The organism is Priestia sp. D51, assembly GCF_053345675.1.
This window is the reverse complement of the sequence record NZ_JBLTIR010000005.1, coordinates 110,904-168,574: the sequence shown is the minus strand read 5'-3', so window position 1 is coordinate 168,574 and position 57,671 is coordinate 110,904. Positions and strand designations below refer to the sequence as shown.

Genomic DNA, 57,671 nt, shown 5'->3' with positions numbered 1-57,671 from the left:
TTCTTCTTTGAGCGTAGCAAATTTCCGGAATTGAGCTTCATCACCTGTTATAAATAAGGAAACAACTGATTTTAACTCTCCTTTTTCAAACAGTCCATAGTGCATGCCTGATGGATCCTCTTTCAGCTGAACATAACTGAAATCTTTATGAGGCCACATGACGATATGTCGGACTTCCCAAGCTTGTTCTTTCGTAATCGTTTGAACGTTCATTCTACATTCCCCTTTTTTATTGTAAGAGTGAAGCAGGGAAAATCACAATAGAAAATAACTCCTTAATAGAGTAGTACTAGTAAAGAGACAGACGAAAAAGGGTACAAGTTGCTACTTGTTTAGCTGCAATGTTACAATTTTACTCAGAATGTTTTATAATGAAAGATACAGATATGAATGAAAATAGTATAAAATGTACTGATTATAAATAGAGGAGCGTTTTAATATGCTTGGATTATTTAAAAAAGTGTTTGACGGCAATCAGCGCCAAATCGGCCGTTTAGAAAAAATGGCGGACCAAATTGATGCGTTAGGTCCTGAAATAGCGTCTTTAACGGACGATCAGCTTCGTGAAAAAACAGCTGAATTTCAACAACGCTACCAAAATGATGAATCGCTCGATAACCTATTAGATGAAGCTTTTGCGGTTGTACGTGAAGCAGCGAAACGTGTGTTAGGCATGTATCCGTACAAAGTTCAGCTAATGGGGGGTATTTCTCTGCATGAAGGGAATATCTCGGAAATGAAAACGGGTGAAGGTAAAACGCTGACAGCTACTATGCCTGTATACTTAAACGCCATTACAGGCAAAGGTGTACATGTAGTAACAGTCAATGAATACTTAGCGAGCCGTGATGCTAGTGAAATGGGTCGTTTATATGAATTCCTAGGCTTGAAAGTAGGGTTAAACTTAAACCATTTAACGCGTGAAGAAAAACAAGAAGCATATGCAGCGGATATTACGTATAGTACAAATAATGAACTAGGATTTGACTATTTACGTGATAACATGGTGCTTTATAAAGAACAAATGGTTCAACGTCCGCTTCATTTTGCTGTAATCGATGAAGTTGACTCTATCTTAATTGATGAAGCACGTACGCCGCTTATTATATCCGGCAGCGCACAGAAATCGACTGCGCTTTATATTCAAGCTAATGCATTCGTTCGCACGCTTGATAAAGAAACCGATTTTACTTTTGATATCAAAACAAAAAGCGTTCAGCTAACCGAAGAAGGTATGTCAAAAGCCGAGCGCGCATTTGGCATTGAAAACTTATTTGATATTTCACACGTAGCGCTAAACCATCACATCAACCAAGCGCTTAAAGCACATATAACGATGCAAAACGATGTGGATTATGTAATTGATGAAGATCAAGTCGTAATCGTTGACCAATTTACTGGTCGTTTGATGAAAGGAAGACGTTTTAGTGACGGCTTGCATCAAGCTATCGAAGCTAAAGAGAACGTTGAGATTCAAAATGAAAGCATGACGTTAGCTACAATTACATTCCAAAACTACTTCCGTATGTATGAAAAATTATCAGGTATGACGGGTACAGCTAAAACGGAAGAAGAAGAATTCCGTAATATCTACAACATGCACGTTGTCGTTATTCCGACAAACAAGCCAATTTCACGTGATGATAAAGCGGATTTAATTTACAAGTCAATGGAAGGCAAGTTTAATGCGGTAGTGGAAGATATTGCTGAGCGCCACGCAAAAGGACAGCCTGTTCTTGTTGGTACAGTTGCGATTGAAACATCTGAAGTTTTATCAGCATTATTAAAGAAAAAAGGCATTCGCCATCACGTTTTAAATGCAAAACAGCATGAGCGTGAAGCGGATATTATCGAGAATGCGGGTCACAAAGGTGCGGTAACAATCGCAACGAATATGGCCGGTCGTGGTACGGATATTAAACTAGGTGAAGGTGTCGTTGAAGCTGGAGGTCTTGCTGTAATTGGTACAGAGCGTCATGAATCACGCCGTATTGATAATCAGCTCCGCGGACGTGCTGGACGTCAAGGGGACCCAGGGGTGTCTCAATTCTATCTATCCATGGAAGATGAATTAATGCGCCGATTTGGTTCTGATAATATGATGGCGATGATGGATCGTCTTGGTATGGATGATTCACAGCCAATTCAAAGTAAAATTGTAACAAGAGCTGTTGAATCCGCTCAAAAACGCGTTGAAGGTAATAACTTTGATGCGCGTAAACAATTGCTTCAATATGATGATGTTCTTCGTCAGCAGCGTGAAGTTATTTACAAACAACGCTTTGAAGTGCTTGATTCAGACAACTTACGTGCGATTGTAGAACGTATGATTGAATCAACGCTACAGCGTGTGGTTGAGGTAAATACACCGCGTGAAGAATTAGAAGAAGAATGGAATTTACAAGCGATTATTGATTACGTAAATGCTAATGTTCTTGAGGAAGGCGAAGTCACAGAAGAAGATCTTCGCCGTAAAGAGCCTGAAGAAATGGTAGAACTGCTGGTAGATCATGCAAAAGCTCGTTATAATGAAAAAGAAGAGCAGCTCCCTGAAGAACAAATGCGTGAATTCGAAAAAGTAGTTGTTCTTAGAGCAGTTGATTCTAAATGGATGGATCATATCGATACGATGGATCAGCTTCGCCAAGGTATCCACCTTCGTGCGTACGGCCAAACAGATCCTCTTCGCGAATACCAAATGGAAGGTTTTGCGATGTTTGAAAATATGATTGCAACCATTGAAGAAGAAGTGACGAAGTATATCATGAAAGCAGAAATTAACAACAACCTTGAGCGTCAAGAAGTAGCGCAAGGTCAGGCGGCTGTTCATCCAAAAGAAGGAGACGCGCCGGCTAAGAAGAAGCCAAAAGTAAATGCGATAGAAGTTGGCCGAAATGATCCTTGTATCTGTGGAAGTGGCAAAAAGTATAAAAACTGCTGCGGTAAAGAATCATAAAATAAGAGTCAATTAGTATAGAATGAACTAGTACAGGAAGGAAATGAGTCTTCTCATTTCCTTCCTGTGCGTCAAAAATAAAATAGAGGTGTTTAACTCATGGATTTAGTAGAAATTAAGCAAGAACTTGACAAAACAGCTAAGCGATTAGCGGACTTTAGGGGGTCTCTTTGACCTCGATACAAAACAAGCTCGTATCGATGAATTAGATGAGACTATGGCTGATCCAAATTTTTGGAATGACCAGCAGGCAGCTCAGACTGTTATTAATGAAGCCAATGGTTTAAAAGATGCAGTAAATCAATTTAACCACTTAGATGAAACATACGAAAATTTACAGATATCTCATGAACTTGTAAAAGAAGAATACGATGAAGATTTAGCAGAAGAACTAGTTAGTGAACTAAAAGAGCTTATTTCAGGCATGAACGACTTTGAATTACAGCTGCTTTTAAGCGAGCCGTATGATAAAAATAACGCTATTTTAGAATTGCACCCAGGTGCTGGTGGAACAGAATCACAGGATTGGGGTTCAATGTTACTACGTATGTATACGCGCTGGGCGGAGAAAAAAGGTTTCAAAGTAGAAACACTTGATTACTTACCTGGGGATGAAGCTGGTATTAAAAGTGTAACGCTTTTAATTAAAGGCCATAATGCGTACGGGTATTTAAAAGCTGAAAAAGGCGTTCATCGTCTCGTTCGCATTTCTCCGTTTGATTCATCAGGCCGTCGCCATACGTCATTCGTATCGTGCGACATAATGCCGGAATTTAACGATGAAATTTCAATTGATATTCGTACGGAAGATTTGAAGGTTGATACGTACCGTGCAAGCGGTGCCGGAGGTCAGCATATCAATACAACAGATTCAGCTGTTCGTATTACTCACCTCCCAACTAATGTAGTCGTATCTTGTCAGACGGAACGTTCACAAATTAAAAACCGTGAGCAAGCAATGAAGATGTTAAAATCTAAGTTGTATCAGTTAGAAATTGAGAAGCAGCAAGAACAGCTAGCTGAAATCCGCGGAGAACAAAAAGATATTGGATGGGGAAGTCAAATTCGTTCTTACGTATTCCATCCGTATTCGTTAGTAAAAGATCACCGCACAAATACGGAAGTCGGAAACACGCAAAGTGTAATGGATGGAGATCTAGATCCGTTTATTGATGCGTATTTACGTTCTCATATTTAATCAAAAGGCAGTATACCTCGGTATGCTGCCTTTTTTTAGTTGTTAGGACTTTGTAAAATTTGAATGAAGAAAAACGAGCGTAAAGAACTATTTGTAGATAGAAAATTAAGAAAATGCAGAAATTTAAAGGTTGCTGTCGTCCGTTCGCTTATTTTGTCAATGAAATAAAATGGTTTAAAATACCTATTTTATGGTAAATGCTTCTTTACAATCCTTTATACCTCTTTTACAAACAGCTTTTATAATTTGAGTTAAATCAAGAGGAAGGGGCATGTGCAGTGGCAAATAAATCGTTACACGAATTAATAGAGCAAGTAAAACAGAACAGTTTTTCTTCGAGTAAAGGGTTTGATAGAAGGCGTTTTTTACAAGGAGCTGGAAAAGTAGCAGGAGTATCACTTGGCTTAACAATTGCTCAGTCTATCGGTTTAAATGCAGTAGAAGTTTCAGCGGCAGCGCCTAAATTTTCAAGTTATCCGTTCACTTTAGGCGTCGCATCGGGAGATCCTTTAGCAGATAGTATTGTTCTTTGGACAAGATTAGCACCAGACCCATTGAATGGCGGGGGAATGCCTAATCAACCCGTTCCAGTAAAATGGGAGCTTGCCGAAGATGAAGACTTTCATCGAATTGTCAAACGAGGAACAGAAATTGCTAGACCTGAACTTGCTCACTCTGTTCACGTTGATGTAAAAGGATTAAAGCCAGGCCGTATTTATTATTATCAATTTAAAAGCGGTCATGAGTTAAGCCCGGTTGGAAAAACAAAAACACTTCCTTCAGCAAATGCAGAAGTAGCCAGCATGACGTTTGCATTCGCTTCGTGTCAACAGTATGAACATGGTTACTTTACAGCTTATGAACATATGGTTAAAGAACAATTGGATTTTGTGGTTCATTTGGGCGATTACATCTATGAATATGGACCAAACGAGTATGTGGCTGCAAGCGGAAATGTTCGTACTCACAGCAGCGCAGAAATTCAAACGCTTCAAGACTATCGAAACAGGCATGCTCAGTACAGGTCAGATGCCAATTTGAAGTCTGCTCATGCTGCTTTTCCTTGGATTGTGACGTGGGATGATCATGAAGTAGAAAACAATTATGCAAATGTAATTCCTGAAAAAGGACAATCAGTAGAAGCATTTATTCAACGCCGCGCGGCAGCTTATCAAGCTTATTACGAACATATGCCTTTGCGTCAAACATCCTTGCCTCACGGAACGGATATGAGATTGTATCGTGACTTTTCATATGGGAAACTAGCTTCCTTTCAAGTGTTGGATACGCGTCAATACAGAGACGATCAAGCAAACGGAGACGGAACAAAGCCGCAAACGCCAGAATCTCTTGATCCTAAACGTACACTATTAGGGATTGAACAAGAAAAATGGCTTTTTACTAATCTTGAAAAATCAGCGTGTCATTGGAACGTACTGGCTCAACAAATTTTCTTTGCTCCCAGAAAATTTGGAACGGCGGCTAAGCCTACATACAGCATGGATGCATGGGATGGGTATACGGCGAATCGTCAGCGTGTTATTGATTTTATTGAAAAGAAAAAGTTGGACAACGTCATTGTACTAACTGGAGATGTGCACGCTAACTGGGCTTCTAATTTACACACGGATTTTTCCAATCTTAATTCAAGAATTATTGGTGCAGAGTTCGTTGGCACCTCCATCACTTCCGGAGGGAACGGAGCAGATAAACGAGCTGATACGGATAAAATTTTAAGTCAAAATCCCCATCTTACATTCTTTAATGATTACAGAGGATATGTAAGGTGTACGGTCACTCCTGATATATGGCAAGCTGATTATCGCGTTGTGCCTTTTGTAACAGAACCTGGTGCGGAAATTTCAACTCGAGCTTCCTTTCAATATAAAAAAGATGGAAAAGGTATGACAGAAGTTGAAGTAAATAACGTGCCGCGTGGGCTAAAGATTTCTAAGGAAGTAGAGGAAGATCGTATGCGGGCACACGGGAAAGCACATGAAAAACAAGAGTTGAAAAAGAAAGAAAAAGTACAGCAGTAAATTGAGTAAGGGAAAGGAGGTCAAGTATGCTTTCTAATATTGGAATTCCTGGTTTAGTTATTATTTTGGTCATTGCGTTAATTATTTTTGGGCCGTCTAAGCTGCCGGAAGTTGGACGGGCGTTTGGGCGAACATTAACTGAATTTAAAGGAGCAGCAAAAGGGCTCGTATCAGATGATGAAAGTGTTAAAGAAAAGCAGGCAGCAACCGTTTCTGAACAAAAAAGGAATGAATCGACATTGTAAGTAAGGAAATAGACGAGGAAACTCGTCTATTTCTACTTGTCAGAAAGGAGAAATAGACAATGGGAGAAATGAGCTTGATGGAGCACCTTGAAGAATTGCGTGTTCGTATTATTAAAACACTTTGTGCATTTGTAGTTTTACTTATTGTCAGTTTTGTATTTGTACAAGATATTTATCAGTGGCTAGTGAAAGATTTGGACGGCAAGCTTGCTGTACTTGGACCAAGTGAAATTGTATGGATTTATATGGTGATTGCATTTGTTTTTGCGCTTGCTTTTACACTTCCAGTAGCTGCTTATCAAGTATTTCGGTTTGTTTCACCGGGATTAAAAAAGGAAGAGTATAAGATTATGATTACCTTCATTCCATTCTTTTTTTTCTTATTTGTAAGTGGTTTGGGGTTTGGTTATTTTGTTTTATTTCCAATGGTTTTAGCATTTTTAACAGGTTTGTCGAATGATCAGTTTTCACTCATGTTTACGGCGGAGCATTATTTCCGTTTTATGCTTAATCTGTGTTTACCATTTGGTTTTTTATTTGAAATGCCTTTAGTTGTCTTATTTTTAACGCGTTTAGGGGTTCTAAATCCAGTGAGGTTAGCTAAAGCAAGGAAGTTATCTTATTTTGCTTTAATTGTGATATCTGTGCTTATTACTCCTCCTGATTTTATCTCGGATATTTTAGTCATTGTCCCGCTTCTGCTCTTATATGAGCTCAGTGTGACAATTTCACGCGTAGTATACAAAAAACGTTTAGGAAACGAATCAATTGCTTGACCTCATACATAAATACGATGAGAGAATTCATGAAATTGAAACAAAGTCCTTGTAAACAGAGTGTTTTAAACATTCTTGAGTAGGTTATAATAGAGTGAAAACTCTACAGCAAGGGGGAGAAGGCTTGAAAAAAGTATTATTAACGTTAACAATTGGCCTAGCGCTTGTTTTGTCCGCGTGCGGCGGAGGCAGTTCCAAAAATGAATCTGCCGGTGAATCTTCAGCGAGTGCAGAAGATATTGTGAAGAAAAACTGTACAGGCTGTCACGGTGTAGATTTAGGAGGAGCAAATGGGCCAAGCTTGCAGCATGTAGGCAGCAAGCACTCAGAAGCTGAAATTGAAAACATTATTAACAATGGTCAAGGCGGTATGCCAAAAGGACTGATTAATGAAGAAGATGCCAAAAAAGTTGCGGCTTGGCTGGCAAAGAAAAAATAAGACGGGTATCCGTCTTATTTTTGTGTTAAAGCTGCTTTAATTGTTCATTTAAGACAATAGCTTGCTGTTGAGCTTTGACATCTTTTGCTATGTCTTCAGGTGCATTGGCTTCTCCAATGATGTATCCGCTAAAGGAAGAACCAATAAAATCGACAATGTATTGAAATTGCATAATAAGAGGAAGGGCCTTTACAGATGCGCCTGTGCCCCCGACTACTAATACATAGACGCGCTTATTTTTCATTTGTTCTTTAAAGTTGATTGTCGAATCTCTAAGGCTTTCAGACCAACGATCCACAAAGTTCTTCATCAATCCGCTCATACCGTACCAGTAAAGAGGCGTAACAAATAAAATAGTATCGTGCGCTGCCATCTTTTTCGCTATATCATAATAATCATCTTGTTGATTGGTAAATCCATGTTCATCGTGACGCATATCAGTAATGGGGTTAATGGTATGCCTACGTAAGTAAACTTCTTCAGTATTGATATCTTTTAAGACTGCTTTAGCCAATTCTTCCGTATTTCCGTTTTCCCGTGAACTTCCATAAATAGTGATCATGTTATCTCTCCTCATCGTTTTTCTTATTTATCATACCTTGTTTGTAAAAAAGTAGACATGAATGTGCTTTGTCTAACGATATTCGTAAAAAAGTGAACAGCAAAAAACAACAGAATTAAAAATAAGGATAAATTCTCATACCCTGCTAAAAATATCCTACTTATGTCATATTTGAAATAAAAATGTAATATTTTTGGGGCTTATTTTCACGAAGAGTGATGTTATAATGAGAAAGCGCGTGAGAAGAGTCGAATTTTTGGTTTGAATTGTAGAGTTTTGTCGTATTTTGACAAGTTTTACATAGTATTAAAATAACACACTTGATTAGGTGATTACTTATGATTGAAATGCAAAATGTATATAAAACGTATCCGAACGGTGTAAAAGCAATCAATGGCATTAGCATCAAGATTAATCAAGGTGAGTTTGCTTATATCGTAGGACCAAGTGGAGCAGGAAAATCCACTTTTATTAAAATGATGTATCGTGAAGAAAAGCCTTCTTCAGGAAATATCATTGTAAACGGTGCAAATGTAGCAAAAATAAAAGATAGCAGAGTTCCTATCTTTAGACGTCATATTGGTGTAGTCTTTCAAGATTTCAAGCTGCTTCCAAAATTAACGGTCTATGAAAACATTGCTTTTGCACTAGAAGTAATTGAGCAAAGTCCCGAAGAAATTAAAAAGCGAGTGCTAGAGGTGCTAGAGCTTGTTAAGTTAAAGGGTAAAATGGATTCTTTCCCTGATGAATTATCTGGAGGAGAGCAGCAGCGTGTGTCTATTGCGCGTTCAATTGTGAATAGTCCTAAGGTTGTCATCGCCGACGAACCGACAGGGAACCTTGATCCGGAGACTTCATGGGAAATCATGGATATTTTTGAGGAGATTAATAAACGCGGTACGACTATTTTAATGGCAACGCATAACCGTGAAATTGTAAATACAATTCGAAAGCGCGTAATTGCGATTGAAAATGGAAATGTTGTGCGTGATGAAGTAAGAGGTGAATACGGATATGAAGGCTAGGACATTCGGTCGCCACTTACGTGAAGGATCTAAAAGTTTAGGAAGAAACGGCTGGATGACATTCGCATCTGCAAGCGCGGTTACCGTGACGCTCTTGCTTGTAGGCGTATTTTTTATGTTGATGATGAATTTAAACCACATTGCTAAATTGATTGAAAATGATGTGGAAATTCGCGTTCACGTTGATGCTGCAGCGACAGCGGATGATCGAAAAGCAATGAAAGAAAAGCTAGATGCAATTAAGCAAGTTGATACGGTGACGTTTTCTTCTAAAGATAAAGAGTTAAAAGATTTAATTAATAGTATGGGTGATGAAGGACAAGCTTTTGAACCGTTTGAGCAGCAAAACCCATTAAATGATGTGTTTGTTGTTAAAACAAAAGAGCCGACTGATGTCGCAAAAGTAGCTAAACAAATTGAGAAATATCCGTATGCAGCAAAAGTTCAATACGGACAAGATCAAGTTGAAAAGTTATTTAAAGTGCTGAAAGTAGCTCGTAATATCGGAGTAGTACTGATTTTAGGGCTTCTATTTACAGCGATGTTCCTCATTTCAAATACAATTAAAATTACGATTGTAGCTCGCCGTGAAGAGATTGAAATTATGCGCTTAGTTGGAGCCACAAACTCCTTTATTCGCTGGCCGTTCTTTATTGAAGGTCTGTTTTTAGGAGTGCTTGGTTCTATTGTGCCAATTGCTGTTATTATCGGTGTGTACAGCGTTTTATATAATGAAGTTCAGCCTAAGTTCGATGGATTCTTTGAACTTTTACCTGCTTTTCCATTCGTGCTTCAAGTATCGCTATTACTACTTGTAATCGGTGGTCTAATTGGGATGTGGGGAAGTACATTATCCATCCGTAAATTCTTACGAAAATAAAGATAGATTTTTAACATAATAGATTATAACAACCTCACATTTGATGTTTATCAGATGTGAGGTTGTTGTGTAATTACAGATAAAAATAGAAAAAAGTGCTAATGGGGGTCTTGCTAATGCCCGTTTATACGGGGAAATATGTGCAAATGGGGAGAAACAAATGACACGTAAGACATTAGTAATGACAGCAGCAGTTTTAGTTGGACTAGGTACAGCTTGGATAGGTAATGAAAAAGTTGCTTATGCAGAAAGTGCTAGCACTACTAAACTCAGTGATTTAGAGAAAAAAAGTAACGATGTGAACCAAAATATTAATCAAAATAAAGAGAAATTAAAAGAAGTTCAAGAACAGCAAAAAAACGAAGAAGCTGAGATTGCGCGTTTGGATTCAGAAGTCGGACAGACAAATGCAGACATCCGCAGCCGTGAAGCTGAAGTAGAAAAAGCAAAGCAAGACATCGAAAAGCTGAAAAATGAAATTGACGTTGTAAAAAAAAGAATTGAAAAACGAAATGAGCTATTAAAAAAGCGTGCTCGTGCTTTACAAGAAAACGGCAGGTCTGTGGATTACATAGATGTACTGCTAGGCTCTGAAAGCTTCGGAGACTTTATTAGCAGAGTGAGTGCGGTTTCGACAATTGTAGGGGCTGACCGCGATTTGTTAATGCAGCATGAAGCTGATAAAAAGGCAAAAGAAGAGAAAGAAACAAAAGTTCAAAACAAGCTAACGGAAGTAAATCAAGCGCTTGAAGAACTTAAAAATCTTCGTGCGCAGCTGCAAAAACAAGTGGATGAAAAGAATCACCTCATGCAAACGCTCAAAGATCAGGAAAAAGAATTTAATGAAGAAGCCGTTGGATTGGAAGAGCAAGCTTCTACTTTAGCCGATCAAAAAAATGCAGCACAAGCTCAACAGCAAGAAATTGAAAAAGCCGGGGCAACAGAGGAGGCACCACCTGTTACAAGCGGGTCGTTTATGAGGCCGGCAAAGGGCCCGGTAACATCTCATTTTGGATATCGAGAAACGTTTGGAAGAGGACATTACGGTATTGATATTGGAAAGCGAGGAGAAAGTGTGCCAGTTGTAGCCGCAGCAAGCGGAAAAGTAATTAGAGCATATCATTCTTCTTCTTTTGGTAATGCCGTATTTATTCGTCACAATGTCGAAGGTCAGACGTGGGTTACAGTTTATGCTCACTTAGAGAGCTACAGCGTCTCAAGTGGTCAATCTATCAATAAAGGTCAACAATTAGGTTATATAGGGAACACAGGACGTTCGTTTGGTGCTCACCTGCATTTTGAATTGCATAAGGGCGATTGGAAAGGCAAAAGCTCTGCTGTAAACCCTGAACGTTATATTAAATTTTAAGTTCCTAGCATACGTGGTACAAGCTCAACATATAGTTTAACAAAAAGGCATCGCACTTGATTTGTGTGGTGCCTTTTGCTACAAATAACACATGCATCCTTTTTATTACATAGTTTTGGTTGTATCTATTATAATAAGAAGAGATGGCTTAAGGTTGAGGAGGATGAAAGAACTTGAATCGGAAAATCGTTGCACTATTAATGGCACTCTCCTTAGTTGTTGGAGCAGCAGGTACATATTTTGGCATTCAGTATGCAAATGCTGGAACGGTCAGTACCCCCCTTACAACTTCTTCAAATGATAGTAAAGTGGAAAAGGAAGAGCTAGACAAAATCAAGCAGGCTTACGAACTGATATCTTCAAAATATTACAAAGATGTAGATGACAAAAAATTATTAGATGGCGCAATCCAAGGAATGGTACAAACCTTAGGAGACCCCCACTCATCTTACATGGATAAGAAAACGGCACAGCAATTCACGCAGTCTCTTGATTCATCGTTTGAGGGGATTGGTGCTGAAGTAAGCATGGTAGATGGAAAAGTAACAATCGTAGCTCCGTTTAAACAATCTCCTGCGGAAAAAGCAGGATTAAAACCAAATGATCAGATTTTAAAGATCGATGGTAAAAGTATCGCGGGTCTTGAATTGAATGAAGCGGTATTAAAAATTCGCGGTAAAAAAGGCTCTACCGTGACATTAGATGTTCAAAGACCAGGCGTGAAAGAAACGATGAAAGTAAAAGTTGTAAGAGATGAGATTCCAATTGAAACCGTCTATTCTTCTGTTAAAAATGTAAACAATAAAAAAATTGGTTACATGGAAATTACGTCATTCTCTGAATCAACGGGAGACGAATTTACGAAACAGTTGAAAAAACTTGAAAATAAACATATTGATGGTTTAGTTCTAGATGTTCGTGGAAATCCTGGTGGCTATTTAACGAGTGTTGAAAAAATGCTCGATAAATTAGTAACGAATAAAAAGCCATACATTCAAATTGAAGATCGTAACGGTGAACGTCAAAAAGTGGTTTCTTCAATGAAAAAGCAAAAGGATTATCCAATTGTGGCCTTGATTGATGGAGGAAGTGCATCTGCTTCTGAAATTCTTGCCGGGGCATTAAAAGAAGCAGGCGGATACAAGCTAGTCGGTGAAAAATCCTATGGAAAAGGAACGGTTCAACAAGCTGTTCCAATGGAAGACGGCAGTAATTTAAAATTAACGTTCTATAAATGGCTAACGCCTGATGGAAACTGGATTAACGAAAAAGGTATAAAACCAACGGTAGAAGTCAAGCAGCCGGATTACTATTATGCAAATCCAATTCAAGTTGATAAAAAGCCATTAACACGTGATATGACAGGTGACCAAGTGAAGAATGCTCAAGTGATGCTAAAAGGCCTTGGCTTTGAACCTGGACGTACAGACGGATATTTTAGTAAAGAGACAGAAACAGCTGTAACTGCATTCCAAAAAGCCAATAAGCAAAAAGCTACAGGTGAAATTGATGAAGATACAGCAGCGCTTTTACAAACAAAACTATTAGAAAAAATTAAATCCAAAGATGAAGATCGTCAGCTTCAAACGGCTTTAAAGCTAGCTAGTCAATAAGAAGCAGAAAAAGTTCCGTGCTTTTCCAAAGCACGGAACTTTTTTTAGTAAAAACAACATTGTCGGTTAGTGATGCATTTTGATAAAATAAAGAAGCCTATGATACATAACAATCAATCGTAAATGTTGTAATAAAAATGTGAAAAATACAGGTGGTGAAAAAATGGATTTTGCATTAGAGCTTTTAAAAGGTATCGGGCGTTTATTTTTGCACCCGTTAACTTATTTATTTCTGCTCGTCTCGTTTTTTGTAGGTCTTTCTCGCGTCAAGAGAGAGCGTCAGAATTTTCATGTTCGCGTGTTTGATTTTATTTTAGAAGCAAAATATTTATTTTTTCCAGGTATCATTATTGGTTTGATTTTATCCGTTGTTACCGTGTTGCTAGGTGTCTATGTATCTATAGGAACGATTGTACTTGTAGCTGTTTTAACTTTTATCATAAGCGGCCCGTGGACGTTTAAATGGCTTTCTCCTTCTTATACGGTAGGACTGGCTGTGCTTGCGACCTTGCTTATTCCTGCAGCTGGTTTCGGTGAAGGATTTATTCAAACGTGGTCTGTGCAAGCTCATAACGCAGATTTACCTTCTCTTACTATTTTAATGTCGCTGCTTGTATTAGCAGAAGGATATTTAATTTGGAAGTTTGGAGCAAAAGGTACGTCTCCAGCCATTGTGAAAAGTAAAAGAGGGCAGGAAATTGGGGCTCATTATTCTCAAAAATTATGGGTTGTTCCGCTTTTTGTCTTAATTCCAGGCAGCGCCATTACGTCTGTGTTTCCATGGTGGCCTGTGTTATCTATTGACGGAACATCATTTAGCCTGTTTTTTGTTCCTTTTGCTATCGGTTTTTATCAGCGAATTCAAAGTATGGTTCCGTTTAAATCTATTGAATTTACCGGTAAGCGTGTATTAGCATTAGGCGTGGGATTAACGATTATTACAATTGCTGCTATTTTTTATCCTCCTGCCGCTGTCGCTGTTGTTATTCTAGCGATCATAGGAAGAGAGTGGATTCGTTTGCAGCAGCGTCGAAGCGATGAAAAAGCGCCCGCACTATTTACTAAGCGTACACAAGGTTTGGTTGTGTTAGGAATTATCCCTCATTCTCCGGCAGAGAAAATGGGTTTGAAAGTAGGAGAAGTGATTATTAAAGTAAATGGAATCGCTATATCTGAAGTCCATAAATTTTATGAAGCATTACAAGTGAATAACCGTGCTTTTTGTAAGCTAGAAGTTATTGACGAAAATGGAGAAGTTCGCTTTACTCAGCGAGCATTGTATGACAACGAACATCATGAACTAGGTATTTTGTTTGTACACAATTATACAAAACGTAATTCACAAGCTGGTTAAAAGACGGATAAAAAGGAGAAATGTTTGTGGAAGTCAAAACGATTGCCGCAGTTTTTCTACCCGCCATATTGCTTGTTCTGTTTGCTAGAGTAACATATAACCTATATGTTGCCACAGCGCTGACGCTTTTGTTGATAGCTGTTTCTGTATATAAAGGGTACGCAGATTATCCGCTTATTATTTTAATAGATTTACTTTCAGCAGCCATTGGTTTTATATATGCAAAAGGCATGCTAGCAGCTGGAAAACAAAGATTGTTGCTTTGATGATAAGTGAATCGTCCTATTATCAAAACGTACGCAAAAGCTCTCTACGAAATGTGGAGAGCTTTTTTATGTCGAAAAACGAGTTAGAACTCATAACACTGTTGTTACGGTTCCATCGATAAATGAGTATAATTAAATTAATTATACAAATATGTTTGTAAATAAAATAACTTAAACAATTTTGTGTAAATTATTTTAAATGTGTGTACAAATATGTAGTTGGGGTATAGAAAAATAAAGAAATTAATCTGAAAATTATATTTATTTTGATTTTTAAAAATAGAAGGAGGTTTAGTATCGATGGAAGTGTTAATGAGAACGATGTTTCAGTCGCTTGGCAAAAATCATTCAATGAATAAATTAGCTAAAAAGTATGGATTGCGGATGGGGGCAGCTCGTTTTGTTGCTGGAGACTCAATTGAATCAGCAATTCAAACATCCAAGGAGCTTAACAATGGTGGGAAAGTTGTGACACTCGATCATTTAGGCGAATTTGTTTTTACAGAAGAGGAAGCTAGGTTATCTACGGCCATGTGCATTCAGACACTAGAAGCCATTGCAGCATCGGGCGTTCAATCAAATTTATCATTAAAGATGACTTCTTTAGGATTGGATATTAGCAAAGAGCTTTGTATGGAAAATATGCGCAGAATTCTACACACAGCCAGAGTGAATGATATTTTTGTTCGAATTGATATGGAAGACTACTTGCACTGCCAAATCTCCCTTGATATGTATAAAGAATTACGCAAAGAATTTGATAATATTGGAATTGTGATTCAAGCGTACCTTTATCGTACAGAACAAGATATGAATGACTTACATCAATATCAAGCCAATTTACGTCTGGTAAAAGGAGCTTACAAAGAATCGCCAGAAGTATCGTTTCTGGAAAAGAAAGACGTAGATGAAAACTATAAAAAAATCATTAAAATGCATTTATTAAATGGACACTATACAGCTGTAGCAAGTCATGATGAGGAAATGATTCAGTATACAAAACGATTAGTAAGAGAAAACGGCATTTCAAATGATCAGTTTGAGTTCCAAATGCTTTATGGAATTTGCGTAGAGCTACAGGATCGTCTGGTCAAAGAAGGATATAAAGTCAGGGTTTATGTTCCTTACGGAATTGATTGGTTTGGGTATTTCATGAGACGCCTAGCCGAACGCCCCGCCAACGTATGGTTCGTATTAAAAAATTTCTCCAAATAAGTTCAGTCCAAGAAACATAAAAAATTCGACACAAGTATCCTGAGCTTCGTGTCGAATTTTTTAATTAGTTTAATCCGTATTCTTTGATTTTGTTATAAAGGGTGCCGCGCGAAATGCCAAGCAGATCTGCTGCTGCACTTTTGTTTCCATAGGTTTTTTGAAGAGTCTCTTCTATTAGCCTAGCTTCTTGGAGAGAATCTTCTTCTTTTTGAACTTCTGTGAAAGAACTGGCATCCTTCAGATTGTCAGGAAGGTGCGTAAGGGTAATCAACGACTGATCACTAAGAAAAATCATTCGTTCAATCGTATTTCTCAGCTCGCGAATATTTCCTGGCCAATCGTATTGCATAAAGGCTTCGAGAACTTCAGAGCTGATGAAAGGAGCCTTCTTTTTATACTTTTTACTAAATTCCTGTACAAATTGCTGCGTTAATGCTTCAATGTCTTCTTTATGGTCTCGAAGCGGCGGAATGATAATATTAATGACGGTCAGCAAATAGTAAAGATTTTCATGGAATTCACCGGCTTTTAGCAACTCTTCCAAAGGCGTCGTAGTAGAGGCTACAATTCGGGTTTGGACTTGAATTTCTTCCGTGCCTCCAACGTGATAAAAGGCTCGTTCTTCCAAGTAACGGAGAAACTTAACTTGAATTTCAAGAGGCATTTTATCAATTTCTTCAATAAATAACGTCCCGTTATGAGCCTGCTCCAGTTTTCCTGCAATGGTCGTTGGATCTTCTGAAAAGACGTCTTTTTGATGACCAAAGAGTTCAATTTCCAGAAGTCCAGATGGAATAGTGGCGCAATTTAAAGATAAAAAAGGTTCTTTATGTTTGGATCCCCCGTAGTGGATGGCCTGAGCCAGCATTTCTTTCCCAGAACCAGGTTCTCCTGTTAATAAAATAGGCATATCTGTAGATGCCACTTTTTTGGCAATGTCAACGGCTTGCTTAATTTCAGGACTGATACCCGCAAAAGAAGAAAATGGATTATCTTTCGGAATGAGAAGAGATACATCAATTTCTTCATTTAGTCTTACAATATTGGTAATGTCATGTTCGGTTGCGACTCCACCTATGACTCGGTTGTTTCTTATAATAGGAGATGCATTGATGAGCACGTGAGTTTGTTCATTAGGACGATGATACGTTCCGCGCACAGGACGCCCTTCATTTAGAATCGTATGTAGAATGATGGATTCATCTTTAAAATGCTCTCCGATTTTTCTACCAATAATATCATCTCTCTGAATCTTATACGTATGTTCCGCAGCAGTATTCCACAAGATTACATTTCCTTCATGATCGACCGCTGTCACTGCATCATTAATGGTTTCTGCCAATGTATCAAAATAGGAAGCTAATATCTCATTTTGGCTATGCAAATGTGTAATCCACTGTGAAGGTGTTACAAGTCCTATTGTGGTTTCTTGGTTTTCTGCTTGAATGAGGACTGGTCTATTCCAGTTTGTGTTGGCTTGTAAATTGGCTAACGTAGAAGTAGAAGATGAAGGCCAATTTGTGTCCGCTATTACTTTTTTAATGGACGATGCCTCGTCATGACCTGTTAAAAGGTATCGTTCATCTTTTTGTATTACATAAAAGGTACTTGCTGTGACTACAACGAAATCATAGTTGGAAAGTTCAGATTTCACTTTAGCTAAAGAAGTTGATTCTTCAACTGTTATAAAGGAGTTATTTATAAGAACTTGATCAACGCTTGCCATACTAAACCCCTCTCAGTACATATTTTTTATACTGTATCATAATTTAGAAATTGGCGCAAAAGCCTATCTTTTTCAAACAATTAGGCAGCTTACTTTCTTTTATTGCTTTCATCTAAAGAGTTGTATTCCCCTCGAAAAGGGTAGTATAAGAATTTAGTGGGTAATAAAGTAACAGGGTAAAAAATCAAAACAAACAAACACTATATAAGATTAATACTCATTAGTTTCATTTATGAGTATAAAGTGATAAAATACGAATATCAGTTCGTGTTTTCGGTTTTTACATATCGTAATAAAAATAGATAAAACAAGAAAATAGAAACGGAGGCCTTCATTTGAAAGATCAGTTTGAATTAGTATCCCCATATCAACCGCAAGGTGATCAGCCAAAGGCAATTGAAAAGATTGTGAAAGGAATTAAAGAAGGTAAGCAGCATCAAGTATTATTAGGTGCTACAGGAACGGGAAAAACCTTCACTATGTCTAATGTTATTAAGGAAATAAATAAGCCGACATTAATTATGGCTCATAACAAAACGCTTGCTGGTCAATTGTACAGTGAGTTTAAAGAGTTTTTTCCTAATAATGCAGTCGAATACTTTGTCAGTTACTATGATTACTATCAGCCTGAAGCTTATGTACCTCAAACAGATACATTTATTGAAAAAGATGCAAGCATTAATGACGAGATTGATAAACTTCGTCACTCGGCAACTTCTGCTCTTTTTGAACGAAAAGATGTCATTATTATTGCCAGCGTATCCTGTATTTATGGATTAGGGTCTCCGGAAGAATACAAAGAAATGGTCGTATCTCTTCGAGTAGGAATGGAAAAAGAACGCAATCAGCTGCTTCGTACGCTAGTGGATGTACAGTACGAAAGAAACGATATTGACTTCAAGCGCGGAACGTTCCGCGTTCGCGGTGATGTTGTTGAGATTTTTCCTGTGTCTCGAGATGAACACTGTATTCGCGTGGAATTTTTCGGGGATGAAATTGACCGCATTCGCGAAGTCGACGCCTTAACAGGAGAAATTATTGGAGATCGTGAACACGTGGCTATCTTCCCGGCATCTCACTTCGTCACGAGGGAAGAAAAAATGCGTGTCGCCATTCAAAACATTGAAAAAGAACTAGAAGAACAGCTAGAGAAGTTAAAAGAAGCAGGAAAGCTTTTAGAAGCGCAGCGCTTGGAGCAGCGCACTCGCTACGACCTAGAAATGATGAGAGAAATGGGATTTTGTTCAGGAATCGAGAATTACTCTCGTCATTTAACGCTTCGTCCGGCTGGTTCTACACCTTATACACTGCTGGATTTCTTCCCGGAAGATTTCCTTCTTGTGGTGGATGAATCCCACGTTACCATTCCTCAAGTTAGAGGAATGTATAATGGAGACCAAGCGCGTAAACAAGTGTTGGTGGACCATGGTTTCCGCTTGCCGTCTGCATTAGATAACCGTCCGCTTAAATTTGATGAATTTGAACAGCATATTAAACAAATCGTCCATGTTTCAGCAACACCAGGTCCTTACGAACTTGAGAAGGCGCCTGAGGTGATTGAACAAATTATCCGTCCAACGGGATTATTAGATCCAAATATTGAAGTTCGACCAATTGAAGGGCAGATTGATGATTTAATTGGAGAAATTCACGACCGGATTAAGCGAAATGAACGAGTGCTCGTCACGACGTTAACAAAGAAAATGTCTGAGGATTTAACGAACTACTTAAAAGAAATTGGCATTAAAGTTCAATATCTTCACTCTGAGGTGAAGACGCTCGAGCGTATTGAAATTATCCGAGAGCTGCGGCTTGGAAAATATGATGTGCTCATAGGGATTAACTTACTTCGTGAAGGTTTAGATATTCCAGAAGTTTCGTTAGTAACCATATTAGATGCGGACAAAGAAGGATTCTTGCGTTCAGAACGATCGCTTATTCAAACCATCGGACGTGCTGCGCGAAATGCTAATGGACATGTCATTATGTATGCAGATCGCATCACAAACTCCATGGACATTGCTATCAATGAGACCAAGCGTCGTAGAAGTATTCAAGAAGCTTACAACGAAGAGCATGGTATCACACCGACAACGATTCAAAAAGAAGTTCGAGGCTCAATTCGTGCAACAGTAGTAGCAGAAGATACAGAAACGTATGAAGAAGCACCGGCATTTGATAAACTCAATGAAAAAGAAAAAGCAAAGCTCGTAGAAGAAATGGAACAAGAAATGAAAGAAGCAGCCAAAGCGCTTAACTTTGAACGCGCAGCTGAGCTTCGTGACTTGATTCTAGAATTAAAAGCGGAAGGGTGATAAAACATGGCGATGGAAAAAATCGTGGTAAAAGGTGCACGAGCCCACAATTTGAAAAATATCGATATTGAAATCCCGCGAGACAAATTAGTGGTATTAACAGGGTTGTCAGGTTCTGGTAAATCTTCTTTAGCTTTCGATACAATCTATGCTGAAGGACAAAGACGTTATGTCGAGTCACTTTCGGCGTATGCAAGACAGTTTTTAGGTCAAATGGATAAGCCAGATGTAGATTCGATCGAAGGATTGTCGCCTGCTATTTCAATCGATCAAAAAACAACGAGCCGAAACCCTCGTTCAACCGTCGGAACTGTGACCGAAATCTATGACTATTTGCGCCTTTTGTTTGCTCGTGTAGGAAAGCCGATTTGTCCTAATCATGGAATTGAAATTACGTCTCAAACGATTGAGCAAATGGTAGATAGAATTTTAGAGTACCCTGAACGTACAAAACTTCAAGTACTGGCCCCTGTGGTATCTGGCCGAAAAGGCACCCATGTAAAAGTATTAGAAGATATTAAAAAGGAAGGGTACGTTCGCATTCGAGTAGACGGAGAAATGCGTGAAATAACAGAAGAAATTGAACTGGAAAAAAACAAAAAGCACTCCATTGAAGTAGTGATTGATCGCGTTGTTGTCAAAGAAGGTGTAGCCGCTCGTTTGTCGGACTCTTTGGAATCAGCTCTTCGCCTTGGAGATGGGAAAGTAATTATTGATGTAATAGGTGAGGAAGAATTACTTTTTAGCGAGCATCATGCTTGTCCAAAATGTGGCTTCTCCATTGGAGAACTTGAGCCCCGCATGTTTTCATTTAATAGTCCGTACGGGGCGTGTCCGACGTGTGACGGGTTAGGAACGAAATTGGAAGTGGATAAAGATTTAGTGATTCCTAACTATGACTTAACACTTCATCAGCACGCAATTGCACCTTGGGAGCCAACAAGTTCTCAATACTATCCGCAGCTGCTTGAAGCCGTATGTACACATTACGGCATCGACATGGATGTGCCGGTTCGAGATATCCCGGAACATTTATTTGATAAAGTATTATATGGCAGCGGTAAAGAAAAAATTTACTTTCGCTATGAAAATGATTTTGGCCAAGTAAGAGAAAATCATATCGAATTTGAAGGTGTGCTTCGGAACGTAGAACGCCGTTATCATGAAACAAGTTCTGATTATATCCGTGAGCAAATGGAAAAATACATGGCTCAGCAAGCTTGTCCAAAATGTAAAGGAAATCGTTTAAAACGCGAAAGCTTAGCGGTGCTTATTGACGAAAAGCATATAGGAGATACAACACGCTTTTCAGTAAAAGAAGCATATGACTTTTTTGAAAGTCTCAGTTTATCTGAAAAAGACATGAAGATTGCGGATATGATACTGCGTGAAATTCGTGAGCGTCTAAGCTTTCTCATTAACGTGGGACTTGATTACTTAACATTGAACCGCTCTGCTGGAACTCTTTCAGGAGGGGAAGCGCAGCGCATTCGCTTGGCTACTCAAATCGGTTCTCGTTTGACGGGGGTTCTTTATATTTTAGATGAACCTTCTATCGGTCTTCATCAACGTGACAACGATCGCTTAATTCGCACAATGCAAGACATGCGCGATATTGGGAATACGTTGATTGTTGTAGAGCATGATGAAGATACGATGATGGCAGCTGATTATTTAATTGATATCGGACCAGGAGCGGGCGTACACGGGGGTGCCGTTGTTTCTCAAGGCACGCCTCAGGAAGTGATGGATGATGAAAATTCCTTAACGGGTCAATATCTATCAGGAGAGAAGTTTATTCCACTTCCAGCCGAAAGACGTTCGATAGATAAAGATCGGATGATTGAAATTATAGGAGCAAAAGAAAACAATTTAAAAAATGTAAAAGCAAAGCTTCCGTTAGGTGTATTCACAGCTGTTACAGGTGTATCTGGATCAGGTAAGAGTACGCTTGTAAATGATATCCTTCACAAATCATTGGCGCAAAAGCTGCATAAAGCAAAAAGCAAAGCAGGAGAACATAAAGAAATCAAAGGCATTGAACATTTAGATAAAGTCATTGATATTGATCAGTCTCCCATAGGCCGTACGCCTCGTTCAAACCCTGCAACCTATACAGGTGTATTTGATGACATTCGAGATGTATTTGCCCAAACAAACGAAGCAAAAGTGCGCGGATATAAAAAAGGCCGCTTTAGCTTTAACGTGAAAGGCGGCCGCTGTGAAGCTTGTCGAGGAGACGGTATTATTAAAATCGAAATGCATTTCCTGCCAGATGTATACGTTCCTTGCGAAGTCTGCCACGGCAAACGATATAACCGGGAAACTTTAGAAGTAAAATACAAAGATCAAAACATTTCAGATGTGTTGGATATGACAGTTGAAGACGCGCTTCACTTCTTTGAAAACATTCCAAAGATTAAGCGGAAGCTGCAGACCATTTACGATGTAGGACTTGGCTATATCACGCTTGGACAGCCGGCCACTACTTTATCGGGTGGAGAGGCCCAGCGTGTAAAGTTAGCTTCAGAGCTTCACCGTCGCTCAACAGGAAGAACGCTGTACATTTTAGACGAACCGACTACCGGTCTTCATGTCGATGATATCGCACGTTTATTAAAAGTGCTTCAGCGTTTAGTTGAAAATGGAGATACAGTTCTAGTGATCGAACATAATTTAGACGTGATCAAAGCAGCTGATTATCTACTTGATTTAGGGCCTGAAGGTGGAGATAAAGGCGGACAAATTGTGGCTACGGGTACGCCAGAAGAAGTGGCGAAAGTAAAAGAATCCTATACGGGCCATTATTTGAAGCCAATTTTAGAACGTGACCGTAAGCGTATGGAGAAAAAAGTTGAAAAAGCAGAGGCATTAACTCGTTAAAAGACACCAGCATTGGTGTCTTTTTTATAAAGAATGAAACTTTTTAACTCATTAAAACGTAGTACATGATATAAGGAGCTGATTATTATGGAAGGAAATCGCATACTATCTTCCTTAAATTATTTTAGCGTTTTCTTTGCACCATTTTTATTACCTATTATTATTTATTTTGTTGTTCATAACATAGAAGTAAAGAAACATGCAAAAACTGCATTTTTGTCACATTTATTACCTATCGCTACAGCGATCTTGTTCTTATTTTTCTTGCTTCCTGCTCTTACTGGCTCTAGTGGAACGGTATTTATTCTTTTAATTGTAGCTTTAGTTGTTGTTTCTTTAGTTAATGTTGTTGTGTTTGTATGGAATATTGTAAAAGGGATACAAATATTAAGCAGATAAAAGTTAAATGACTAAAACGTAAAGAGGAGATGGAAGGTATGAGTGAAAAGCGAAAACAAATTTTACAGATGGTAGAAGAAGGGAAACTTAGCGTAGATGAGGCTTTAACCTTGCTGAATTCACTGGAAAAAGACTCAGCTAATGACTCTTACTATGCTACGCCTGATAAAGCTGAGCTATCCCCTTATGTAGGAGGAAAACAGAAAAAAACGTACGCTTCTAAGTCATCTCAAAGCTCTTTAAAGGAAAAATTATTTACATTTGTAGATCAAACGGTAAAAAAAGTAAAAGAAGGAGATTTAGATTTTAACTTTGGTCCTTCGATTGACGTTCAGCACATCTTTCAGCAATCAGAAGCATATATTCAAGAGATTGACGTAGATTTAGCAAATGGAAGCGTTCAACTCCGACCTTGGGGAAGTACAGAAGTACGAATAGAGTGTGAAGCTGCTATCTACAAAGTAGAGAATTCGGATGAAGCGCGCCGCACTTTCTTGCAGCATACCGCATTTTCCATCGAAAATGGCAAACTGCGCTTTGCAATTCAGCAAAAGCAAATGAAGGTGAAAGCGATTATTTATATTCCAGAAATGGAATATGAACGCGTCAAGCTCCGTATGTTTAATGGTTCAATCGATGGGGAAAGACTAAGCGTACGAGACCTGAAAGCCAAAACAGCTAATGGCACCATCCGCTTTTACGATGTGAATAGCCATTCTCTTGAAATGGAGACATCAAACGGGCACATGGAACTTTCTCGAATACTCGCTTCGAAATGTGAGCTTGAAACAATCAATGGAACGGTTAAATTTGATGGAGATACAAAAAAGATTGATGTTCAGACATTTAACGGGGATATTGATACGTACTTAAAAGGAGAGCGCATTGAAAAAGCATTTTTCAAAACGACTACAGGAAGCATTACGCTCTATACGCCGTCCCACCTCTCCGTTGATGGAGATTTGAAATCTAACTTTGGGAATTTTACGTGTACACTTCCTGAGATGGAAATAGTAGATGAGAAAAAAGAAACGGTGATGAAACAACTTCGTTTCAAAGCAAATGTTGCTTCGCCGAAAGGCTATAAATTGTTAGCTGAATCCAAAACGGGCTCAATTGTTATAAAATAGAAAATGCTTGTTTTAGTAAAAAAGCAAAGGAGATGATTAACGTGCGAAAGTTGTATCGTTCGCGAACAAATCGCAAGCTTGCGGGTGTAATCGGCGGTATTTCTCAGTATATCGGACTAGACGCTTCACTACTCCGCGTATTGTTTATCATCAGTTTATTTTTTACAGTAGGTACTCCGGTCATTTTATATATGATTTTTGTGTTTTTAGTTCCAAATGAAGAAGGAGATTTCTAAAAATGTTATTGCGTGGAATCATTAGTATTTTAATCAATGCCCTCGTATTAATCGTAATCGCAGGTTATATTGACACCTTTCACTTGGAATCGGTCAGTGCAGCTATTATCGCGAGCTTAATTCTATCGATTTTGAATGTGTTTGTTAAGCCGATTTTAATTTTACTTACCCTGCCGGTGACATTTCTTACGCTTGGCCTATTCTTATTCGTCATTAATGCCATTACGCTGATGATTACGCAAAGTGTTATGGGAGATTCTTTTAATATTGACGGGTTTGGTACAGCGCTTTTAGCCTCGGTAATTATGTCGCTTCTAAATGCGCTTATTCAACGAGTGATTGTTGAACCGCTTCAAAATAGAAGATAACTTTCTTGCAATATTTAATTTTCTAAAAAAGATGGTAAGGCGATGCAGCCTATGCCATCTTTTTTTTCTTTTCTTTCTGTATTAATGATAAAATAAAGTGGCTAGTAGAACCAAACGCGACATAAAAGCGAGAGTTGGATATACTGTAGACATGAACAGGTATATGACTGTTTATAAAAGGAGGATGCACGGTGGTTAAAGTACGTACAAAAGACATCATTGAGAAATTTAAATTAGAGCTTATTAGCGGAGAAGAAGGAATCGACCGTCCTATTTCAACGAGTGATATTTCACGTCCAGGTATTGAAATGGCAGGTTATTTTACATACTACCCAGCAGAACGTATCCAGCTGTTAGGTAAAACAGAACTATCATTTTTTAAACAGTTAGATGATGAACAAAAAAAAGTTCGAATGGAAAAGATGTGTACAGATATCACGCCGGCTATCATTGTTTCGCGCGAAATGGATGTACCGAAAGAACTTATCGAAGCTTCAGAGCGTGAATCAGTTCCTGTGCTGCGTTCGAACTTTAAAACGACGCGACTTTCCAGCCATTTAACGAATTTTCTTGAAAGCCGGCTAGCACCTACGACTGCCCTGCACGGCGTATTAGTTGATATATACGGAATTGGTGTATTAATCATGGGAAAAAGCGGCGTTGGTAAAAGTGAAACAGCTCTAGAGCTTGTTAAGAGGGGTCATCGTCTAGTAGCCGATGACTGTGTGGAAATCCGTCAAGAAGATCAAGACACCCTTGTAGGAAATGCGCCTGGTTTAATCGAGCATTTGCTTGAAATTCGAGGACTAGGGATCATCAATGTGATGACGCTATTCGGCGCAGGAGCTGTACGAAGCTATAAGCGAATTTCACTTGTTATTCAATTAGAGACATGGGATCAGCAGAAACATTATGATCGCCTTGGTTTAGAAGAAGATAAAATGAAAATTATTGATACAGACGTTACAAAAATTACATTGCCAGTACGTCCGGGACGAAACTTAGCTGTTATCATTGAAGTGGCAGCAATGAACTTCCGCTTAAAGCGTATGGGTATTAACGCAGCAGAACAATTTTCTGCACGTCTAACAGATGTAATTGAAGAAGGAGACCGTGAAGATTTATAAGAAAGGGTGTTAACTTGTGGAAGCAACTATTCAGCCGTTAGATCGCGTTTTCCTTGAAATTGGCCCTCTAACGGTCTACTGGTATGGTGTCATTATCGGTGCAGGTGTTCTGTTGGGTCTTTATATTGCGACAAGAGAAAGCGTAAGAAGAGGCTTATCAAAAGATACATTTGTTGATCTTATTCTATTTGCTGTGCCAATAGCTATTATTTGTGCACGAATTTATTATGTATCCTTTGAATGGGGATACTATTCAAAGCATTTGAACGAAATACCTCAGATTTGGCAAGGCGGGATCGCCATTCATGGTGGCTTAATCGGAGGCGTATTAACTGCCATTGTGTATTCGAAAGTAAAAAAGATTTCATTTTGGAAGTTGGCTGATATTGCTGCGCCTAGTTTAATCCTTGGCCAAGCCATTGGGCGCTGGGGCAACTTTATGAATCAAGAGGCACATGGGGGGCCGGTTACCCGTGCTTTTTTAGAAGGGTTGCACCTTCCAAATTTTATTATTAACCAAATGTATATTAATGGTACATATTATCACCCTACGTTTTTATACGAATCATTATGGGATTTTGCCGGATTTATCCTGTTGATGGTACTTCGCCGCACCAGTCTGCGAAAAGGAGAAATTTTCTTATCTTATTTAATCTGGTACTCAGTTGGACGCTTCTTTGTAGAAGGGCTTCGCACGGATAGTTTAATGCTGACGCATACACTCAGAATCGCTCAAGTTGTTTCACTTGCACTGATTGTCATAGCCATTATTTTAATTATTATCCGCCGCGTGACGGGAATGAGTAAACAGAAATACTTAGAGAATGAAGAAGCACAATCTAAGGCGTAAATGAAGAAAAGCTACAAGGTTTAGACAAACTTGATTTGACGCAAGGGAAGGAAATGAATAATGACGATTAATACGGTTTTGTTTGATTTAGACGGTACGTTAATTGATACAAATGAATTAATTATTGCTTCGTTTACTCATACGCTTAATCACTATTATCCTGAACAATACACTCGTGAAGATATTTTACAGTTCATGGGTCCGCCTTTATACGACACGTTTGTAGAAATGGATAAAACGAAAGTAAACGAAATGATTGAGATGTATCGCACGCATAATCTAGCCAATCATGATTTGCTTGTGAAAGAATTTGAAGGCGTACTTGAAACAGTTAAATGGCTGCACGAGCAGAATTATAAATTAGGTATTGTCACAACTAAGCAAAGAAATACGGTCATGATGGGGCTTAAGTTAACAAAGTTAGATCAGTTCTTTGATACGATTGTCGCAATTGAAGACGTAACAAATGCAAAGCCGCATCCTGAGCCGGTCGAAAAAGCGCTGAATCTGCTTGATGCTAAACCTGAAGAAGCGCTGATGGTAGGAGATAACCATCACGATATCGTTTCCGGCCAAAGAGCTTACACGAAAACAGCTGGAGTTGCTTGGAGTGCAAAAGGAAGAGATCATATCGCTTCTTATAACCCTGATATTATTTTAGAAAATATGACGGATTTAATTGATATATTAAAAGGAGAACGTCAGTGAGAAAAACAACGCGCTATCCGGTTAAAGGAGCTAACTCCCTTTGGCATGTCTATAAGACCGTGCCTTTTTGGAAAGTAGTGCGCAACTTCCTCATCATTCAATGCGCTCGTTATACGCCTTTTCTTTCGATGAAAAACTGGCTGTATAAAGCGTGCTTAGGGATGAAAGTAGGACCTCAAACATCCTTTGCCCTTATGGTGATGCTCGATATTATGTTTCCTGAAAAAATACAAGTAGGACGCAATACGGTCATTGGATACAATACCACTATTCTCGCTCATGAATATCTGATAACGGAATATCGTCTTGGAGATGTCATCATTGGGGATGAAGTGATGATTGGAGCAAATAGCACCATCCTTCCAGGTGTAACAATCGGCAACGAAGCGGTTGTAGCGGCTGGAACGGTGGTTCATAAAGATGTAGCACCCGGTTTCTTTGTTGGAGGTAACCCTATGCGTGTCATCTATACAAAAGAAGAAATGGAAAAGCGCAGGGAAGCAGAACCTAAAGCCACAACTTAGCAAGAACTAAGCTGTGGTTTTTTTTGTAAATTTGAACAGCTGGCGGTTGACGGCTGACTTTATCGGGTGTAAACTATCAATAACTTTAATTTGTTATTTCGCTAATACATTAGCGCGATAAAGTAAAATCAACCTATCAATGGTTCCTTAATAGATAAAATCAAGCTTAAAGGACGTGTCAGAATGTCAAAGTTATTTATGTTTGAAAAACCCCTTGGAATGAGAGATACCCTGCCAGCTCTTTTTGAAAGAAAAAAACAAGTTCGCAGTCAGCTGGCAGATGAAATCAGCAGCTGGGGCTATCAATATATGGCAACACCTACTGTGGAATACTACGAGACGGTAGGAAGCGCATCAGCTATTTTAGATCAACAATTGTTTAAACTTTTAGATAAAGAAGGGCATACGCTTGTGCTGCGACCGGATGTAACAACGCCATTTGCACGTGTGGCCGCTTCAAAACTTTTAAATAATTCTCCTTTGCGCTTAGCTTATGAAGCAAATGTATTCCGAGCTCAGCAGCGTGAGGGTGGCCGCCCGGCGGAGTTTGAACAAATAGGCGTTGAGCTAATTGGAGACGCTACGATGAGCAGCGATGCTGAAGTCATTGCTCTCATGATCGGCGCATTAAAAAGAGCGGGACTTAAATCATTTAAAGTCGCAATTGGCCACATCGGGTTCGTTAATTCGCTTTTTTTAGAGATTGTCGGAAATGAAGAACGTGCTAACGTGCTTCGCCGCTTTTTATATGAGAAAAATTACGTGGGTTATCGTAATCATGTAAAAGATTTGAATCTATCTTCTATCGATAAACAGCGTCTCCTTCAGCTGCTTAACCTGCGTGGAGATGAAAAGAAGATTGAAGAAGCGGTTGAACTCGTTGAAAACGAAGCTGGGCAAAAAGCAGCCGGTGATTTGAAAAAGCTATGGAATATGCTTGATGCGTACGGTGTAACGGATGAAATTAAAATTGATTTTAACTTAGTCAGTCATATGAGCTATTACACAGGTATTTTATTTGAAGTTTTTGCTGAAAACGTTGGTTTCCATATCGGTAATGGAGGACGTTATGACCAGCTTCTTGAAAAATTCGCGTCTAAAACACCAGCTACAGGATTTGGAATTCAGCTCGACCGCTTAATTGAAGCGCTGGGCGAAGAAGTATATGAGCCTTCAGTAGTATACGGCATATTATATAGTCAAGAGCGTTTAGATGAGGCATTAGCTTTAGCTGCTGAACAGCGCAAGCAAGGATACCGGGTAGTGACTCAGGAAATTGCGGGCGTTGATGATGTTGATGTATTTACTGCACAGTTTGAAGAAGTCACGTTTCTAATTGGAAAACGAGGCAAGGGGGGACAATAATGAGTGAACTATTAACAATTGCAATGCCAAAAGGACGTATTTTTGAAGAAGCAGCTGAACTTTTGCGTCAAGCAGACTTTCAATTGCCGCCAGAATTTGACGATTCGCGCAAGCTGATTGTAGACATTCCTGAAGAGAACATGCGCTTTATTTTAGCGAAACCAATGGACGTTACTACTTATGTAGAATACGGAGTAGCGGATCTTGGTATTGCAGGCAAAGACGTAATGTTAGAAGAAGAACGAGATGTCTATGAGCTGTTAGATTTAAATATTAGTAAATGTCATCTGGCCGTTGCCGGCTTGCCTAATGCTAAAAAATCAGAAATTGCTCAAAAAGTGGCAACCAAATATCCAAATGTAGCATCTACTTATTTCAGGGAGCAAGGAGAGCAAGTAGAGATTATTAAATTGAATGGTTCGATTGAATTAGCGCCTTTAATCGGCCTTGCTGATCGGATTGTTGATATTGTATCAACAGGACAAACACTAAAAGAGAACGGACTTGTTGAATTGGAGCACATTGAAGATATTACATCGCGTTTGATTGTGAACCCTGTAAGCTATCGTTTAAAAGACGAACGAATTGATGATTTAGTGAATCGTTTAGCCCAAGTGGTTCAACCTGTATAAAAGAGGTGACATACATTGAAAATTACACGTGTAACAGAACAAGTGAGCTTAAAGCGTACGATTGATCAAGGGACGAGTGCCCAAAGAGAAATTGTCGTAAATATTTTAAAGCAAGTGCAAGAGCAAAAAGACGAAGCTTTAAAAAGATATACAGCCCAATTTGACGGCGTTGAGCTTTCTTCTTTGCTTGTGACAGAACAAGAAAAGAAGCGTGCTTATGAGCTGGTTGATGCAGATATGCTGTCAATCATTCGTGAAGCTGCTGACAACATTCGTGATTACCACGAAAGAATGGTCGAGCAGTCTTGGATGACAACAAAAGAAGACGGCACCATTTTAGGGCAGAAAGTAACGCCTTTAGATGCAGTAGGTGTTTATGTACCGGGAGGTCTTGCAGCGTATCCTTCTTCCGTTTTAATGAATGTCATTCCTGCTCAAGTGGCAGGTGTAAAACGTATCGTGATGGTTTCACCTCCAGGAAAAGACGGCGCGCTTCCTGCTGGAGTAGTTGTAGCAGCGAGTGAGCTTGGGGTCGAAGAGATTTATAAAGTAGGGGGAGCTCAGGCAGTAGGAGCACTTGCCTATGGAACAGAAACAATTCAACCCGTCGATAAAATTGTAGGGCCTGGTAATATCTTTGTTGCATTGGCGAAGAGAGAAGTATATGGCTTAGTAGACATTGACTCAATTGCTGGACCTAGTGAAATTGTCGTACTAGCAGACGATACGGCTAAGCCGAACGAAGTGGCCGCTGATTTATTGTCTCAAGCAGAACATGACAAATTAGCTTCAAGTATTTTAGTTACGCCTTCTATGAAGTTAGCCGAAGCTGTTAAAGAAGAAGTGGAAATGCAAGTAGAATCTTTACCACGTAAAGAAATTGCCAAACCTTCTATTGATAACCATGGCGCTATTTATGTGACCGGGTCATTAGAAGAAGCGGTTGAAGCTGTTAATCAATTAGCCCCTGAGCATTTAGAAATTATGACTGAAAGTCCGCTTGAACTTTTAGGTTCCATTCGTCATGCCGGTGCTATTTTTCTAGGAAGATACAGTTCAGAACCTGTTGGCGATTATTTCGCAGGACCAAACCATGTTCTTCCAACCAATGGGACAGCAAAATTCTCAAGTCCTTTATCAGTTGATTCATTTGTGAAGAAGTCTAGTATTATTTCATACAGCCAACAAGCCCTGCAGAAAAATGTCTCAAAAATCGCAGCGTTTGCTCGTTTAGAAGGGCTAGAAGCTCATGCAAGGGCGGTTGAAGAACGCTTTAAAAAATAAGGCGGAGATTAAAAAAAAGAGTAGAAATGTTCTTTTCTTTACTTATTACATGCACAGTTGAAAGGAGTTTCACAATGAGAGAGTCAAGTATTAAACGTACAACAAACGAAACGGATATTGCATTAGCGATTGGAATCGATGGAGAAGGAAAAGCGAACATTGATACAGGCGTTCCTTTTTTAAATCATATGCTCGATTTATTTACAAAACACGGACAGTTTAACCTTGATGTAAAAGCAGATGGAGACACGGAGATTGATGATCACCATACAACGGAAGATATCGGTATTTGCCTTGGTCAAACGTTCAAAGAAGCGCTCGGTGATAAAAAAGGAATTAAACGCTATGGAAATGCGTTTGTACCAATGGATGACGCGTTAGCCCAAGTCGTAGTAGATTTAAGCAATCGTCCTCATTTTGAATTTAAAGGTGACATTCCCGCTTCGCGCGTCGGTACATTTGATACAGAGCTTGTATATGAATTTTTATGGAAATTTGCATTAGAATCTCGCATGAATGTACATGTAATCGTACACTACGGTAAAAATACGCACCACATTATTGAAGCAGTATTTAAGGCATTAGCACGTGCTTTGGACGAAGCGACAACGATTGATCCGCGTGTCAAAGGTGTGCCTTCGACGAAAGGGATGTTGTAAATGATTGGCATTATTGACTATGGGATGGGAAACTTATACAGCGTAAGTAAAGCTCTTGAACGATTAAACTATGACTATATCATCTCCGCAGATCCTGCAGAACTAAGAAAGGCAAAAGGGCTGATTCTTCCTGGAGTTGGAGCATTCAAAGATGCGATGGAACAGCTGAATCAAACAAAGCTGACGGACTTTATTAAAGAAGAAGTAGAAAAAGGAATGCCTTTGCTTGGAATTTGTTTAGGTATGCAGCTTTTATTTGAAGAAAGCGATGAGAACGGTGTAACAAAAGGGCTGGAACTGTTAAAAGGGAGAGTCGAGCGTATTCCCGGCATTACTGCCGAAGGACAGACATATAAAGTTCCGCATATGGGCTGGAACTCTTTAGATTTTCATCAGCAGTCCGCTCTGCTTGATGGAATCAGTGCAGGTCACGTGTACTTTGTTCACTCTTATTACGTAAAAACAAACGACCAAGACGTGCTTTTAGCAACAAGTCCTTATGATGTTGAAGTTCCAGCAGTTGTTGGAAAAGAACACGTATTTGGCACTCAATTCCACCCTGAAAAAAGCAGTGCAATCGGAATGCAAATGCTTCAAAATTATGCAAACTTCGTAGAGAAAAGGAGCCCATCGTATGAGCAAATTTGAAATATATCCAGCCATTGATATGCGCGGAGGGAAGTGCGTCCGTTTGCTTCAAGGAGATTACACAAAAGAAACGGTGTACGGAGACTCTCCGGTAGATATGGCCACACAATTCGCAAGTGAAGGCGCTCAGTGGATTCACATGGTTGATTTAGACGGCGCAAAAGCGGCTAAGCGCGTGAATGATGAATTTGTGCTAGGCGTGAAAAAGAAATTAAATGTACGTGTGCAAATTGGAGGAGGCATTCGCTCAGAAGCTGACGTTGCTTACTATTTAGAAAACGGAATTGACCGCGTTATTTTAGGAAGTGCAGCTATTTCAAATCCTGAATTTGTGAAAAAAATGTTGAAGGAATATGGTGCGCGTATTGCTATTGGTATTGATGCACGTGATGGCTATGTTGCGACGGAAGGCTGGGTGGAAACATCTACAATCAAAGCGACAGAACTAGGAAAAGAATTGGCTAATGCTGGTGCGGAAACATTTATTTTCACGGATATTTCTACAGATGGTATGCTGTCTGGTCCTAATGTGGAAGGAATTGTTGAAATGGCTAAGGCTACTGGAAAAGGTGTGATTGCATCAGGGGGAGTTAGTAAGCTTGCTGATCTAGATGCACTAAAGAAATATGAAGCTGACGGCGTTATTGGTGCGATTGTAGGGAAAGCACTTTATACAAATAAGTTTACAGTAGCTGAAGCACTTCAAGAGGTGAAAGCGTAATGATTACAAAACGAATCATTCCTTGTTTAGATGTAAAGGACGGCCGTGTGGTAAAAGGAGTTCAGTTTGTGGAACTTCGAGATGCAGGAGATCCTGTAGAGTTGGCGAAATTTTATGATGAAGAAGGCGCAGATGAATTAGTCTTTTTAGATATTTCTGCTTCTCATGAAGGACGCAAAACAATGGTACATGTTGTAGAAGAAGTAGCATCTCAGCTAGCGATTCCTTTTACGGTGGGCGGAGGAATTAATGCATTAGAAGATATGAAGAGAATGCTTCGTGCTGGTGCAGACAAAGTGTCATTAAATACAGCGGCCGTACTCAATCCAGCACTGATTACAGAAGGGTCCGACTTTTTTGGAGCTCAGTGTATTGTGGTAGCAATCGATGCTAAGTACGATGAAAGCTTACAATCATGGCGAGTCTATACACACGGAGGCCGCAATGCAACGGACTGGGAAGTAATCGACTGGGCAAGAGAAGCAGTGAAGCGCGGTGCGGGTGAGATCTTGTTAACGAGTATGGATAAAGACGGCGAAAAGTCAGGGTTTGATTTAGCGTTAACCAAAGCAGTCAGCCAAGCGGTGAGCGTTCCTGTTATTGCTTCTGGCGGCGCAGGAAATGGTCAAGATTTTGTCGATGCGTTTGAAAAAGGAGAAGCTGACGCGGCTTTGGCGGCTTCGATCTTTCACTATAAAGAAACATCTGTAAAAGAAATTAAAAGCTATGCAAAACAACAAGGAGTGAGCATTCGATGACGATTGAAAACATTAAATTCAACAGTGATGGACTTGTGCCAGCTATTGTACAAGATGCTGTGAGCAAAGAAGTTTTAACATTGGCTTATATGAACGAAGAATCACTTCAAAAATCAATTGATACATGTGAAACATGGTTTTACAGCCGTTCTCGACAAGAGTTATGGCACAAGGGCGCAACCTCTGGGAACACACAAAAAATTGTGAGCATGGCATATGACTGTGATGCTGATTCTCTTGTTGTAAAAGTGGAGCCTCAAGGTCCTGCTTGTCATACGGGGGCTTACAGCTGTTTTAATGAAACAATTCTTGGCGAAAATAAACAAAATGATAATCGGTTTGCTATTATTAATGAGCTAGAAGAAGTGATTGCTAAGCGTGAAGCTGAAATGCCAGAAGGAGCTTATACGACGTACTTATTCGATAAAGGCGTAGATAAAATCCTCAAAAAAGTAGGAGAAGAAGCAGGTGAAGTGATTATTGCAGCAAAAAATCGTGACCATGATGAGCTGAAGTGGGAAGTTGCGGATTTACTGTACCACGTACTTGTTTTACTTCGTGAGCAAAAGCTGCCTTTGGACGATGTCCTATCAGTATTAAAGGAACGTCACTCTAGCTAATAGCTACATAGTGAAAGGAGAGAAGGAGTTGTCTCATTTTAGATAAAAGAGGCAAAACCTTCTCTTATTTGCGTCAAGAAACGACTGCTTGCAGGCTCCTTTTTTGAATAGAGGTATTAAACTTCTTGGCAAATGTGATATACTACGAACGTCGAAATTATCAACTTATTTGGAGGGCTTAATGGAAAAACACTCAAAAGTAATTCAAAAAATGGCACAAGTAATTCCATTTTCGCAAACGGGTGACTTCTATTTCGAAAAAGCGCTGCAGGCGTTTGAAGAAGAGGAGTCAGATAAAGCGCTCAAGTATTTAACGCGTGCAAACAAAGAAAATGCCCGTAATCCACAGCTTCTTACAAACGTTGGAGTAGCTTTAACGGAGCAGGGAGATTATCAAGATGCCAACGAGCTTTTTCTCCATGTGATTCATCATATGGACGATACATTAGGAAGCTGTTACTACTATATAGCCAACAGCTATGCGCATCTTGGACTGTTTGAAGAATCAAAAAAATACGCGATGTATTACATTGAGCATTTTCCAAATGGTGACCTCTTTCGATCGGCTACAGATCTGTTAGATTTACTATCAATTGATGTGGATGAAGAAGATGAAGAGCCTAAAAATCAGCTAGGCGACATGCTGATTATAAAACAAGAACAAGCAAAACGACTGCTTGAAGCAACGAATTTTGAAGAAGCAGTGGATTTGTTAACTGAAATAATTGATGAGTATCCAGAATTCTGGTCTGCATATAATAATTTAGCGTTAGCTTATTTTTATTTAAATAAAATTGATGAGGCAATGGATTTGCTGAATGAAGTATTGGAGAAAAACCCTGGAAATCTTCATGCGTTATGCAATCAGCTGATTTTCTATTATTATTGCCATAAGCATAAAGAAGTTGAGGAGCTTACAGACGGGCTTAGCCGCGTTTATCCGATGTCATTTGAACACCGCTATAAGCTTGGAGCAACATTTGCGTTGATTGGTCAATACAAACTATCATACAGATGGTTAAAAAAGCTTTATACACAAGGTTTTCAAGGAGACAACTCATTTCATTATTGGCTTTCATACGCCTCTTACTATACTGGACATGAAGCCTTCTCTAAAGAAATGTGGAAGCTGGCATTGGAAGACGTTCCTGATAAAGAAGGAGAGGAGCCTTGGCGCATCAGTCAAAAAGCTGCGAAGGTTTTTCAATCGAAAGTGGATGTTACAGCCAAAAAGAAGTGTGCAACAAACAATGTTCACGATCAGCTTTACAGCTTGTATATGGCAAAAAAGCTTCCTGAACAGCAGCGTCTGCTTCTTTTAGAAGAAATCAAATCGTCCATACATATGAGTACACTTTTGGATGAAGTATATACGTATGTATGGCAGGATAAACAACATGTGATTTTTGAGGTGGCAGATGTTATTGAACTGGAGATGGAATCGCAGACTGAAAGTGATACCCAGGATCTTTTAAGCTTTTGGTTTTATGTATATGTACAGGTATATAAACAATCCTATGATTTTCAGCATGTGAACGTAAATGCATGGGCTGCAGCCGTCACATATATATGGGCGAAAGAACAAAACCAGTCTATTACTCAAGCCGATGCGGCAAAACAATATTCCATTTCGGCTGCAACAGTTAGAAAGTACAGTAAAATTGTGAATACGTTATTAAATTGAGCAAAAAAATAGACGATAATAGGAAGAACATATTAGGATAGTGGTAACGAAATAATTATCCATAAATTTGGAATCAACTACGAAGGAATTTCCTAAAAGGAGTGTAAAGAAATGACAGAAGAAAAAATTTATGATGTCATTATTATTGGGGCAGGTCCAGCAGGTATGACTGCTGCTGTATATACATCTCGTGCAGATTTATCAACACTAATGATTGAACGCGGAATTCCAGGCGGTCAAATGGCTAATACGGAAGATGTAGAAAACTATCCAGGTTATGATCATATCCTTGGTCCTGACCTTTCTAACAAAATGTTTGAGCATGCAAAAAAATTCGGTGCGGAATATGCGTACGGTGATATTAAAGAAATCATCGACGGAGAAGAATACAAGACAGTTCGTGCAGGCAGCAAAGAATATAAAACACGTTCAGTAATCGTTGCTACTGGTGCTGAATATAAAAAATTAGGTGCGCCAGGAGAAAAAGAACTAGGCGGCCGCGGCGTATCTTATTGTGCGGTATGTGACGGTGCATTCTTTAAAGGTAAAGAGCTAGTCGTTGTAGGCGGTGGAGACTCTGCGGTTGAGGAAGGCGTATATTTAACACGCTTCGCAACAAAAGTAACAATTATTCACCGACGCGATGAGCTTCGCGCGCAGAAAATCCTACAGCAGCGTGCATTTGACAACGAAAAAGTTGATTTTATTTGGAATACAACAGTCAAAGAAGTAAATGAAAAAGACGGTAAAGTAGGCAGCGTAACGTTAGTAGACACAAAAACAGGTGAAGAGCGCGAGTTTGGTGCGGACGGCGTATTCATTTATGTTGGAATGGTTCCACTAACAAAACCATTCGAAAGCCTAAACATCACGAATAAAGAAGGATATATCGAAACGAACGAGCAAATGGAAACAAAAGTACCAGGTGTGTTCGCAGCTGGAGACGTTCGTGAAAAGGCTCTTCGTCAAATTGTAACAGCTACAGGTGATGGCAGCATTGCTGCTCAAGCGGCTCAGCACTATGTAGAAGAGTTAAAAGAAAAGTTAAAAGCTATTCAGCAATAAGGCTGAAATCAATCGTTTACAAAACGTAATTCGGTTTTAACTGTTCTGTAACACCTGTGAAACATTGATGGGGTACTATATAGATAGTAATTGACCCCCTTTTATAAAATATATGTATGTCGGGCATAGGACGTGTTCCTATGCCTCTTTTTTTTGACTATAACAGATTGAATTTACGTATATAACAGCAAGCGTTTATTTTCAGAAAATTTAGTAATAGTTAGTTCATCTCCGTTGTGAGAGAAGTTTGTTTCGTAGTATAATAAAAGAAAATGTCAGTATACATATGATGAGGTGGAAAACATGCAAAGGGTCACAAATTGTGTATTAATGAAAGACGATAAAGTATTGTTGCTTCAAAAGCCACGAAGAAACTGGTGGGTGGCCCCGGGTGGGAAAATGGAGCAAGGAGAATCTGTAAAAGACTCTGTTGTAAGAGAATTTCGTGAAGAAACAGGAATTTATTTGAAAAATCCCACTGTAAAAGGTATTTTTACATTTACGATGAAAGAAAACGATCAAATTTCATCTGAGTGGATGATGTTTACTTTTTTTGCTACAGATTTTGATGGGACAAATGTGCTAGAATCAGAAGAAGGCAAACTCGGTTGGCATAATTTGAGTGAAGTAAGTGAATTGCCGATGGCCCCGGGAGATCATCACATTATCGATTATGTAGCAAAAGGGTCGGGTGTTATTTATGGCAACTTTACGTATACAACGGATTTCGAGTTATTATCTTATCGAATTGATCCTTGTTAATGATAAATAGACATGTATGCATAGATTGAGGGGGATGAAAAATGAGTACTGGGTCTGTAAGCGATATTCAATTAGTGATTATTACTGGAATGTCAGGTGCAGGAAAAACAGTAGCAATTCAGAGTTTTGAAGATTTAGGGTTCTTTTGTGTAGATAATTTACCCCCTACATTGCTACCGAAATTTTTGGAACTCATGAAAGAGTCAGGGAATAAAATGAATAAAGTTGCTCTTGTTATGGATTTGCGAGGCAGAGAGTTTTTTGAAAGCCTATTTGAAGCATTAGATAACATGAGTGAAACAACGTGGGTCACGCCACAAATTTTATTTTTAGATGCAAAAGATTCTGTACTGGTGACGCGCTACAAAGAAACGAGACGTTCACATCCGCTAGCTCCTTCAGGTTTACCGTTAGAAGGAATTGGTATGGAACGGGAGCTGCTTGAGGAGTTAAAAGGAAGAGCTCAGCTTATTTATGAGACATCAGAGTTAAAGCCAAGAGAGCTTAGAGAAAAGATTTTAACTCAGTTTTCTTCGCACGCTTCACAAGTTTTTACTGTTAATGTGATGTCATTTGGTTTTAAATACGGGGTGCCTATTGACGCTGATTTAGTCTTTGATGTGCGCTTTTTGCCAAACCCTCACTATATTGACCATATGCGTCCTAAAACAGGGCTTGAAGAAGAGGTTTCTTCTTACGTATTAAAATGGACGGAAACTCAAAAGTTCATTGAAAAAGTAGTAGACCTACTTTCGTTTATGCTTCCGCAGTACAAGCGAGAAGGTAAAAGCCAGCTGGTCATCGCTATAGGGTGTACAGGGGGACAGCATCGCTCCGTCACATTAGCTGAATATTTAGGTCACCATTTCCAGAATGAATACAAAACTCATATTTCTCATCGTGACATTGAGAGGAGAAAGGAAAATCATAGATGAGCAGTGAACAGCTTCCAAAAGTTGTCGTCATTGGGGGAGGAACGGGTTTACCAGTGCTGTTAAGAGGGTTGAAGGAATACCCTCTTGATCTTACAGCCATCGTAACCGTAGCAGACGACGGGGGAAGTTCTGGCCGATTGCGCGATGAACTTGAAATCCCTGCTCCTGGTGATATTCGAAATGTGCTAGCTGCTTTATCTGATGTAGAGCCACTAGTTGAAGAGCTTTTTCAACATCGATTTGATACAGGAAATGAGCTTACAGGCCATTCTCTTGGCAATTTGTTGCTTGCAGCTATGACGTCTATTACTGGCGATTTTGTGCATGCTATACGAGAAATGAGCAAAGTACTAAACGTCAGAGGGAAAGTGCTTCCGGCAGCTAATCAAAGTGTTGTGCTGCATGCGGAGATGCAAGATGGATCCATCGTAACAGGTGAATCTAAAATTCCAGAAGTTAATAAAAAAATTAATAAAGTGTTTTTATCGCCTGCCGATGTGAAACCGCTTGTCGAGACAATAAAAGCTATTCGACGCGCTGATTTAATTGTATTGGGGCCGGGAAGTCTTTATACAAGTATTTTGCCGAATTTACTGGTGCAAGATATTTGTAATGAGCTTTGTTCGACAAAAGCAAAGAAAGTGTACGTGTGCAACGTGATGACGCAGCCGGGTGAGACATTGGGTTTTAAGGCAAGTGATCATATTAAAGCGCTTTACAACCATATGCCGTGTGCGTTTTTAGATGCGATTATTGTCAATAATGCACCTATTCCGGCACCTTTAAAAAAGAAATATCAAGTAGAGCAGGCTCAGCCTGTAGAATATGACCGTGAAGTATTGCTAAAATTAGGGTTAGAAGTGATTGAAGATCAAATTATCCAGTATGACGGCAGCGTAATTAGGCATGATACAAAAAAAGTAGCAAAGCTTGTGTATTCTATGCTGACATCGCTGCAAGGTAAAGCGAATACTGGTGTTTAACACTATTTCCGTATGTAGATTGGAGGTGAAGTTATGTCATTTGCATCAGAAACAAAAAAAGAGTTAACGAATTTAGAAGTCAAGGATTGCTGTGCAAAAGCAGAGCTCTCTGCATTAATTCGAATGAATGGTTCACTTTCTTTTTCGAATAAAAAATTCACAGTTGATGTCCAAACTGAAAATGCAGCGATTGCTCGACGCATTTATGTCCTGCTTAAGAAAAATTATGATGTGTCAGTAGAACTGCTTGTACGTAAGAAAATGCGGCTGAAGAAAAACAATGTGTATATTGTTCGATTAGTAGAGAAAACAAGAATGCTTTTGGAAGACTTAAAAATTGTAGAAGAAGGATTCACGTTTACACATCGTATTTCACCAGAGCTAGTACAAAAGAAATGCTGTAAGCGATCCTACTTAAGAGGCGCATTTTTAGCCGGCGGCTCTATTAATAACCCGGAGACATCATCGTACCATCTTGAAATCTTTTCATTGTATGAAGAGCACAACGAAGCTTTATGCAATTTAATGAACGAATTTCAATTGAATAGTAAAACATTAGAACGAAAAAAAGGCTATATTAACTATTTGAAAGAAGCTGAAAAAATTACGGAGTTTCTAAATATCATTGGAGCCCATAACGCTCTTTTACGGTTTGAGGATGTAAGAATTGTCCGAGATATGCGAAATTCCGTTAATCGCTTAGTTAATTGTGAAACAGCTAACTTAAACAAAACAATCGGAGCGGCCATTCGTCAAGTGGAAAACATTCGTTATATTGATGAAACAGCTGGATTAGATATCTTACCAGAAAAGCTAAGAGAAATTGCTCGTTTGCGTGTGGAATATCAAGACGTTACGTTAAAGGAGCTTGGTGAGATGGTATCTGGAGGTCAAATTAGCAAATCAGGCATTAACCATCGATTGCGTAAAATTGACCAAATAGCAGACAAGCTTCGCGCCGGTCAGCCAGTCACATAAGGGGAATTGCAAGGGGGAGGATTTTATCATGGAAAAACAAGTAGAAGTAAAATTAAAAACGGGATTACAAGCTCGTGTTGCGGCACTATTCGTGCAAGAAGCAACTCGTTTTACATCTGATGTGTACTTGAAGAAAGATGAGAAAGTAGTCAACGCTAAAAGTATCATGGGGTTAATGAGCTTAGCGATTAATAACGGTTCTCTTATTACGCTCATTGTTGAAGGGGTAGATGAAAAAGAAGCAATGGATGCGTTAGTCGCTTACGTAGAGAACGATGCATAAAAAAGCCTTTCCCAAAGTGGGAAAGGCTTTTTTCTTATTTAGGGTCGTTTTCTAATACTTTGTCAATTAGACCGTATTCTAAAGCGCGTTCAGCAGTCATGAAATTATCACGATCTGTATCACGTTGTAGCACTTCTAACGGTTGACCTGTACGCTCAGCTAAAATTGAATTTAGTTTTTCACGTAAGAATAGAATACGTTTTGCCGCAATTTCGATTTCAGTAGCTTGTCCTTGAGCACCACCAAGAGGTTGATGAATCATTACTTCGCTGTTTGGAAGAGCAAAACGTTTGCCCTTTTCACCAGCAGCCAGTAAGAAAGCACCCATTGATGCAGCCATACCGATACAAATTGTAGAAACTTTTGGCTTAATGAATTGCATCGTATCATAGATAGCCATTCCAGCTGTAATAGAGCCACCTGGGCTGTTGATATAAAGTGAGATATCTTTTTCTGGGTCTTCAGCAGCTAAGAATAGAAGCTGAGAAACGATCGAGTTAGCTACATTATCATCAATAGCACTACCTAAAATAATAATGCGGTCTTTTAATAAACGTGAATAAATGTCATAAGCACGTTCACCACGGTTTGTTTGTTCAATAACTGTAGGAATTAAGTTCATATTAAATTCCTCCTTAACAAGAATAATTTGTTATGTACCTATAATACACGTATGGTCAATAAAGGTCAAACAAAAGAACCTCTACTACACATATTCGCTTAAAAGACTATGTATTCCTCTTTGACATTATTAAAATTTTTCCCCCTTCTAAAAAAAATAAACGTAGTATTCTATTGAAAAGAGAAGTTTTCTCTCCTATAATGGAAGTTGTGACAAATATGCCCTCGTAGTGTAGTGGATAGCACAAGAGATTCCGGTTCTCTTAGGGTGGGTTCGAATCCTGTCGAGGGCGTCTTAAAACGTTGCGGATTACGCAACGTTTTTTATTTTGAGTAAAAAGGCTCATCTTCTTAAAAAATAATATTTATTTTCCTTCTATAACCCTTTATACGCGTAAGGAAGCAAGAAATTAATTCCATTGTACCGGTTGCGGAATTTGTCAGAATACTATAAAACAGTATATAAGGAAAAGAAACACGGAGGAGGAATAAATATGAAATACATGAACAAACTTTTCATTGTCAGTGCATCGGTAGCCCTATTACTATCTGCATGCGGGACGAACGAAGATTCTGCTCAGCCGAAGTCTAATGATCAAGCAGAAAATGTTCAGCAGGATACAGCTTCTAAATCTGATCAAACATCAGGCGCTGCAAAAGAAGAGTCGAAAAAAGATGCGGATTCTGCTGAGGTCTCAGCCGAACCTTCAGGAAGTCAATCATCGACTAGCGAAACGGCGGAAGGTGGACAGTCAAGGTCTTCTTCAGAAACAAAACTAACAAAAAGCTCAGAACAAGATTATTCTATTCAAGTAATGGACGGCTATAAACTAACGGGTGAAGAACCTGGAAAAGATGCGTTAGTGTTAACTTCAGATGATTCTCAATTTATGCGTATTGAAATGCTTTCATCAGAAGCATCGCTGGATGACGCTGCTCAATCTGTTAAACAAACGGCAACAGCAGTTAATAAAAATGCAGCAGAGAAAAAGAATCTTGAGGAGAATGGAATCTTCAAAGATTCTGTTTGGTATAAAGCCACATCTGGCGATCATACGGTAAACGCCGTGTTGGTTAAAGGAAAGAAACCAATGAAGCTAACCATTTTTACGAAAAATGACGCAGAAAACTTAGACAAGTTTATGCAAATGGCACAAACTATTCAATAAGCAATTCTTCTATATATTATACAAATGCAGAAAATTCGACATGACGAAGAAAACGTCATGTCGAATTAGTACTCGGATCATGTAGTAGGCGCGAATTATAATGAAAAGTTATAAAGGTGTATAGCTCTATTACTTTTTTGATGGTTAGTAACTAAAAATAGGATGAAATGCTTCGTTAACAAAGGTTGACGGAGATTTTTTGATGAAAAAATTACATATAAAAAATAGTTACATGCTCTTTGAAAGCGTTTTTATAGTAAAATAGATGAAGGGGAGGGGAGAAATAATGGAGATTGGATTATTTCAGCAGCAGTCGTTAAAACTGACGATGTCAAAAGAATTATCACAAGCTATTTCTCTTTTACAATATTCATCGATGGATATTGTAGCGTTTTTACATGAGCAGGCGCTTCAAAATCCGCTTATAGATTTTTCAGAGCTGCCCGTCAATACATCTCACAATCAAAAAAATCATGCAACTTCTGATTCAACAGATTATATGAGCAGTATACCAGCTCCTAAAGAAACGCTGTACGAACATTTAATGAATCAATCCGCATTATTAAAATTAGATGAATGTGAGCAGGCAGCCGTTGAGTTTGTTATTCATAGTCTGGATGATGCTGGCTATTTGCACGATGAGTTAATCATACTTGCTAACCAGCTTGGCCAAGATCAAGAGCAGGTTGAAAAGGCTCTTCAACTTGTGCAGCAGATGGACCCGGCAGGAGTAGGGGCGAGAAGTTTGCAGGAATGCTTAATGCTCCAATTAAAAAGAAGTAATCAATGGACAGAAAAAATAGAGCAAATTTTGACACATCACTTTGAGGAATTTGCTTATAAAAAATGGATGAAAATCTCAAAGTTATGTCAAATCTCACTTGAAGCTCTTCAACAATTACATGAACAGATTAAGAAATTAAATCCTCGTCCTGGATCATTTTATATGAAGTCCAATGAACGATTCATTGTACCGGATTTTATTGTGAAAATTGAAGATGGAAATGTCGTTGCTTATGCAAATGAGGATTTGGAACCTCGTCTTTCAGTGAACGAACAATACAAACTTCAGCTGAAAAATAAGCAGAACCAAGAAATGTTTTCTTATTTGCAAGAGAAATATCGTGAATTTCAATGGATTATGAAAAGTTTACACACACGCAAAGACACATTAAACGCATTAATGAATACTTTACTCGTTGAACAAGAAGCATTTTTTAAAAAGGGCCCTTCGTATTTGAAGCCGTTAACGATGAAGGAAGTAGCGGAACAAACCTCTGTGCATGAATCAACGATTAGCCGTGCTACTCGGCACAAATATATTCAAACGCCTTTTGGCACCTTTTCAATGAAATCTTTTTTCTCAACTAGTATTCAACTGGGCAACAACGAAGCGACTTCTACAACTCACGTAAAAGAACTGCTTAAAAAGCTAGTATCAGAAGAAAACAAACAGCGTCCGCTTTCAGATCAGCAGTTGGCTAACGTCTTGCAAAGCAATTATAACGTTACTATTTCAAGAAGAACGGTAGCCAAATATCGAGACCAATTAAACGTTCTACCATCCAGTCAACGAAAACTTTTTGTCATGCAGTAAAGGAGTGGGAATGTGGAAGTCGTACTATATACCAAAAATGGCTGTCATTTATGCGATGATGCAAAGAAGCTGCTTGCAGAGATGCAGTCTGAGTTTCCCTTTCAGCTTATGGAACGAGATATTTACAAAAACGATGAGTGGCTGGAAAAGTATCACCTTGCGATTCCTGTAGTAGAAATGGATGGAGAAGAAGTGGAATATGGAAAAATAACAGGTATTCCATTAAGAAAACGCTTACTTTTAAAAATAGGCAACACATGAGTTGAATAAAGGATTCACTCCTGTTAGAATAGATTTTGTAGCAGGGTGAATTTTTTTTGCGCAAGGTGGGACATAATATGTCTATATGGGACAAAATATGTCCAGCAAGTTTATGCCTTAAGGGGATTTTAACATGCGTTCTTTAATAGAAGTACAACGAAAATTATTACCTGAACTTCTCTCAGTTATGCAAAAGCGCTATCAAATCTTGCAATACATACGTTTAATGCAGCCGATTGGCCGCAGAAACTTAGCTGTAAGCCTTGGGCTAACAGAGCGTGTGTTACGAAGCGAAGTAACATTCTTAAAAGAACAAGATTTGATTGACATTTACCCTAGTGGGATGACGCTTACAAACGAGGGAGAACTACTTCTAGCTGAGTTAGAAGAAGTAATGAAGGAAGTTTCAGGACTTCGATTATTGGAAACAACATTAAAAGAGGCGTTTTCTTTATCAGAAGTTGTTGTTGTATCTGGAGATAGTGATCAGTCTCCTTGGGTCAAAAATGAAATGGGTCGAGCATCTGTTTCGTGTATCAAGGAGCGCCTTGTTGGTGAAAAAAATACCGTTGCTGTTACAGGTGGTACAACGCTTGCCGCCGTTGCCGAAATGATGACACCTGATTCAAAACACCCTGATGTACTTTTTGTACCTGCTCGCGGAGGGCTAGGTGAAAACGTACAAAACCAAGCAAACACGATTTGTGCTAAGATGGCTGAAAAGTCCATGAGTCACTATCGCTTGCTTCATGTTCCAGATCAGCTTAGTGATGAAGCATACCGATCCATTATCGGTGAGCCATCTATTAAAGACATGCTTCATTTAATCAAGTCCGCTGGTATGGTTGTTCACGGAATAGGAGACGCTATGACAATGGCAGAACGCCGTAAAACACCACAAGCTGACTTAGAAAAAGTGAAAAATGGACATGCTGTAGGTGAGGCATTTGGATACTATTTTAATCATCAAGGCGAAGTTGTTCATAAAGTTAAAACAGTTGGCATACAACTCGATGATTTAAAGAACAATAAATGTGTTATTGCTGTTGCAGGAGGTTCATCAAAAGCAAAGGCAATTAAAGCGTTTATGCAACAAGCGCATGATTCGATTCTCATTACAGATGAAGGCGCCGCAAAAGAGTTAGTAAGGGATTTTAATTAATCCCTCATATAAAAAAATACTTTTTACATTCAAGGAGGAAATACCCATGGCAGTAAAAATTGGTATTAACGGATTTGGTCGTATCGGCCGTAATGTATTCCGCGCAGCTTTAAAAAATGATAACGTTGAAGTAGTAGCAATCAACGACTTAACAGATGCTAACATGCTTGCTCACCTTTTAAAATATGATTCTGTACACGGAAAATTAGATGCAGAAGTAGTAGTAGATGGTAGCAACTTAGTAGTAAACGGTAAAACAATCGAAATCTCTGCTGAACGTGACCCAGCTCAATTATCTTGGGGCAAACAAGGCGTAGAAATCGTTGTTGAATCTACTGGATTCTTCACAAAACGCGCTGACGCTGCAAAACACTTAGAAGCAGGAGCTAAAAAAGTAATTATCTCTGCTCCAGCATCTGATGAAGACATCACAATCGTAATGGGTGTTAACGAAGACAAATACGATGCAGCTAACCACAACGTAATTTCAAATGCTTCTTGTACAACTAACTGCTTAGCGCCATTTGCTAAAGTGTTAAACGACAAGTTCGGTCTTAAACGCGGAATGATGACAACAGTTCACTCTTACACAAACGACCAACAAATCTTAGACTTACCACACAAAGATTACCGTCGTGCTCGTGCAGCTGCTGAAAACATCATCCCAACTTCAACTGGTGCTGCTAAAGCTGTATCTCTAGTATTACCTGAATTAAAAGGTAAATTAAACGGTGGAGCTATGCGTGTTCCAACTCCAAACGTTTCTTTAGTAGACTTAGTTGCTGAACTTGATAAAGAAGTAACTGTTGAAGATGTAAACAACGCTCTTAAAGAAGCTGCTGAAGGTGATCTTAAAGGCATCCTTGGTTACAGCGAAGAGCCACTAGTATCTGGTGACTACAATGGTAACATCAACTCTTCTACAATCGATGCATTATCTACAATGGTAATGGAAGGTAACATGGTTAAAGTTATCTCTTGGTACGATAACGAGAGCGGATATTCTAACCGTGTAGTAGACCTTGCTCAATACATCGCTGCTAAAGGACTATAAGAATAACTTAAAATTCGCTTCTATTTGATTCAATAAGACAGAAATCGACTAGACTTTCCTTTTTTATTGGATATCTGAAAATAGAACGACTATAATAAGACTTGCTAAGGAAGAGAGGGGCATACCCCCTCTTCCTTGATTTATGTATTGGCTTCTACATGAAAAAGCGTCATAAACAGCTAACTCGAGTTTCACTTTATATAGAAAGGCGCCAATATATAAAATGAAATGTCCGTTGGTTTGTGGATTGATGATTACATAGAAGCCTACTTGCTTAGTACCATAAATACTTAAGGAGGCCTTTTAACGATGAACAAAAAAACGTTGAAAGACATCGATGTAAAAGGAAAGCGAGTATTTTGTCGCGTAGACTTTAACGTACCAATGAAAGACGGAAAAGTAACAGACGAAACTCGTATTCGTGCAGCTGTTCCTACTATTCAATATTTAGTAGAACAAGGTGCAAAAGTAATTTTAGCTAGCCATCTTGGACGTCCAAAAGGCGAAGTTGTTGAAGAATTACGTCTAAATGCTGTTGCAGAACGTTTACAAGCTCTTCTTGGTAAAGACGTTGCAAAAGCTGACGAAGCTTTTGGTGAAGAAGTAAAGAAAACAATCGACGGCATGAGCGAAGGCGATGTTTTAGTACTTGAAAACGTACGTTTTTACCCAGGCGAAGAGAAAAACGATCCTGAATTAGCAAAAGCGTTTGCTGAATTAGCAGATGTATACGTAAACGATGCATTCGGTGCAGCTCACCGTGCGCATGCTTCAACAGAAGGAATTGCTCAACACATTCCAGCAGTAGCAGGTTTCTTAATGGAAAAAGAGCTTGATGTGCTTTCAAAAGCATTATCGAACCCAGAACGTCCATTTACTGCAATCGTTGGTGGAGCAAAAGTTAAAGACAAAATCGGTGTAATTGACCACTTACTTGATAAAGTAGATAACCTAATCATCGGTGGAGGACTTTCTTACACATTTATTAAGGCACTAGGCCATGAAGTAGGTAAATCACTTCTTGAAGAAGACAAGATTGAACTTGCAAAATCTTTCATGGAAAAAGCTAAGAAAAACGGAGTAAACTTCTACATGCCAGTGGACGTGGTAGTAGCAGATGACTTCTCAAATGATGCTAATATTCAAGTTGTATCAATTGAAAACATTCCAAGCGATTGGGAAGGCTTAGACGCAGGACCGAAAACGCGTGAAATCTATGCTGACGTAATCAAAAACTCTAAGTTAGTTATTTGGAATGGACCAATGGGTGTATTTGAATTAGACGCATTTGCTAATGGAACAAAAGCAGTAGCTGAAGCTTTAGCAGAAGCAACTGACACATATTCAGTAATCGGCGGAGGAGACTCTGCAGCAGCTGTTGAAAAATTCAACCTAGCTGATAAAATGAGCCATATTTCTACAGGTGGCGGTGCGTCACTAGAGTTTATGGAAGGTAAAGAACTTCCAGGCGTAGTTGCACTAAACGATAAGTAAGTTTATGTTTCAGTAAGACGGAGGACCGACCTGACGACTGATAATATAAATAATTATCAAGCAGCGAAGAAGGATGACCAAGAGATAAAAGGGACCGAATCACTTTTAACAGCACCCTCTTGGACATCTAACGCGTGAAGTGAAAACCCACAATAAACAAAGGACGGTGTTACACATGCGTAAACCAATTATTGCAGGAAACTGGAAAATGAACAAAGTACTTTCTGAAGCAACTAGCTTTGTTGAAGAAGTAAAAGGAGCAGTACCATCTCCTGAAAGCGTAGATTCAGTAGTATGTGCACCTGCACTATTTTTAGATCGTTTAGTAGAAGCGACTAAAGGCACAGACTTAAAAATTGGTGCACAAAACATGCACTTCGAAGAAAACGGTGCGTTCACTGGAGAAGTGAGCCCTGTTGCATTAGCAGACCTAGGTGTGAACTACGTAATTTTAGGACACTCTGAACGTCGTGAAATGTTTGCTGAAACGGACGAAACAGTAAACCAAAAAACAATTGCTGCATTCAAACACGGTTTAACACCAATCGTTTGCTGCGGTGAAACAAACGAAGAGTATGAACAAGACCAAACAAAAACAGTTGTAGCTAATCAAGTACAAAAAGCATTAGCTGGTCTAACTGATGAGCAAGTAAAACAAACGGTTATCGCATATGAGCCAATCTGGGCAATCGGTACAGGTAAATCTTCAACTGCTGAAGGTGCAAACGAAGTTTGTGCATACATCCGTAGCGTTGTTGCAGAACAATTCTCTCAAGATGTTGCAGATGCTGTACGTATTCAATACGGCGGTAGCGTAAAACCTGCTAATATTAAAGAATATATGTCTCAATCAGACATTGACGGAGCTTTAGTAGGTGGAGCAAGCTTAGAAGCAGATTCTTTCTTACAGCTTTTGGAGGCTGGTAAGTAATGAGTAAAAAGCCAGTAGCATTAATCATCTTAGATGGTTTTGCATTACGCGATGAAGATAAAGGTAATGCGGTAACACATGCAAAAAAACCAAACTTCGACCGTTTCTGGAACGAGTATCCTCATGCTACACTTCAGGCGTCTGGAGAAGCTGTAGGCTTACCGGAAGGCCAAATGGGTAACTCTGAAGTAGGTCACTTAAACATCGGCGCAGGCCGAATTGTGTACCAAAGCTTAACTCGTGTAAACGTAGCAATTCGTGAAGGCGAGTTTGAACAAAACGAAACGCTTGTAGCAGCTGTAAAGCACGCAAAAGAAAAGGGTACAAACCTTCATCTTTTCGGACTTTTATCTGATGGCGGTGTACACAGTCATATCGAACATCTTTATGCATTATTGCGTCTAGCTAAGAGTGAAGGCTTAGAAAAAGTCTACATTCATGGCTTCTTAGATGGTCGTGACGTAGCACCTCAATCTGCTGAAACGTATTTAAAAGAACTTAATGAAAAAATTGAAGAGTACGGCGTTGGTGAAATTGCAACACTTTCAGGACGTTACTACTCAATGGACCGCGACAAACGCTGGGAGCGCGTAGAGAAATCATACCGCGCAATGGTGTACGGTGAAGGTCCATCATATACAAGCGCTGAAGAGTGCGTAAAAGATTCATATGAAAATGGAATCTATGACGAATTCGTTTTACCTTCTGTTATTACAAAGGAAGACGGATCGCCAGTTGCGACAATTCAAGACGAAGATGCAGTCATTTTCTACAACTTCCGTCCCGATCGCGCAATTCAAATTTCAAATACGTTCGCAAACGAAGATTTCCGCTCATTTGATCGCGGTGAGAAACATCCGAAAAACTTACATTTTGTATGTCTAACTCACTTCAGCGAAACAGTTGACGGATATGTAGCTTTTAAGCCAATTAACTTAGATAATACGCTTGGTGAAGTATTATCTCAAAATAACTTAAAGCAGCTTCGTATTGCTGAAACGGAAAAATATCCTCACGTAACGTTCTTTATGAGCGGTGGACGTGAAGCAGAGTTTCCTGGTGAAACACGTATCTTAATCGATTCACCAAAAGTAGCAACATATGACTTGAAACCTGAGATGAGTGCTTATGAAGTGACGGACGCGTTGCTTGCGGAAATCGAGGGCGACAAGCAGGACGCTATTTTATTAAACTTTGCAAACCCTGATATGGTAGGTCATTCAGGTATGTTAGAACCAACGGTAAAAGCGATTGAAACAGTAGATGAGTGCTTAGGCAAAATTGTAGATGCAATTTTAGCTAAAGGCGGTACAGCAATTATCACAGCAGACCATGGTAATGCTGATGAAGTGATTACACTTGAAGGTAATCCAATGACGGCTCATACAACGAATCCTGTTCCGGTGATTGTAACAAAACAAGGCTTAGAGCTTCGTGAAGACGGTATTCTAGGGGATCTAGCTCCTACAATGCTTACTCTTCTAGATGTAGCACAGCCAAAAGAAATGACAGGTAAAACATTAATTAAATAATTAATTATAAAGGAGAGTTTTAAAATGCCAACAATTCTTGACATTTATGCACGCGAAGTATTAGATTCTCGCGGTAACCCAACAGTTGAAGTAGAAGTATATACTGAATCAGGCGCTTTCGGACGCGCAATCGTACCAAGTGGTGCTTCTACTGGTGAACACGAAGCAGTAGAATTACGCGATGGTGACAAATCTCGCTACCTAGGTAAAGGTGTATTAAAAGCAGTAGAAAACGTAAACGAAATTATCGCTCCTGAATTAGTAGGTATGGACGCAACTGATCAAATCGGTATCGACCGCCTTATGATTGAGCTAGATGGTACGGAAAACAAAGGTAAATTAGGTGCTAACGCTATCCTTGGTGTATCTATGGCAGTAGCTCACGCAGCAGCTGATTTCGTAGGTCTTCCATTATATCGTTACCTTGGTGGATTCAACGCGAAGCAATTACCAACTCCAATGATGAACATCATCAACGGTGGTTCTCATGCTGATAACAACGTTGACTTCCAAGAGTTCATGATTTTACCTGTAGGAGCTCCTACATTCAAAGAAGCAATCCGTATGGGTGCTGAAGTATTCCACGCGTTAAAATCTGTTTTATCTGCAAAAGGCTTAAACACAGCTGTAGGTGACGAAGGTGGATTCGCTCCAAACCTTGGTTCTAACCGTGAAGCATTAGAAGTAATTGTTGAAGCAATCGAAAAAGCTGGCTACAAAGCTGGTCAAGACATCCAATTAGGTATGGACGTTGCTTCTTCTGAATTCTTCAACAAAGAAACTGGTAAATATGACTTAGCAGGCGAAGGTCGTACAGGCGTAACTTCTGCTGAAATGGTAGATTTCTACGAGCAGTTAGTTAACGAATTCCCAATCGTTTCAATCGAAGACGGTTTAGACGAAAATGACTGGGATGGTCACAAGCTATTAACTGAGCGCATTGGCGGCAAAGTACAGCTTGTTGGTGACGATTTATTCGTAACAAACACGAAAAAACTTTCTCAAGGTATCGAACAAGGTGTAGGTAACTCTATCCTTATCAAAGTTAACCAAATCGGTACATTAACTGAAACGTTCGAAGCTATTGAAATGGCTAAACGTGCTGGTTACACAGCAGTAGTTTCTCACCGTTCTGGTGAAACTGAAGATGCAACAATCGCTGATATCGCTGTTGCAACAAATGCTGGTCAAATCAAAACTGGTTCTATGAGCCGTACAGACCGTATTGCGAAATACAACCAATTACTACGCATCGAAGACGAGCTAGGTGTTCTAGCTGTATACGATGGCGCTAAATCTTTCTACAACTTAAAAAAATAAGTTGAAATCATAAAAAACGGATGACGATTGTCATCCGTTTTTTTATGTTAAAATCCGGTGTATTTCGCTGTCATTACTTGTATGAGAGGGTTTTTTATGATAAATTAACCTTAGCGTAGTGCGCGTACTTTATCCCCGGTAATGCCAATCAGAAGGGATGAAGAAACCCCGCTGATTGACTATTACTTGGTGTAGGAGGTGTGTCTTAGTGCATACATTGCTGATTACTTTGCTAGTGATTGTTTCAATTGCATTGATTGTTGTGGTCGTTTTACAATCAAGCAAAACTACTGGATTATCTGGAGCTATTTCCGGTGGAGCTGAAACGTTATTTGGAAAACAAAAAGCACGTGGAATTGACTTAGTTTTACACCGTTTGACAGTAGTGTTATCTATCTTATTCTTTGCGTTAACACTTGCTGTATCTTATTTCAAACTTTAATATGTTACTGGATAGACTGCCACCTAATGCATACGTACTTGGTGTATACCAACTTATGTATTAGGTGGCTTTTTTAATGGGCGTGTTGAATACTTTAATTTCATTTTTAAGTAATGATATAATATAGCTTTAGAAAAAAGTACTAAATATAGTATAAAAGCGTAAAAGTTGACGGACACATCTCTTGTTATGTGATGACCGTCACATAAATACATGTTTTTTTCTATTATGACTGCAGATATTATAACTAAAAGGAGTTAAATGATATATGAAAATTGCACAACCAAAGCCATTTACATTTGAAGGCGGCGAAAAGGCTGTTTTATTACTTCACGGTTTTACCGGAAATTCTGCTGATGTTCGTATGTTAGGTCGTTTTTTAGAGAAAAAAGGATACACATGCCACGCACCTCACTATAAAGGACACGGTGTAGTGCCTGAAGAGCTTGTTCATACTGGTCCAAAAGATTGGTGGAAAGATGTCATGGAAGGCTATGAGTTTTTAAAAAGTAAAGGCCATGAAAGTATTGCCGCTGTAGGTCTTTCACTAGGTGGCGTATTTTCACTGAAATTAGGTTACACTGTACCTATAAAGGGTATTGTGCCTATGTGCGCGCCTATGTATATAAAGAGTGAAGAAGTCATGTATGAAGGTGTTTTAGCGTATGCACGCGAATATAAAAAGCGTGAAGGTAAATCGTCTGAACAGATTGAACAAGAAATGGAAGAGTTCAAACAAACACCAATGAACACGTTAAAGTCTTTACAGGAATTAATCGCTGAAGTGCGAAATTCAGTTGATATGATTTATGCACCGACATTTGTTGTACAAGGTCGTCATGATCATATGATTAATACAGACAGCGCCAATATTATTTATAATAGCGTCGAGTCTCCTACAAAAGATATAAAGTGGTACGAAGAATCTGGTCATACCATTACCTTTGATAAAGAGCGAGATCAGCTTCACGAGGATGTATATGCATTTTTGGAATCACTTGATTGGTAATAGAGATAATACGAATAAGGAAAAAGGAGGGACATGATGTGAAAGAAGAAAATCAGCCCTATATGAATGAAATATTGGATTTTATGAAAAGGGATAATTACAAACCTTTGACTGTCCAAGAGCTTGCAAAAGAATTTAATACGGAGGATGCAGAGTCATTCAAAGAGTTTGTTAAGGCACTTGTTATTATGGAAGAGAAGGGTTTAATTATCCGAGCAAGAAATGACCGCTACGGGCTGCCGGAACAAATGAATTTTGTCAAAGGGAAAGTAAGCGGACATGCAAAAGGGTTTGCGTTCGTAGTTCCTGAAGAAAAAGATGCGGGTGATGTATTTATTCCCCCTACTGAAACAAACAATGCTATGCACGGAGATATTGTGCTTGCAAGAGTGTTATCAGAATCATCAGGTGCTCGTCGTGAAGGAACCATTGTAAAAATCTTAGAACGAGGTACCCAGCAAATTGTAGGTACGTATACGCAAAGCAAGAATTTCGGCTTTGTGATTGCGGATGACAAAAAAATTGCAGGTGATATCTTTATTCCCAAAGCAGCAAGAAACGGTGCAGTTGAAGGCCATAAAGTAGTAGTAGAGCTCACAACCTATCCGGAAGGCCGCATGAATGCAGAAGGAAAAGTTGTTCAAATTCTTGGACATAAAAACGATCCGGGGATCGATATCATTTCTGTTATCCATAAGCACGGTCTTCCTCAAGAATTTCCTGCTGACGCTTTAACGCAAGCAATTGATACACCTGAGACGATTGATGAAAAAGATATCGGTAACCGTCGCGATCTTCGGGATCAAGTTATTGTAACCATTGACGGAGCAGATGCAAAAGATTTGGATGACGCTGTAACGGTTACAGAGCTTGAAAACGGAAACTACAAATTAGGTGTTCATATTGCAGATGTAAGTCACTACGTTAAAGAAGGTTCTCCGATTGATGTAGAAGCAGCAGAGCGCGGAACAAGCGTCTATTTAGTAGACCGAGTTATTCCGATGATTCCTCACCGTTTATCTAACGGAATCTGCTCATTAAATCCAAAAGTTAACCGTTTTACACTTTCTTGTGAGATGGAAATTAATCCACAAGGTGAAGTAGTAAAACATGAGATTTTTGAAAGTGTCATCAAAACGACAGAACGAATGACGTATTCAGATGTGAACAAAATCTTAGTGGATAAAGATGAAGAAGTGTTAGAACGCTACGAGCCAATCGTTCCGATGTTTGAGCGTATGGAAAAGCTGGCAGCTATTCTTCGTAAAAAGAGAATGGATCGCGGTGCCATTGATTTTGATTTCAAAGAAGCAAAAGTATTGGTAGATGATGATGGACATCCTCACGATGTTATTTTGCGTGAACGTTCAGTTGCTGAAAAGCTAATCGAAGAATTTATGCTGGCGGCGAATGAAACAGTAGCAGAACATTTTCACTGGATGAACGTACCGTTTATTTATCGTATTCATGAAGATCCAGATGCAGAGAAGCTTACTCGTTTCTTAGAGTTTATTACAAACTTTGGTTATACAGTGAAAGGGACAGGCAACGATATTCATCCGCGTGCGCTGCAAGATATTTTAGAAGAAGTAAAGGGTACGCCTGAAGAGATGGTTATTTCAACTGTTATGCTTCGTTCGATGAAACAAGCGAAATATGAAGCAGAAAGTTTAGGCCACTTTGGTTTATCAGCTGAATTCTATACGCATTTTACTTCTCCAATCCGTCGTTATCCGGATTTAATCGTTCATCGTCTCATTCGTACGTATTTAATTGAAGGAAAAACAGATCAGCAAACGCAAGAAAAATGGCGCGAGCTTCTGCCTGATGTTGCTGAGCATTCTTCTAATATGGAACGTCGTTCAGTTGACGCTGAGCGAGAAACGGACGATATGAAAAAAGCTGAGTTTATGGCTGATAAAGTTGGGGAAGTATTCAATGGTATTATTAGCTCTGTTACAAACTTTGGGATGTTCGTGGAGCTGGAAAATACGATTGAAGGGTTAGTTCATGTTAGTGACTTAACGGATGACTATTATCGTTACGACGAACGTCATTATGCGATGATTGGAGAAAGAACGGGCAACGTCTTCCGAATTGGAGACGAAATTGAAGTGAAAGTTGCCGATGTGAATAAAGAAGAGCGTTCAGTGGACTTTGTTATTGTGGGAATGAAAGAAGGCCGCAAACGCTTATCTAAAGATCGTCCTAAAGTGATTAAGGCAAAACAAAAATCACGCAAAGATGATAAAGGAAAAGGTCGAGAGGGCAGCCGAAGCAAAAATGAAGAGTGGTCTACTCAAAAACCAAAGAAGAAAAAGAAAAAAAGATTCTTCGAAGGCGCTCCAAACGTTAAGCGCAAAAAGAAAAAGCGCAAATAATCGACAGCAGTGAAGCAGAAGGATAGACCTTCTGCTTCAAAACAGCTCTATTAAACGTTTTAGTTGTTGTTTAGATTTCCATACAGTAAAATGATACATAATATCATACATATACGTAAGTACGGCTGAAGGGAAGGAACGTTTTATGCCAAAAGGTGAAGGGAAATTAATTGCACAAAACAAAAAAGCCCGCCACGACTTTTTTATTGAAGAAACATATGAGACGGGTATTGTTCTACAAGGAACGGAAATTAAATCAATTCGTAATGGTCGTGTGAATTTAAAGGACTCTTTTGCTCGTGTGCAAAACGGAGAAGTATTTTTACACAATATGCACGTTAGTCCTTACGAACAAGGAAATCGATACAATCATGAGCCACTTCGTACACGAAAGCTATTGCTGCATAAACGCGAAATCAGCAAGCTAATTGGCTATTCAAAAGAAACAGGTTATTCACTAGTTCCGTTAAAAGTGTATTTGAAAAATGGATACGCAAAGGTTTTACTAGGGCTTGGTAAGGGTAAAAAGAAATATGATAAGCGTGAAGACTTAAAGCGTAAAGAAGCCAAGCGTGATATCGAACGAGCATTTCGTGATCGTCAAAAGATGTAAAATTACAAAATATTACAATTGCAAAATGCTCATTTTATGATATAATAAATATTGTTATCAGTTAGATTTCATTTTGCACACTGAAGTCGCTATCTGATGTAAGAATTTTTCTTACACATTCCGACTCCCTTTTATATGGGGACGTTACGGATTCGACAGGGATAGTTCGAGCTTAGGTTGCGAGTCGAGGAGATGGCCTCGTTAAAACATCAACGCCAATAATAACTGGCAAATCTAACAATAACTTCGCTTTAGCTGCATAATAGTAGCTTAGCGGTTCCTCCCTCCATCGCCCATGTGGTAGGGTAAGGGACTCACTTTAAGTGGGCTACGCCGGAGTTCGCCGTCTGAGGACGAAGGAAGAGAATAATCAGACTAGCGACTGGGACGCCTGTTGGTAGGCAGAACAGCTCGCGAATGATCAATATGCCAACTACACTCGTAGACGCTTAAGTGGCGATATTTCTGGACGTGGGTTCGACTCCCACCGTCTCCACCAAATACA

Annotated in this window: 55 protein-coding genes, 1 tRNA gene and 1 other RNA gene (1 of these 57 only partly in view); 53 read left to right on the top strand and 4 right to left on the bottom strand. The window is 39.1% G+C overall.

The genetic code is table 11. The features are described 5' to 3' along the window. A protein-coding gene (locus ACNHOZ_RS20575; protein WP_048021769.1) for a GNAT family N-acetyltransferase crosses the window boundary here: on the bottom strand, nt 1-213 show its 5' portion. The gene continues 192 nt to the left of window position 1, outside the view; 213 of the gene's 405 nt are visible here — the first part of the coding sequence; the start codon lies at nt 211-213; its stop codon lies beyond the left edge, outside the window. A gap of 226 nt (nt 214-439) precedes the next feature. On the opposite strand from ACNHOZ_RS20575, the gene secA reads away from it, so the two are divergent. The 6 genes from secA to cccB all read left to right on the top strand — a co-directional run bounded on the left by secA (nt 440) and on the right by cccB (nt 7,653). Next, nucleotides 440-2,956, top strand: a complete 2,517-nt coding sequence (gene secA, locus ACNHOZ_RS20570; protein WP_447697282.1) for a preprotein translocase subunit SecA — start codon at nt 440-442, stop codon at nt 2,954-2,956. Between the two features lie 99 nt (nt 2,957-3,055). Beyond that, a protein-coding gene (gene prfB / locus ACNHOZ_RS20565) for a peptide chain release factor 2 (RefSeq protein WP_114896991.1) occupies nt 3,056-4,154 on the top strand; the annotation gives its coding sequence in 2 pieces (ribosomal slippage) (nt 3,056-3,118 and nt 3,120-4,154; 1,098 coding nt in all). A 305-nt stretch (nt 4,155-4,459) separates the two neighbouring features. Continuing rightward, nucleotides 4,460-6,193 carry an alkaline phosphatase D family protein gene (locus ACNHOZ_RS20560; RefSeq protein WP_375166611.1) on the top strand — a complete coding sequence of 578 codons (1,734 nt, stop codon included), beginning with the start codon at nt 4,460-4,462 and terminating at the stop codon, nt 6,191-6,193. Between the two features lie 26 nt (nt 6,194-6,219). Next, nucleotides 6,220-6,438 (top strand): twin-arginine translocase TatA/TatE family subunit, encoded by a 219-nt coding sequence (locus tag ACNHOZ_RS20555; protein ID WP_028412028.1) that lies wholly within the window; start codon nt 6,220-6,222, stop codon nt 6,436-6,438. A gap of 59 nt (nt 6,439-6,497) precedes the next feature. Then, nucleotides 6,498-7,214 carry a twin-arginine translocase subunit TatC gene (gene tatC, locus ACNHOZ_RS20550; RefSeq protein WP_275210646.1) on the top strand — a complete coding sequence of 239 codons (717 nt, stop codon included), beginning with the start codon at nt 6,498-6,500 and terminating at the stop codon, nt 7,212-7,214. Nucleotides 7,215-7,338: 124 nt separating this feature from the next. Beyond that, entirely contained in the window at nt 7,339-7,653 is a 315-nt protein-coding gene (gene cccB / locus ACNHOZ_RS20545) for a cytochrome c551 (RefSeq protein WP_013059743.1), read from the top strand. Nucleotides 7,654-7,678: 25 nt separating this feature from the next. On the opposite strand, the gene ACNHOZ_RS20540 is transcribed toward cccB, so the two are convergent. After that, nucleotides 7,679-8,215: a flavodoxin family protein gene (locus ACNHOZ_RS20540; protein ID WP_275210647.1), complete on the bottom strand. Its 537-nt coding sequence runs from the start codon at nt 8,213-8,215 to the stop codon at nt 7,679-7,681. A 338-nt stretch (nt 8,216-8,553) separates the two neighbouring features. Here ACNHOZ_RS20540 and ftsE point away from each other — a divergent pair, with 338 nt between their 5' ends. The 7 genes from ftsE to ACNHOZ_RS20505 all read left to right on the top strand — a co-directional run bounded on the left by ftsE (nt 8,554) and on the right by ACNHOZ_RS20505 (nt 15,937). Further along, a complete protein-coding gene (gene ftsE, locus ACNHOZ_RS20535; protein WP_013085414.1) occupies nt 8,554-9,240 on the top strand; it encodes a cell division ATP-binding protein FtsE in 687 nt (228 codons plus the stop codon). Next, nucleotides 9,230-10,120 carry a permease-like cell division protein FtsX gene (gene ftsX / locus ACNHOZ_RS20530; protein ID WP_014457813.1) on the top strand — a complete coding sequence of 297 codons (891 nt, stop codon included), beginning with the start codon at nt 9,230-9,232 and terminating at the stop codon, nt 10,118-10,120. The genes ftsE and ftsX overlap by 11 nt, the downstream gene beginning before the upstream one ends. Before the next feature lie 160 nt (nt 10,121-10,280). Then, the gene (locus ACNHOZ_RS20525; RefSeq protein WP_275210648.1) at nt 10,281-11,489 is read left to right on the top strand and encodes a murein hydrolase activator EnvC family protein; all 1,209 of its coding nucleotides are present in this window, start codon (nt 10,281-10,283) and stop codon (nt 11,487-11,489) included. Nucleotides 11,490-11,662: 173 nt separating this feature from the next. Continuing rightward, nucleotides 11,663-13,102: a S41 family peptidase gene (locus ACNHOZ_RS20520; protein ID WP_028412032.1), complete on the top strand. Its 1,440-nt coding sequence runs from the start codon at nt 11,663-11,665 to the stop codon at nt 13,100-13,102. 163 nt (nt 13,103-13,265) lie between these two features. Beyond that, nucleotides 13,266-14,456 carry a PDZ domain-containing protein gene (locus tag ACNHOZ_RS20515; RefSeq protein WP_028412033.1) on the top strand — a complete coding sequence of 397 codons (1,191 nt, stop codon included), beginning with the start codon at nt 13,266-13,268 and terminating at the stop codon, nt 14,454-14,456. A 26-nt stretch (nt 14,457-14,482) separates the two neighbouring features. Next, nucleotides 14,483-14,722: a DUF2198 family protein gene (locus ACNHOZ_RS20510; protein ID WP_447697281.1), complete on the top strand. Its 240-nt coding sequence runs from the start codon at nt 14,483-14,485 to the stop codon at nt 14,720-14,722. A gap of 300 nt (nt 14,723-15,022) precedes the next feature. Next, entirely contained in the window at nt 15,023-15,937 is a 915-nt protein-coding gene (locus tag ACNHOZ_RS20505) for a proline dehydrogenase (RefSeq protein WP_275210649.1), read from the top strand. Between the two features lie 64 nt (nt 15,938-16,001). On the opposite strand, the gene ACNHOZ_RS20500 is transcribed toward ACNHOZ_RS20505, so the two are convergent. Further along, nucleotides 16,002-17,663, bottom strand: coding sequence for a sigma-54 interaction domain-containing protein (locus ACNHOZ_RS20500; RefSeq protein WP_047749599.1), 1,662 nt, complete (start codon nt 17,661-17,663; stop codon nt 16,002-16,004). A gap of 335 nt (nt 17,664-17,998) precedes the next feature. Between ACNHOZ_RS20500 and uvrB the strand changes: the two genes are divergently transcribed. The 25 genes from uvrB (at nt 17,999) to ACNHOZ_RS20375 (ending at nt 41,580) form a co-directional block, all read left to right on the top strand. Continuing rightward, nucleotides 17,999-19,978: an excinuclease ABC subunit UvrB gene (gene uvrB, locus ACNHOZ_RS20495; protein ID WP_447697280.1), complete on the top strand. Its 1,980-nt coding sequence runs from the start codon at nt 17,999-18,001 to the stop codon at nt 19,976-19,978. 6 nt (nt 19,979-19,984) lie between these two features. Next, on the top strand, nt 19,985-22,861 hold the full coding sequence (gene uvrA / locus ACNHOZ_RS20490) for an excinuclease ABC subunit UvrA (RefSeq protein WP_028412038.1): 2,877 nt from the start codon (nt 19,985-19,987) through the stop codon (nt 22,859-22,861). An 87-nt stretch (nt 22,862-22,948) separates the two neighbouring features. After that, nucleotides 22,949-23,260, top strand: a complete 312-nt coding sequence (locus ACNHOZ_RS20485) for a hypothetical protein (protein ID WP_013059730.1) — start codon at nt 22,949-22,951, stop codon at nt 23,258-23,260. A 38-nt stretch (nt 23,261-23,298) separates the two neighbouring features. After that, nucleotides 23,299-24,390 carry a DUF4097 family beta strand repeat-containing protein gene (locus tag ACNHOZ_RS20480; RefSeq protein ID WP_028412039.1) on the top strand — a complete coding sequence of 364 codons (1,092 nt, stop codon included), beginning with the start codon at nt 23,299-23,301 and terminating at the stop codon, nt 24,388-24,390. A gap of 41 nt (nt 24,391-24,431) precedes the next feature. Next, complete coding sequence (locus tag ACNHOZ_RS20475; protein ID WP_029714382.1) at nt 24,432-24,626, top strand: PspC domain-containing protein; 195 nt, start codon at nt 24,432-24,434, stop codon at nt 24,624-24,626. Nucleotides 24,627-24,628: 2 nt separating this feature from the next. After that, complete coding sequence (locus tag ACNHOZ_RS20470; RefSeq protein WP_013059727.1) at nt 24,629-24,994, top strand: phage holin family protein; 366 nt, start codon at nt 24,629-24,631, stop codon at nt 24,992-24,994. Nucleotides 24,995-25,185: 191 nt separating this feature from the next. After that, nucleotides 25,186-26,121, top strand: a complete 936-nt coding sequence (hprK, locus tag ACNHOZ_RS20465; RefSeq protein ID WP_042991820.1) for an HPr(Ser) kinase/phosphatase — start codon at nt 25,186-25,188, stop codon at nt 26,119-26,121. A gap of 16 nt (nt 26,122-26,137) precedes the next feature. Then, nucleotides 26,138-26,971, top strand: a complete 834-nt coding sequence (gene lgt, locus ACNHOZ_RS20460) for a prolipoprotein diacylglyceryl transferase (RefSeq protein ID WP_028412041.1) — start codon at nt 26,138-26,140, stop codon at nt 26,969-26,971. 60 nt (nt 26,972-27,031) lie between these two features. Continuing rightward, nucleotides 27,032-27,679 carry a pyrophosphatase PpaX gene (gene ppaX / locus ACNHOZ_RS20455; protein ID WP_033580418.1) on the top strand — a complete coding sequence of 216 codons (648 nt, stop codon included), beginning with the start codon at nt 27,032-27,034 and terminating at the stop codon, nt 27,677-27,679. Then, the gene (locus ACNHOZ_RS20450) at nt 27,676-28,203 is read left to right on the top strand and encodes an acyltransferase (RefSeq protein WP_013059723.1); all 528 of its coding nucleotides are present in this window, start codon (nt 27,676-27,678) and stop codon (nt 28,201-28,203) included. Before ppaX ends, ACNHOZ_RS20450 begins: the two co-directional genes overlap by 4 nt. A gap of 183 nt (nt 28,204-28,386) precedes the next feature. Further along, nucleotides 28,387-29,568 (top strand): ATP phosphoribosyltransferase regulatory subunit, encoded by a 1,182-nt coding sequence (locus ACNHOZ_RS20445; protein WP_028412043.1) that lies wholly within the window; start codon nt 28,387-28,389, stop codon nt 29,566-29,568. After that, a complete protein-coding gene (gene hisG, locus ACNHOZ_RS20440) occupies nt 29,568-30,200 on the top strand; it encodes an ATP phosphoribosyltransferase (RefSeq protein ID WP_013059721.1) in 633 nt (210 codons plus the stop codon). Before ACNHOZ_RS20445 ends, hisG begins: the two co-directional genes overlap by 1 nt. A 15-nt stretch (nt 30,201-30,215) precedes the next feature. After that, a complete protein-coding gene (gene hisD / locus ACNHOZ_RS20435) occupies nt 30,216-31,484 on the top strand; it encodes a histidinol dehydrogenase (RefSeq protein ID WP_275210650.1) in 1,269 nt (422 codons plus the stop codon). Nucleotides 31,485-31,558: 74 nt separating this feature from the next. Further along, nucleotides 31,559-32,143, top strand: a complete 585-nt coding sequence (gene hisB / locus ACNHOZ_RS20430) for an imidazoleglycerol-phosphate dehydratase HisB (RefSeq protein WP_013059719.1) — start codon at nt 31,559-31,561, stop codon at nt 32,141-32,143. Next, complete coding sequence (gene hisH, locus ACNHOZ_RS20425) at nt 32,144-32,791, top strand: imidazole glycerol phosphate synthase subunit HisH (RefSeq protein ID WP_034264272.1); 648 nt, start codon at nt 32,144-32,146, stop codon at nt 32,789-32,791. Next, entirely contained in the window at nt 32,778-33,512 is a 735-nt protein-coding gene (hisA, locus tag ACNHOZ_RS20420) for a 1-(5-phosphoribosyl)-5-[(5-phosphoribosylamino)methylideneamino]imidazole-4-carboxamide isomerase (protein ID WP_025752584.1), read from the top strand. Before hisH ends, hisA begins: the two co-directional genes overlap by 14 nt. Continuing rightward, nucleotides 33,512-34,270 carry an imidazole glycerol phosphate synthase subunit HisF gene (gene hisF, locus ACNHOZ_RS20415; RefSeq protein ID WP_025752585.1) on the top strand — a complete coding sequence of 253 codons (759 nt, stop codon included), beginning with the start codon at nt 33,512-33,514 and terminating at the stop codon, nt 34,268-34,270. The genes hisA and hisF overlap by 1 nt, the downstream gene beginning before the upstream one ends. Beyond that, on the top strand, nt 34,267-34,890 hold the full coding sequence (hisIE, locus tag ACNHOZ_RS20410; protein WP_033580421.1) for a bifunctional phosphoribosyl-AMP cyclohydrolase/phosphoribosyl-ATP diphosphatase HisIE: 624 nt from the start codon (nt 34,267-34,269) through the stop codon (nt 34,888-34,890). The genes hisF and hisIE overlap by 4 nt, the downstream gene beginning before the upstream one ends. Nucleotides 34,891-35,071: 181 nt before the next feature. Next, complete coding sequence (locus ACNHOZ_RS20405; RefSeq protein WP_099000234.1) at nt 35,072-36,574, top strand: tetratricopeptide repeat protein; 1,503 nt, start codon at nt 35,072-35,074, stop codon at nt 36,572-36,574. A gap of 111 nt (nt 36,575-36,685) precedes the next feature. Continuing rightward, entirely contained in the window at nt 36,686-37,639 is a 954-nt protein-coding gene (trxB, locus tag ACNHOZ_RS20400; protein WP_013059713.1) for a thioredoxin-disulfide reductase, read from the top strand. Between the two features lie 303 nt (nt 37,640-37,942). Next, on the top strand, nt 37,943-38,401 hold the full coding sequence (locus ACNHOZ_RS20395; RefSeq protein WP_013059712.1) for an 8-oxo-dGTP diphosphatase: 459 nt from the start codon (nt 37,943-37,945) through the stop codon (nt 38,399-38,401). Between the two features lie 41 nt (nt 38,402-38,442). Continuing rightward, nucleotides 38,443-39,336 carry an RNase adapter RapZ gene (rapZ, locus tag ACNHOZ_RS20390; protein WP_013059711.1) on the top strand — a complete coding sequence of 298 codons (894 nt, stop codon included), beginning with the start codon at nt 38,443-38,445 and terminating at the stop codon, nt 39,334-39,336. Beyond that, a complete protein-coding gene (locus ACNHOZ_RS20385) occupies nt 39,333-40,319 on the top strand; it encodes a gluconeogenesis factor YvcK family protein (protein WP_028412048.1) in 987 nt (328 codons plus the stop codon). The genes rapZ and ACNHOZ_RS20385 overlap by 4 nt, the downstream gene beginning before the upstream one ends. 33 nt (nt 40,320-40,352) lie before the next feature. After that, nucleotides 40,353-41,297, top strand: coding sequence for a DNA-binding protein WhiA (gene whiA, locus ACNHOZ_RS20380; protein WP_013085390.1), 945 nt, complete (start codon nt 40,353-40,355; stop codon nt 41,295-41,297). 28 nt (nt 41,298-41,325) lie between these two features. Further along, nucleotides 41,326-41,580, top strand: a complete 255-nt coding sequence (locus ACNHOZ_RS20375) for an HPr family phosphocarrier protein (protein WP_013059708.1) — start codon at nt 41,326-41,328, stop codon at nt 41,578-41,580. 34 nt (nt 41,581-41,614) lie between these two features. Here ACNHOZ_RS20375 and clpP read toward each other — a convergent pair whose 3' ends face one another. Then, nucleotides 41,615-42,202 (bottom strand): ATP-dependent Clp endopeptidase proteolytic subunit ClpP, encoded by a 588-nt coding sequence (gene clpP, locus ACNHOZ_RS20370; protein WP_013059707.1) that lies wholly within the window; start codon nt 42,200-42,202, stop codon nt 41,615-41,617. Between the two features lie 220 nt (nt 42,203-42,422). Between clpP and ACNHOZ_RS20365 the strand changes: the two genes are divergently transcribed. The 15 genes from ACNHOZ_RS20365 to ssrA all read left to right on the top strand — a co-directional run bounded on the left by ACNHOZ_RS20365 (nt 42,423) and on the right by ssrA (nt 57,665). After that, nucleotides 42,423-42,494, top strand: a tRNA-Arg gene (locus tag ACNHOZ_RS20365). Between the two features lie 201 nt (nt 42,495-42,695). Beyond that, the gene (locus ACNHOZ_RS20360; RefSeq protein WP_255906236.1) at nt 42,696-43,370 is read left to right on the top strand and encodes a hypothetical protein; all 675 of its coding nucleotides are present in this window, start codon (nt 42,696-42,698) and stop codon (nt 43,368-43,370) included. A 286-nt stretch (nt 43,371-43,656) separates the two neighbouring features. Further along, on the top strand, nt 43,657-44,967 hold the full coding sequence (gene rpoN, locus ACNHOZ_RS20355; protein WP_048021786.1) for an RNA polymerase factor sigma-54: 1,311 nt from the start codon (nt 43,657-43,659) through the stop codon (nt 44,965-44,967). A 12-nt stretch (nt 44,968-44,979) separates the two neighbouring features. Beyond that, a complete protein-coding gene (locus ACNHOZ_RS20350) occupies nt 44,980-45,228 on the top strand; it encodes a glutaredoxin family protein (RefSeq protein ID WP_033580423.1) in 249 nt (82 codons plus the stop codon). Nucleotides 45,229-45,361: 133 nt separating this feature from the next. Then, nucleotides 45,362-46,390 (top strand): sugar-binding transcriptional regulator, encoded by a 1,029-nt coding sequence (locus ACNHOZ_RS20345; protein ID WP_014457838.1) that lies wholly within the window; start codon nt 45,362-45,364, stop codon nt 46,388-46,390. A 46-nt stretch (nt 46,391-46,436) separates the two neighbouring features. Further along, nucleotides 46,437-47,444 carry a type I glyceraldehyde-3-phosphate dehydrogenase gene (gene gap, locus ACNHOZ_RS20340; RefSeq protein WP_013059702.1) on the top strand — a complete coding sequence of 336 codons (1,008 nt, stop codon included), beginning with the start codon at nt 46,437-46,439 and terminating at the stop codon, nt 47,442-47,444. Between the two features lie 309 nt (nt 47,445-47,753). Next, nucleotides 47,754-48,938, top strand: a complete 1,185-nt coding sequence (locus ACNHOZ_RS20335; RefSeq protein ID WP_028412053.1) for a phosphoglycerate kinase — start codon at nt 47,754-47,756, stop codon at nt 48,936-48,938. A 175-nt stretch (nt 48,939-49,113) separates the two neighbouring features. Continuing rightward, nucleotides 49,114-49,869, top strand: a complete 756-nt coding sequence (gene tpiA / locus ACNHOZ_RS20330) for a triose-phosphate isomerase (protein WP_013085385.1) — start codon at nt 49,114-49,116, stop codon at nt 49,867-49,869. Further along, nucleotides 49,869-51,401, top strand: coding sequence for a 2,3-bisphosphoglycerate-independent phosphoglycerate mutase (gpmI, locus tag ACNHOZ_RS20325; protein ID WP_028412054.1), 1,533 nt, complete (start codon nt 49,869-49,871; stop codon nt 51,399-51,401). The genes tpiA and gpmI overlap by 1 nt, the downstream gene beginning before the upstream one ends. A gap of 24 nt (nt 51,402-51,425) precedes the next feature. Further along, a complete protein-coding gene (gene eno, locus ACNHOZ_RS20320; RefSeq protein ID WP_028412055.1) occupies nt 51,426-52,721 on the top strand; it encodes a phosphopyruvate hydratase in 1,296 nt (431 codons plus the stop codon). Between the two features lie 208 nt (nt 52,722-52,929). Next, a complete protein-coding gene (gene secG / locus ACNHOZ_RS20315; protein WP_014457843.1) occupies nt 52,930-53,163 on the top strand; it encodes a preprotein translocase subunit SecG in 234 nt (77 codons plus the stop codon). Nucleotides 53,164-53,431: 268 nt separating this feature from the next. Next, entirely contained in the window at nt 53,432-54,172 is a 741-nt protein-coding gene (locus ACNHOZ_RS20310) for an alpha/beta hydrolase (protein ID WP_048021789.1), read from the top strand. 38 nt (nt 54,173-54,210) lie between these two features. After that, entirely contained in the window at nt 54,211-56,553 is a 2,343-nt protein-coding gene (gene rnr, locus ACNHOZ_RS20305; RefSeq protein WP_048021791.1) for a ribonuclease R, read from the top strand. Nucleotides 56,554-56,698: 145 nt separating this feature from the next. Beyond that, entirely contained in the window at nt 56,699-57,166 is a 468-nt protein-coding gene (gene smpB / locus ACNHOZ_RS20300; RefSeq protein ID WP_013059694.1) for an SsrA-binding protein SmpB, read from the top strand. A gap of 137 nt (nt 57,167-57,303) precedes the next feature. Next, nucleotides 57,304-57,665, top strand: a transfer-messenger RNA (tmRNA) gene (ssrA, locus tag ACNHOZ_RS20295). Nucleotides 57,666-57,671 lie beyond the last annotated feature (6 nt).

Coding starts and splice junctions, on each gene's coding strand:
- ACNHOZ_RS20445 (WP_028412043.1), top strand. CDS start 28,387: ATGTCAAAGTTATTTATGTTTGAAAAACCCCTTGGAATGAGAGATACC.
- ACNHOZ_RS20470 (WP_013059727.1), top strand. CDS start 24,629: ATGTTATTGCGTGGAATCATTAGTATTTTAATCAATGCCCTCGTATTA.
- ACNHOZ_RS20480 (WP_028412039.1), top strand. CDS start 23,299: ATGAGTGAAAAGCGAAAACAAATTTTACAGATGGTAGAAGAAGGGAAA.
- smpB (WP_013059694.1), top strand. CDS start 56,699: ATGCCAAAAGGTGAAGGGAAATTAATTGCACAAAACAAAAAAGCCCGC.
- hisIE (WP_033580421.1), top strand. CDS start 34,267: ATGACGATTGAAAACATTAAATTCAACAGTGATGGACTTGTGCCAGCT.
- ACNHOZ_RS20540 (WP_275210647.1), bottom strand. CDS start 8,215: ATGATCACTATTTATGGAAGTTCACGGGAAAACGGAAATACGGAAGAA.
- rpoN (WP_048021786.1), top strand. CDS start 43,657: ATGGAGATTGGATTATTTCAGCAGCAGTCGTTAAAACTGACGATGTCA.
- ACNHOZ_RS20515 (WP_028412033.1), top strand. CDS start 13,266: ATGGATTTTGCATTAGAGCTTTTAAAAGGTATCGGGCGTTTATTTTTG.
- ppaX (WP_033580418.1), top strand. CDS start 27,032: ATGACGATTAATACGGTTTTGTTTGATTTAGACGGTACGTTAATTGAT.
- ACNHOZ_RS20500 (WP_047749599.1), bottom strand. CDS start 17,663: ATGGCAAGCGTTGATCAAGTTCTTATAAATAACTCCTTTATAACAGTT.
- ACNHOZ_RS20395 (WP_013059712.1), top strand. CDS start 37,943: ATGCAAAGGGTCACAAATTGTGTATTAATGAAAGACGATAAAGTATTG.
- ftsX (WP_014457813.1), top strand. CDS start 9,230: ATGAAGGCTAGGACATTCGGTCGCCACTTACGTGAAGGATCTAAAAGT.
- uvrA (WP_028412038.1), top strand. CDS start 19,985: ATGGCGATGGAAAAAATCGTGGTAAAAGGTGCACGAGCCCACAATTTG.
- gap (WP_013059702.1), top strand. CDS start 46,437: ATGGCAGTAAAAATTGGTATTAACGGATTTGGTCGTATCGGCCGTAAT.
- ACNHOZ_RS20555 (WP_028412028.1), top strand. CDS start 6,220: ATGCTTTCTAATATTGGAATTCCTGGTTTAGTTATTATTTTGGTCATT.
- ACNHOZ_RS20360 (WP_255906236.1), top strand. CDS start 42,696: ATGAAATACATGAACAAACTTTTCATTGTCAGTGCATCGGTAGCCCTA.
- trxB (WP_013059713.1), top strand. CDS start 36,686: ATGACAGAAGAAAAAATTTATGATGTCATTATTATTGGGGCAGGTCCA.
- eno (WP_028412055.1), top strand. CDS start 51,426: ATGCCAACAATTCTTGACATTTATGCACGCGAAGTATTAGATTCTCGC.
- tpiA (WP_013085385.1), top strand. CDS start 49,114: ATGCGTAAACCAATTATTGCAGGAAACTGGAAAATGAACAAAGTACTT.
- rapZ (WP_013059711.1), top strand. CDS start 38,443: ATGAGTACTGGGTCTGTAAGCGATATTCAATTAGTGATTATTACTGGA.
- whiA (WP_013085390.1), top strand. CDS start 40,353: ATGTCATTTGCATCAGAAACAAAAAAAGAGTTAACGAATTTAGAAGTC.
- ACNHOZ_RS20345 (WP_014457838.1), top strand. CDS start 45,362: ATGCGTTCTTTAATAGAAGTACAACGAAAATTATTACCTGAACTTCTC.
- ACNHOZ_RS20505 (WP_275210649.1), top strand. CDS start 15,023: ATGGAAGTGTTAATGAGAACGATGTTTCAGTCGCTTGGCAAAAATCAT.
- hisH (WP_034264272.1), top strand. CDS start 32,144: ATGATTGGCATTATTGACTATGGGATGGGAAACTTATACAGCGTAAGT.
- ACNHOZ_RS20335 (WP_028412053.1), top strand. CDS start 47,754: ATGAACAAAAAAACGTTGAAAGACATCGATGTAAAAGGAAAGCGAGTA.
- gpmI (WP_028412054.1), top strand. CDS start 49,869: ATGAGTAAAAAGCCAGTAGCATTAATCATCTTAGATGGTTTTGCATTA.
- ACNHOZ_RS20310 (WP_048021789.1), top strand. CDS start 53,432: ATGAAAATTGCACAACCAAAGCCATTTACATTTGAAGGCGGCGAAAAG.
- secA (WP_447697282.1), top strand. CDS start 440: ATGCTTGGATTATTTAAAAAAGTGTTTGACGGCAATCAGCGCCAAATC.
- tatC (WP_275210646.1), top strand. CDS start 6,498: ATGGGAGAAATGAGCTTGATGGAGCACCTTGAAGAATTGCGTGTTCGT.
- hisA (WP_025752584.1), top strand. CDS start 32,778: ATGAGCAAATTTGAAATATATCCAGCCATTGATATGCGCGGAGGGAAG.
- clpP (WP_013059707.1), bottom strand. CDS start 42,202: ATGAACTTAATTCCTACAGTTATTGAACAAACAAACCGTGGTGAACGT.
- ACNHOZ_RS20375 (WP_013059708.1), top strand. CDS start 41,326: ATGGAAAAACAAGTAGAAGTAAAATTAAAAACGGGATTACAAGCTCGT.
- ACNHOZ_RS20485 (WP_013059730.1), top strand. CDS start 22,949: ATGGAAGGAAATCGCATACTATCTTCCTTAAATTATTTTAGCGTTTTC.
- ACNHOZ_RS20405 (WP_099000234.1), top strand. CDS start 35,072: ATGGAAAAACACTCAAAAGTAATTCAAAAAATGGCACAAGTAATTCCA.
- ACNHOZ_RS20385 (WP_028412048.1), top strand. CDS start 39,333: ATGAGCAGTGAACAGCTTCCAAAAGTTGTCGTCATTGGGGGAGGAACG.
- hisF (WP_025752585.1), top strand. CDS start 33,512: ATGATTACAAAACGAATCATTCCTTGTTTAGATGTAAAGGACGGCCGT.
- ftsE (WP_013085414.1), top strand. CDS start 8,554: ATGATTGAAATGCAAAATGTATATAAAACGTATCCGAACGGTGTAAAA.
- ACNHOZ_RS20525 (WP_275210648.1), top strand. CDS start 10,281: ATGACACGTAAGACATTAGTAATGACAGCAGCAGTTTTAGTTGGACTA.
- hisG (WP_013059721.1), top strand. CDS start 29,568: ATGAGTGAACTATTAACAATTGCAATGCCAAAAGGACGTATTTTTGAA.
- hisB (WP_013059719.1), top strand. CDS start 31,559: ATGAGAGAGTCAAGTATTAAACGTACAACAAACGAAACGGATATTGCA.